A 56552-nucleotide genomic window follows, 5' to 3' on the forward strand; every position below is an offset into this window, starting at 1 on the left:
AGATCGACGACGGACTGCTCTTCCTCGGCCACCAGGGCACCGACTGGCGGCAGCTCGTCAAGGGCCGACTGAGCCGGCGCCACGGGCAGCGCGTCGTCATGTCGCTCGCCGTACCGCGTCACTGCAAGCTCGACCTGTGGTCGGTCCAGGCGGAGGTCGCGGTGCTCGACAGCGCCACCGAGGTCCATGTGCACAACGGTGGCGGCGGAACGACGCTGAACCTGTTGTCGGGCCAGGTCGACGTGGAGACGTCCTCCGGCCATGTGGACGCCATCGATCTGAGCGGCGACGTGGACATCAGATCGGTGTCGGGAGCCGTCGCGTTGTCCGCCGCGCCCCGTCCGACACGCAACCTCAAACTGTCCAGCGTCTCAGGTGATCTGAGCATCCGGTTACCGGAGGACGCCGACGTCAGGGTCACTCTGGAATCCATGAACGGACGGGTCTCCAGCCAGTTCAGCAGTGTCAGCCCGGTTAAGATGCCGATGCAGCACAGAGCCCGAGGGGATCTCGGCCGCGGCAGCGCGTCGGTGTGGGCCAACAGCGTCTCCGGCCGGATCGCACTGCTCAAGGGCGGCTTCGAGGAAGGCGGCATCGCGGACTAGGAGTGGTGGAGCGGATGAGTGACAGCCGCCGATTCGCCTACGGTGAGGTCCGGTTCCACCTGCTCGACGAGCTGGCCCGGCGCCCGCGGCACGGTTACGAGCTGCTCACCGCGCTGAGCGAGAAGTTCGGTGGTGCCTACCGGCCCTCTCCCGGCACCGTGTATCCGAGGCTGCGCCGGCTCGAGGCCGAGGGACTCGTCCGTCACGAGCTGGTCCGGGGCCGGAAGGTCTACCACCTCACCGACGCGGGCCGACAGGAACTGGAGCAGGCCCGGGCCGGCACCGACTCCGGTCCCCGCCCGGGGGCGAGCGATCACGACACGGCAGAGGCGTCGGCGACAGCCGCGGGCGGCCTCAGCGAGTCCATCCGGAAGGACGTCGAGGCGATCGTGCGGGACTTCCGTGAGCAGTTCCAGGCGGCGACGGGTCGTCCCACCGACACTTCCGACGATCAGAACTGGTTCACCTGGGCCGGCTGGGCCTCCCCCGGTGCACAGCCGACCGGCCGGGAACGTCTGCGGCAGCGGCTGGGCGAGGTCACCGCAGCGGCCCAGGACCTGCTCGCGGAGGAATCCGTGCCGGATGACATCCTGCGGCAGGCAGCACGTCTGCTCGCCGAGACGGCCGACGCGCTGCGCGCCCTTCCGCCCCAGGACTGACCGGGCCCGGGTCCATCGTCGGGATCAGGAGCCCGAAGGAGCCCGAGAAGGTGCCTTGGCGACCGGGCACCCGGCCGGGCCCGAGGCGGTCCGAACAGTAAGAACACCTGGCCTGCGACGGGCCGGTGCCCCGCATCGGACCGGGGCGGCCCCAGGCCCGTACCGCTCACCTACGGGGAGAGGAAGGTGATCTTCAGGTGGCCGGTGGTCGGCCAGGGGGACGGTCCAGGCCCGTGCTGCGGCAACAACTGCGGGTGAATTCGGCGTCGTTGCCCTGGACCGGCTGCGCAACGACATGTCCGCGGCCACGATCCCGGCCGAACCCGAGGGAAGTGCTACCCGCCGGAACCGACCACATCGGCGGTGCAGTTGAGCCGCTCACCTCATGGCTTTGGGCGCGGGACCGGTCCCCTGTCCTGCCTGCCGGTCACCCCCGGACGCCGCCGCCACGCCGGTCCTGGCCTGCCTGGCCCGGCGCGCCTGCGGCGGCGGACCACTGGCGGCCAGCGACAGGATCGTGTTCACCATCGAGGCCACGGAGGCGAGGGCCGTATCGAGGCACTCGTTCCGGAGGTTCTCCCCGCACCGGGCGGCGCCCGCGCCGGGCCGCTCTCCGGCCGCGGGCTGCGGCAGATCGTCCCGGGCCCGGCCGACCTCTACGGCCCGGCCCCGGCCGCGGTACGCGCGGCGCGACGGCACCTCGTACCCCCCGTCGTTCCGCCCACCTGAACCGGTCTTCCGTGTCAGCGGTTCCACCATGCCTCCGCAGTGCCGAAGTTCGCCTGTACACAGAGTTCAACGGATGGCTGGGAACCTTCTGGAGCATCGGTCGCCGCTCGGTCATCGGCAGCGACGACCGCCGCCCCTGACCGGCAATCGGTGCCACCGCCGAAGCTGATGGGCCGGACGAATGCGGCCCTCCGCAGGGTCGTGTGGGGCACGCCGCCGCTCGGCGGCGCCCTGGGCGGGGTACGGCCCGCGCTCTGGCCGGCGCTCATCGGTTTCCGGGCGGCCGGCTGGTGCGTGCTCTTCTCCTCGCTGCGCCACATGCGCGATGCCCCCGCCCCCACCCGCTTGCCCGTGCCGGTGTCCGTCATCGACGAGCCGCGCGGTGAACGGTGTCATCGACGAGCCGCGCGGCGAGACGACCATGCCGGATACGCACCGGCTCGCTTTGCACGGTTGCGGAAACGTAAGCATCTTCGGGGTCGCGGCGTCCGGCGCGGTGCCGGGCGGCCGGAACGGCGGCCGGCTGCCCCATCGCATCCGATTTCCCTGGTTCCGGTGTGCGAGGAGAACGAGTGGGTAGGTGGGCCGACCGGATGCTTCCGCCCGTCACCGCAAGGGCTCACATCACGCGATGTTTCCGATCGCGACCCAGAGTGGCGGGCCAGCAAGGAGGAGATCATGAAGTTGACGCGACGGATCGCGGTCGCAGGTGCTTGTGCCGCGCTCGCCGGAGGCGCTGTGCTGGCCGGCGGGAGCCCGGCGCTGGCGGCTGCTCCTCGGGCGGCCGGGCACCTGCCGGTCCACGGCACCACGGGACACACCTGCCATCACCACACCGCCCGCCAGGCCACCGATCCGTGGATCGCGGACCAGCTGGCCACTTTCTATCCCTCGTCCACCCAGCGGGCAGCCGTGTTCGACCCCTGGGTGAAGGACCAGCTGGCCCTGTTCCCTCCCGCCTCTCGGTAGGCCCGCCGCCTGAGCACAGGGGTGCTCCCCTGGTGACCCTGTGCGGGAGGCCGTACAGCGTGTGACGGTCGGGCAGCGTTCCGGCAGGGCGTGTCCATCCGTCCACGACATCGGTGACTGTCCGAGGCCGCACGGGATACCAGCAGGTCATGACGTTGTTTACCGCAGTGCGTGACATGGACCGCCGTTTGACCAAGCGCGTGGCCGCCTGGCAGGAACCCCACCTCCACCGGACGCTCTCGGCGGTGGAGGAAGCCGCGGAAAGCTCCAAGCTGTGGTGCGGCGCGGCCGTGGTGATGGCCTGCACCGGCGGACGGCGGGGCCGGAAGGCCGCGATGACGGGTCTGGCGGCTCTCGCCCTGGCACAGTTTCTGTCCAACGGCGTGTGCAAGCAGGTGACCGGCCGGCCCCGTCCGCCCGAGGAATGGATCCCGCACGACGAGGTCGAGGACCGGCCCGATTCCTCGTCGTTCCCGTCCGGGCACACCGCGGCCGCGGTGGCCTTCACCGCGGCGCTGATCCCCTCGTGGCCGCCGGCCGGAGCAGCGTGTGCGGTGCCGGCCGCCCTGGTCGCCGTCGAGCGGGTGCAGTCAGGCGCCCACTACCCCAGCGATGTCGCCGCCGGTGCCGCCATCGGACTCGTCAGTGCCTGGCTGGTCCGGCGCCTCCCGTGGCCGGCGGTGCGCGTGCGGCGGTGACAGGGAGGGGATGCGCTGGGCCGTCCAGGAAGGGTCGGGCGGCATCGGGTCGCCGCCGCCGGGGCCGGCAGCCGTCGTGCTCAGCGTCCGCCCTCGGCCAGGACGGCGGCCAGGAGTCCCGGGAAGCGGGCGTCGAGGTCGGCCCGGCGCAGGGTCATCAGTCGGGCCTTTCCCGCTCGGCGGGTCTGGGTGATCCCGGCCTCGCGCAGGATGCGCCAGTGATTGGACAAGGTCGATCTGGGCACCTCCACGCCGTCCGGGCTGCACGTGCTCTCGCCGGTTTCGGCCATCCGGCGGACCAGCGCGAGCCGGACCGGGTCACCCAAGGCGTGGAGTACTGCCGCCAGGTCCAGATCGGCATGTCCGTACTGTCCCACCGGTTCTCCTCGTACTCATCCGTGTACTAGCCGTAGTATGCAGATCACTTCGATGTTTCGGGAAACACGGAATGATCCAGGAGATGACCGTGCCGGTGCTCGCCACGTTCGCCCGCGTCTACGTCGACGACCTGGACGCGGCACTGCCGACCTTCGTCGAGCTCACCGGGGAGCAGCCACGGCTGCGGTTCACCTACCGCGACCTGGACCTCGCGACGGTCGGCGGCTATCTGCTTCTCGCGGGTTCGGAGGAGGCCCTCGCCCCCTACCGCGGCACCCACGCCACCACGATCGTCGAGTCCATCGACCACGTCCTGCGGATCGCCGAGCAGCACGGCGGAGAGATCCTCGACGGACCCAACGAGGTCCCCACCGGCCGCAATCTGACCGTGCGGCATCCCGGAGGCGCGACCATCGAGTACGTGCAGTTCCACGCCACCGCACGCTCTACGCTCGCGTGAGTCGGCCGGTCCGCCGCCCGGTCGGTCCAGAACCCGTACACCCGGCGGTGCCGTCCTGACCGGTGCCCAGCGATCGACTGCCACGTTCGAGTGATCCGGCCGGGTTCCGCTGACGTTCGCGGGCGGCGGAATGGAGGGTGCAGTCGTCGGTGTGGTCTCACGGCGTCGAAGGACGTCCTGGACGGACGGGTGTGGGGTTCGGTGGATGTCGTGCGGCGGTCGGCGGCGGCAGGCCGGGTGGTGGTGTGGGAGGAGTCGGCCCGTGACGGGGCGCAGGCCAAGACGCTCATGACACCCGAGTCCCGGGTACGGCTGGCCCGCGCGACGGGCCGGGTCTTCGGGGCGGACGGTCCCCGGCACGTGGTGTTCGCCGCCGGGTTCCCCGCGGTCTGCGGTGAGGAGTTCGAGGCCGTGCGCCGGGTCGCGGTGGAGGCCGAGGGCGCCGTCAGTGTCGCCGCGGTGTGCCGGGGGGCGCGGCCGGATGTGGAGCAGGCCCTCGTGTCGGTGCGGGGCAGCCGGCACGCGCGGGTGATGGTGGTGGTGCCCGCCTCCGACGCGATGGCTCACGCCATGGTTCACCGTACGGCCGCCGAGGCGTTGCAGACCGGCCTGGACCTGGTGAAACAGGCGCGCGATCAGGATGACGAGGTGGCGGTCGACGTGTGCCTGGCGGACGCCTCCCGTGCCGATGCCGCCGTCATGGCGCGCTTCGCCCGGACCGCGACGAACGCGGGCGCGGGCCTGATCGTGCTGGCCGACACCGTCGGCGCCCAGTTACCGGACGACTGCGGCCGGATGTTCACCCAGGTGCGGTCCGCGGCCGGTGCGGACGTGGTGCTCGCCTCCCACCCGCACAACGACCTCGGGCTCGCGCTGGCCAACACCCTCCAGGCGCTGTCCGCCGGAGTCCGGGTGGTCGCAAGCTCGTGGCTCGGCATCGCCGAACGGGCCGGCATGGTCGCCACCGAACAACTGCTGTTCCTCCTCGCCCGCCACCCCGACCGGTTCGTCGACGGGACCACACCCTGGTGGACGGCCCCCGACCTGACCCGCCTGCCAGGCATCGCCCGGATGGTGGCTGCCGCGACCGGGGTGCCGTTGAGCGTCACCAACCCCATCGTCGGCACCGGAGTGGGCACCATCTCCACCGGCACACCCTTCGTCCACCCCGAACTGTTCCAGCCGTTCGACCCTCACGACGTCCTGGGCATCGAGCCGCACGTGCTTCTCACCCAGCTGGCCAGCGCTCGTGTCGTCACCGCGGTCGCCGCCCGTCTCGGCCACACCCTCGACCGGGACCAGGCCCGCGCGGCGATGTCCTGGGCGAAGGCCCGTGCCTTCCGCACCGGCCGAGCCGTCATCGAGGACGCCGCGTTCGCCGCCTACCTGGACGGCCTCACCCGCACCACCCTGAGCCCCTCGTGACCGCCGCCGGCACCCCGCCGAGGCGCACACCCGTCCCGCTCGAGGACGCCCGGCGAGCCCTGCGGGACGGGGCGGCCGTCGTCCTGCCCAACCCGGCGCCGCTCACCCAGGTCGTCACCGCCTGCCGGGCCCGTGCCGTCAACGAGGCCAAGGGCCGGCCCGCCGGCCGGCCGGTCGCCCTGTGGGCCCACCACCCCGACACCCTGCGCGCCCTCGGCCACGTCTGGGAACTCGGTCCCGGCGAAGGAGCTGTGGCGCGGTGGCTGCTCGCCCATGAGCACCTCACCGTCCTGGTACGGGTGCGCGACACCGCGGCCGCTCCCGCCTGGACGGGACCTGCTCTGAAAGACGGCTGGATGCTGCTGTTCGGCGCCCGCTGGCAGCCGCTGCGGCCCCTGCTCGACGAGCACCCGGTGCTGTACGTCAGCAGCGCCAACCGCACCGGGCAGCCGCCCGCCGCCACCACGGACGAGGCCCTGGACATGTTCCCCGCCCGCGTCCCCGTCCTCGAACCGCCGGAACCGGACGGGCCGCACACGGCGGCGGCCGGGAAGGCCCGACGGGCGACGACCACCGTGCGCCTCCATTCCGGGGGCCGCCTGGAGTTGCACCGTCCCGGCGCCCAGGACCAGGGCCGCGTCCGCCCGGACGACTACCTGCCGGAACTCCGTTCGCGTTACGCGGCAGCCCTGGCGAGGAGCGGTACGGGTGAAGCGGCCACCCGGTCTCCCGCCCGCGGATCGTGAACGCGGTACGGTCGCGGACGCCGCCGGGCCCGTCACCACAGAGCACAGCCCCGCGCCGACATGCGGGAGCCGCACGGTCGTTCGCCCCTCCCAGGACACCGGCGTGACACCACCGCGCCGGGAACGTCTGTCCCGCGGATCCCCCGATCGGTGATTCGCGCCTCGACCGGGGCGGAGCGTCCTCATCCTGGTAGCGAGACCGGGCCTGACACCCCGGCGGCGCCAGCCCGGCGCTCACACCTTCACCGGACCCGCTCGCGCAGCGCGTCCGCGGCCCGTGGGCGTGAGCGAGGGCTGCGGGCCCCTCCCCCACGACCTCCGGAGTACGACACGTGACCCACCGTACGCGCGCCGCGCTGTCCGCCCTGGCGCTGGCGCTGACCGCCTCGCTCACCCCGGCCCCCGCAGCGACGGCCGCACCCGGCCACGACCGCCGCACGGCGGCCGCGGAAGCCCGTCCGGACCCCTGCACCGGCGAGTACCAGGACGACGCCCGGCTGGGTCCGAAGCACCTGCCCCGCCCCTGGGAGGCCCCGGTCGGCCCGCTGCTGAGGAACTACCGGCGCACCGGCGGCCTTTCCGCGGGGGCGTTCCTGGCCAGGTACTGGAAGGACGAGGACCCGCAGGGCCCCGCCGGGTGGAAGTACCCGCCCGACGACGGATTCGCCGAGACCAACGGACAGGTCGACAAGCACGTGGAGGTGCTGGAGCCCGGGGAGGACCTGGACCGCTTCGGCTCCGAGTACGGCTCCTACCTCGCCCCCGCCGGCGATCCCTACGCCGAGCGGGCCCTGCCTCCGCAGAACCTCGACACCCGTGACCCGAAGTATCCCTGCGACTACCACCGTTACATCGTCGAGGAGCCCTTCCCCGTCTGGCAGGGCCGCATCGCCCCCTGGTTCGGGCAGCCCGGCGGCGGCCGGCAGATCAAGCTCGACCCCGCCCTGCTCGACCCGGGTGACGGCCGGCGCCTGAACGTCGCATGGCTCCTGGACAACGGCTACCTCGCCCCCGCCGCGGCCTGAGCGCCCCCGCCGGTGAACCGCCACACCCTGGCGACCGTCCTGCGCGCCCTCGGCGTGCAGGACGGTCACTACTACCTCCAGGACGTCCATGAACCCGCCCCCCTGCCCACCGACTTCCTCTACCTGCGCCGCTCCCCCGCCGACCCCGACCGGTGGGACGTCGGCGCCTGCGAGCGCGGTGCCTGGGAGACGATCAGCCTGCACCTGCACGAGGAGGACGCCTGCACACACCTGCTGCGTCTCCTGACCGGCAACTGAGCGCCGGACCGGAGCACTTCGGTGTGGTGCCGCCCGGGTCAGCCGGCCGCGGCCGGCAGCACGTGGTCGCCGAGCTTGTCCGTGCTCAGGCACAGCGAGCAGACGAGCGCCTCGTGAGTGGCGCAGGCGGCCAGGTCCGGGCGTTCGTACGACTGGTGGCAGACGTGGCAGTCCAGGGTGACGGCGCTCGGGTTGCCGTCCGCGTCCAGCAGGGGCTCGGCGATGCCGTCGTCGGTGCGGCGGAGGTAGTAGCGGCCCCTGGTGACGACGGCCATGAGGGGGGTGAGGGCGAAGGCGAGCACCGCCGCGGCGACGGGAGAGTACGGCTGGAGCGTGTCGCCCAGCAGGTGGAAGTACATGGCGATCGACAGGCCGGAGGCGGCGACGAACGCGACGACGCCGACCGGGTTGACCGCGTAGAGCATGCCCCGGCGGAACTCCGGCCGGAGCGGGGAGAGTTTCAGCAGGTACTTGTTGACGCCGATGTCCGTCGCCACGGTGACGACCCAGGCGATGGCACAGTTCGAGTAGAAGCCCAGGATGCCGTTGAGGAAGCTGAACATGTCGGCCTCCATCAGGGCGAGCGCGAAGCCCACGTTGACCAGGACGAACACCATGCGTCCGGGGTAGTGCCCGGTGACCCGCGTGAAGGAGTTCGTCCAGGCCAGTGACCCGGAGTACGCGTTCGTCACGTTGATCTTGATCTGGCTGATGACCACCAGGACCACGGCCAGCGGCAGGACCATCCAGGAGGGCATCATCGCGTCGAAGGCGCCACGGAACTGCTGGATCGGCTCGGGCGCGGCGTCCGGACCGACCTTCGCGAGGATGTAGACGGCGAGGAAGACGCCTATGGCCTGCTTGAGAGCGCCGAGCACCACCCAGCCGGGACCGGCCATGACCACGGCGATCCACCATGTGCGCCGGTTCGCCTCGGTCCTGGGGGGCATGAAGCGCAGGTAGTCGATCTGCTCGCCGATCTGCGCGATGAGGGACAGGCACACGCCGGCGCCGAGCAGGACCGAGGCGGTGTCGACGCCGCCGTGGCCGTCCGTGCCTGCGTAGGCGAGGAAGCGGTCCACGGTGCCGGGGTCGGTGGCGATGAGGTGGACCAGTGGGCCGACCATCAGCAGCAGCCAGACCGGGGTCGTCCACACCTGGAGCTTGCTGAGCGCCTTCATGCCGTGGACGACCAGCGGGATGACCATCAGCGTGGACACCAAGTAGCCGAGCCACAGCGGCAGTCCGAGGCCGAGCCTGAGGCCCTGGGCCATGATCGAGCCTTCGAGGGCGAAGAAGATGAAGGTGAAGCTGGCGAAGATGACGCTGGTCAGGATCGAGCCGTAGTAGCCGAAGCCGGCGCCGCGGGTGATCAGGTCGAGGTCGATGTTGTAGCGGGCGCCGTAGTACGCGAGCGGGAAGCCGGTGATGAAGACGACCACGGCGGCCACGGCTATGGCCACGAGGGCGTTGCCGGTGCCGTGTGCCAGACCGATACCGGCTCCGATGGAGAAGTCGGCCATGTAGGCGATGCCGCCGAGCGCGGTCGTCGCCACGACCATCGGGGTCCAGCGGCGGTAACTGCGCGGAGCGAAGCGGAGGGTGTAGTCCTCCAGCGTCTCCCTGGCCGCCTGGTCCCCGGTGGGTCGGGTCGCGCCTGTCGCTGTCGGCCGTGACTCGGTGGTGCTCATGCAAGTGCCTCCCGATGATGCTGCTGCGGGTGCGTGGTGCGGGTACTCGGTGTGGGAGGAGCCGCCGTCGGCGTCTTCGGCGGGAGCGGGAGAGCCGGCTGACCGCCATGGGGGGTGTACGGCTGTGGTCCCACGGCCGGTCACGCTAGAGAGGGGTTGTTACCCGCCGTTCCCGCCGGTGTGAACGGGGCGTTTCCGCGGTGCGGTGCCGGCGGACGGGACCACCACGTCGTGCTGGTGCGGGCCGCGCCCATGTGGTTATCTGGCTCCATGACCGTGCTCGTGACCCGCCGCCACGTCGATTACGTGCGTGTCACCACCACGGGGTGTCCCACCGAGAGCTGACGTCCGCGCCGCAGGCCCCGATCAGCCTCCTTCTCGACGCTCCGCGCCGACCGCCGCCTCACCCGGCTCCAAGCGCCGCGCGCCTGCGGTCGGTCGGCCTCCCCTCAGTTCCGTACCCGGAGCGACCCGGGCCCCGCGTCGCCCCCTTTTCCGCACCCCGCTTTCCGCACCCCGTGCATGTCCTCTTCCGCACACCGAGCACCGCCGCACCCGCGCGAGGGAGAACCATGAGCCAGCCGATCGACTCCGTCACCGCCGGCCACACCCCCGACGACGAACCCGCCGGCCCCGACACGTCGGCGTGGTCGTTCGAGACCAAGCAGATCCACGCAGGTGCCGTGCCGGATCCGACGACCGGCGCCCGGGCCACGCCCATCTACCAGACGACGTCGTTCGTGTTCCGGGACACGCAGCACGCCGCCGACCTGTTCTCGCTGGCCGAGCCGGGCAACATCTACACCCGCATCCACAACCCCACCCAGGACGTCTTCGAGCAGCGCGTCGCCGCTCTGGAGGGCGGCGTCGCGGCCGTGGCACTGTCCTCCGGGCAGGCGGCCGAGACCCTGGCGATCCTCACGCTGGCCGGTGCCGGCGACCACGTCGTGTCCAGCACGTCGCTGTACGGCGGCACGTACAACCTGTTCCGGCACACGCTGCCGAGACTGGGCATCGAGGTCTCCTTCGTCGACGACCCGGACGACGCCGAGGCCTGGCGGGCGGCGGTCCGGCCGAACACGAAGGCGCTCTTCGCGGAGACGCTCGGCAATCCGCGCGGCAACGTGCTCGACGTGCGGGCGGTCGCGGACGTCGCCCGTGAGGCGGGCGTGCCGCTGATCGTGGACAACACCGTACCGACCCCCTATCTCCTGCGGCCCCTGGAGCACGGCGCGGACATCGTCGTCCACTCGGCGACCAAGTTCCTGGGCGGGCACGGCACGGCCGTCGCGGGTGTCGTCGTCGACGGCGGTACGTTCGACTTCGGGGCGCACGCCGACCGGTTCCCCGACTTCACCGAGCCCGACCCGAGCTACCACGGCCTCCGGTACTGGCCCGCGCTCGGCCCGGGCGCCTTCGCGATCAAACTCCGGGTCCAGCTGCTCCGCGACCTCGGGCCCGCCCTCTCGCCGCACTCCGCGTTCCTGCTGCTCCAGGGCGTAGAAACGCTCAGCCTGCGCATCGAACGGCACTCCGCGAACGCCCAGGCCCTGGCCGAATGGCTGGAGCGGCGCGACGAGGTCGCGGCCGTGCACTACCCGGGCCTGCCGTCCAACCGCTGGTACGACGCGGCGCGGCGCTACCTGCCGCGCGGCGCGGGCGCGGTGCTGTCCTTCGAGCTGCGGGACGGCGTCGAGGCCGGCAAACGGTTCGTGGACGGCGTCGAGCTGTTCAGTCACCTCGCCAACATCGGTGACGTGCGCAGCCTGATCATCCACCCGGCGTCCACCACGCACAGCCAGCTCGACGAGCGGCAGCTCGCGGCCACCGGCACCTCCCCCGGCCTGGTGCGGCTGTCGGTCGGCCTCGAGAACCTCGCCGACCTCAAGGCGGACCTGGAGGCCGGGTTCCGCGCGGCGAAGGGCGCGGCCGGGGGCGCTGCCAGGGGCGCGTCCTGAGCACCGTACTGACGCCCTCGGAGGTTCCCCTTCCGCCGGCCACCGGCGCCTGGCGGGAGGGGGACCCGCCGGGGCGTCGCCAGTGGTACGTGCGCGGGACACCCCTCGCGCTGGAGGCGGGCGGCGAACTGCCGGACGTACGGCTCGCGTTCGAGACGTGGGGACGGCTCGCACCGGACCGTTCCAACGCCGTCCTCGTGCTGCACGCGCTCACCGGCGACAGCCATGCCGCCGGCCCCGCCGAGCCCGGACATCCCACCCCCGGCTGGTGGGACGGGCTCGTCGGCCCCGGGCGCGCGCTCGACACCGACCGCTGGTTCGTCGTCGCGCCGAACGTGCTCGGCGGCTGCCAGGGCAGCACCGGGCCGTCCTCCCCACGTCCGGACGGGCGGGCCTGGGGCGGCGGCTTCCCGTTCCTGACGCAGCGCGACCAGGTCGCGGCCGAGGCCGGCCTGGCCGACGCGCTGGGCATCGACCGCTGGGCGCTGGTGGCCGGCGGCTCGATGGGCGGGATGCGGGCGCTGGAGTGGGCCGTGTCGTATCCGGAGCGGACGGACGCGCTGCTGCTGCTGGCCACGACCGCCGCGGCGAGTGCCGAGCAGATCGCCTGGGCCGGCCTCCAGCTCCACGCCATCCGCTCCGACCCGCACTGGCAGGGCGGCCACTATCACGGCACCGGTCGTGGGCCGCACGCCGGCCTGGGACTGGCCCGCCGGCTCGCCCACGTCACCTACCGCAGCGAGCCGGAACTCCAGGTCCGCTTCGGCCGTGCCGCACAGGACGCGGAGGACCCGTGGAACGGCGGCCGGTACCGGGTCGAGTCCTACCTGGACCACCACGCGGACAAGCTGGTACGCCGTTTCGACGCCGGCAGCTACGTCGTGCTGTCCGAGGCGATGAACAGCCATGACGTCGGCCGTGGTCGCGGCGGTGTGCGGGCCGCACTGCGCCGGGTGTCCGCCAGGACCGTCGTCGCCGCGATCGATACCGACCGTCTCTATCCGCCGTCGCAGCAGGCGGAGCTGGCGGCGGGAATCACCGGCGCGGACCGGCTCCGGGTGGTCGGATCCCCGTACGGTCACGACGGTTTCCTCATCGAGGCGGAGCAGGTCGCCGCGCTGGTGGGCGAACTCGTACCGTAGGCCTCGCCTGCCGGCCGGGCGGGGTGGGGCGCCCGTGTCGGGGGGCGCGGATGCGCTCGGCGCGGAGGTGGGAGCGGCCGGCGTGGCGGACCAGGACCGAGTGGGTGCCTTCCGGCGTGCCGGGTGGTGTCCTGCGGCCGCCGTACGCGCGCCGCCTCCTAGCCTCGGGCGCATGCTGGGGCTTCCTGCTCACCTCCGTGCCTGCCTGTCCGACCCCGACGGGTCGCTCACCGGGACCGCGAAAGTACACGCGGCCACCTGGGAAGAGCTGTCCGACGGCTGTCTCCGCGAGCGCGCCACCCGTGAGGGGACCGCGTTCGTGCCTTACGACGCGGTGGGCGACCACGACGCGTTCGTGGCCGGACTCCGGGAGACGCGGTGATCACTCATCCCAGTTTCACGGTCGAGCCGTGGTGCCTGCGCGAGACCGAGCTGAGTCTCGACCTGCTCGCCCAGAGCGAGTCGGTGTTCGCCTTGTCCAACGGGCACCTGGGGTGGCGTGGGAACCTCGACGAGGGCGAACCGCACGGTCTGCCCGGCGCGTATCTCAACGGCGTGTACGAGCGGCATCCGCTGCCGTACGCGGAAGCGGGCTACGGCTATCCCGAGTCCGGCCAGACGATGATCAACGTCACCGACGGCAAGATCATCCGGCTGCTGGTGGACGACCACCCGTGCGATCTGCGGTACGGCCGGCTGGTGGCGCACGAACGGGTCCTGGACTTCCGCTCCGGTGTGCTCAGCCGCACCGCGCGGTGGACCTCGCCCGGCGGTCGCACGGTCCGGATCTCCTCGCACCGGCTCGTGTCCTTCACCCAGCGCGCGGTCGCCGCGATCATGTACGAGGTGGAGCCGACCGACGGGGCGGCCTCGGTGGCCGTTCAGTCCGAGCTGGTCGCCAACGAGCAGCTGCCCCGCTTCACCGGTGACCCGCGCGTCGCCGCGGTGACCGAGTCACCGCTGGTCCCCGAGGAGCATTTCGCACAGGAGACCCGGCTGCGGCTCGTGCACCGCACCACCCACAGCGGGCTGCGGGTCGCGGCGGCGGCCGACCACCTGGTGGAGGGACCCGAGAGCACGCGATGGACGGCGCAGAGCGAGCCCGACGTCAGCCGTCTGACGGTGACCGCCGACCTGGAGCCCGGCCGGCCGTTGCGGCTGGTCAAGTTCGTGGCCTACGGCTGGTCCGGGGAGCGTTCGCTGCCGGCCGTGCACGATCAGGTGGACGCGGCGGTGGCCGCCGCGGTCAGCACCGGCTGGGAGGGGGTGCTCGCCGAGCAACGGGCTTACCTGGACCGCTTCTGGGCCGGTGCGGACGTCGAGGTGGAGGGTGACGCCGAGATCCAGCAGGCGGTGCGGTTCGCTCTCTTCCATGTGCTCCAGGCGGCCGCCCGGGGCGAGAACCGGGCGATCCCCGCGAAGGGTCTGACCGGCACCGGGTACGACGGACACTCGTTCTGGGACACCGAGTCCTACGTGCTGCCGGTCCTGACGTTCACCGCGCCGGAGACCGTCGCGCCGGCGCTGAGATGGCGGCACCGGACGCTGCCCGCGGCGCGGGAACGCGCGCGCCAACTGGGGCTGGCCGGGGCGACGTTCCCCTGGCGGACCATCGACGGCGCCGAATGCTCCGCCTACTGGCCCGCCGGGACGGCCGCCTTCCATGTCAACGCGGACATCGCCATGGCCGTCGGTCGGTACGTGACGGTGACCGGGGACGAGGACTTCGAGCGTGCCGAGGGGCTCGATCTCCTCGTGTACACCGCACGGTTGTGGCACTCCCTCGGCCACCACGACGCGGAGGGCGTCTTCCACATCGACGGGGTCACCGGCCCGGACGAGTACAGCGCCTTCTCCCGGGACAACCTGTACACCAACCTGATGGCCCGGCGGAACCTGCTCGACGCGGCGGACGCGGCCGTGCGCCATCCGGACCGGGCCGCGGAACTCGGGGTCGACGAGGAGGAGGCCGCGATGTGGCGGGACGCCGCCGCCCGCATGGCGGTGCCGTACAACGAGTCCCTCGGCGTCCACGAGCAGTCGGCCGGTTTCACCGCCTTCCAGCGCTGGGACTTCGAGGCGACCCCGCCCGACGCCTATCCCCTGCTGCTGCACTACCCCTACTTCGACCTGTACCGCAAGCAGGTGGTGAAGCAGGCCGACCTGGTGCTGGCGATGATGGAGTGCCCGGACGCCTTCACGGAGGAGCAGAAGGCACGCAACTTCGCCTACTACGAGGCGCTCACCGTCCGCGACTCCTCCCTGTCGGCGAGCTGCCAGGCGGTGCTCGCCGCCGAGACCGGGCACCTGCGGCTGGCCTACGCCTATCTGGGCGAGGCCGCGCTGATGGACCTGGACGATCTGGAGCACAACACCCGTGACGGGCTGCACATCGCCTCGCTCGCCGGGACGTGGATCGCCCTGGTCGGGGGCTTCGGTGGTCTGCGCCGGTACGCCGGCGAGGACGGGAAGCCGGGCCGGCTGGCGTTCACGCCGCGCCTGCCGGAGGCGCTGTCCAGGGTGGCGTTCACCGTGCTGGTACGCGGACGCAGGCTGAAGGTCGACATCGGCCGGTCGCACACGCGGTACCGGCTGGTGGAAGGGGAACCGCTGGTCGTACTGCACCACGGGGAGCCGGTGACCGTGTCCGCCGGCGCGCCGGTGGTCTGCCGGACGCCGCCGGTGCCCGCCCGGCCCGAGCCCCAGCAGCCGCCGGGACGCCGTCCGCTGGGCCTGTCCGCCGGGGAGGAGACCCGGGCGGGGACGCCCGAGTAGGACGGCGGAGCGTGCCACGCGGCCGGCAGGTGCGTACGGACGACCGCGCGGCGGTGACGGCCGGGACCGCACGGCTGTACGCGTCACCCGCGTTCGCCGGTCCCGGCCGGCTCCCGCTGGGCCCGGTTCCGCACCTGCGTGCGGACCGAGTCGACCTGATGGTCTCGGCGGCCCGTACGGCACCGGCAGCCGGGCCGGCGTCGCCGCCGGTGGCGTCCGGGGGCGTCGGTGGCCTGTGGAGGGAAGGACAGTTCTGTCGATGACTGACCGCACACCGGGATCCCGGGCCGGGATCCGTGGCTTTCGCCCGGGCGACGGCCCGCAGGTGGTCGAGGCGTGGCGCCGGAGCGCGCCGGCCGACCCCATCAGCCCCGACCGGTTCCGCTCCCTGGTGCTGCTCGACGCCAACTTCGACCCGGAGGGGCTCCGGGTCGCCGTCGACGGTGACCGCGTCGTCGGCGTCGCCTACGCGGTGCGCCGTCTGACGCCGGTGACCGGCACCGACCTGGAGCCGGAGCAGGGCTGGATCCCGTTCTTCTTCGTGGCCCCGGCCGCCCGCGGGCGGGGTCTCGGCCGCCGGCTGCTGACCGACGCCCTCGACTGGCTGCACGGCCACGGCCGCACCCGGGTGGACTTCTCCTCGTACACCCCGAACTACCACCTGCCCGGTCTGGACGCCGAGACGTATCCGGAAGCGGCCGGACTCCTCGGGTCCCTGGGCTTTCGTACGCTGTACGAGGCGGCGGCGATGGACCGGAGTCTGGTCGGCTATCGCTTCCCGCAGGAGGTCGCGGCCCGTCTCGACGGGCTGACGGCGCGGGGGTACCGGTTCGCCACCCCGTCCGACGACGACCTGGTGGAACTGGTCGCGCTCGCCGGGAACCACTTCAGCCCGGACTGGGCACGCGCGATCCGGGAGTGCCTGGCGGCGGGCACACCGCTCGACCGGATCGTGGCCGTCCGGGACCCTTCGGGCCGCATGGTCGGCTGGGCGATGCACGGCGCGTACGAGTCGGCGGACGAGCGGTTCGGCCCGTTCGGTGTGCTGGAGGAGATGCGCGGCACCGGGATCGGCAGGATCCTGCTCCACCTGGTCCTGGAGCGGATGCGGGCGCGCGGCGCGCACGGCGCGTGGTTCCTGTGGACCGGTGAGCGCTCCCCGGCGGGCCACCTGTACCGCGGGACCGGTTTCACCACGACCCGAGTGTTCCGGGTGCTGCGCCGGGAGGCCGCCCGGTGAGGCCGGTACGCCGCACGGCCGGCCCGAGCCGGCGCCGTTTCGCGCTGGCGCTGCCCTCGGCGCTGCTGGCCTGCGGGTGCGCCGCCCCCCGCCGGGGCACCGGCCGGCCCGGGGACCCGATCGTGCTCACCCTGCTCTCCCACTACGCGAGCGGGGCGCTCAAGGACGCCCTGCAAGGCCCGGTCGACGAGTGGAACGCCACCCACGACCGGGTCAAGGTGCGGACGGAGGCCGTGGAGTTCGGTGATCTGCTGACCACGCTGATGGTCCGGCAGGCCGCGGGCCAGGGCGCCGACATCATCCACCCGTACTGCCTGTGGACCGGCCAGCTCGTCCGGGCCGGCGTCCTGCGTCCCGCACCGCCCGAGCACGCCCGGGAGATCACGCGCGGCTACCGCGCCGCCGCGGTCGGTGCCGCGTCGGTGGGCGGCACGGTCTACGGCTACCCGACCGAGGTGCAGACGTACGCCCTCTACTACAACAAGCGGCTGCTGCGCGCGGCGGGCGTCGACGGCCCGCCGCGCACCTGGCGGGAGCTGGAGGAGGCGGCCCACCGCACCACCAGGCGCGACCGGTACGGCAACACGCTTGTGCAGGGCTTCGGGCTGTCGACCGTCGACGACGCGACCACGGTCGGGCAGACCCTCGCCCTGCTCAACGCTGCCGGGGGGACGTTCGTCTCCGCGGACGGCCGGGGCACCGTCATCGACTCGCCGGCCGGCCGGGCCGTGTTCGACCTGGAGCGCCGGCTGGTCGCCACCGGTGCCAGCGCGCCCGGCGTCAACGTCTACAAGGCATTCCCGTCCGGGCAGGCGGCCATGGTGGTCGGCGCGGGCTGGTGGACCGCGGACCTGAAGACTTTGATGGGCGCGGCCTACCGCGATGTCGGAGTCGCACCGCTGCCCCTCCACGAGGCGCACGACGCGCGCGCCACGCTCGCCACCGGCTTCCTGCTGGGCGTCAACACCGCCAGTGAACACCCGGGTGAGGCCTGGGAGTTCCTGCGCTGGCTGAACACCGGGAAGATGCGGGTGCCCGGCGCCGGGAAGGACGCGACAGCGACCCGGATGAGCCTGCTCCAGGTGTCCGTCGGCTCCCTGACCGGCCGTGCCGACGACATGCGGGCGCTCCTCGGCAAGGGCAGCGACCCGAATCTGCGCCCGTTCCGGGAGGCGCTCGCGTACGCGGTGCCGGAGCCGAACGTGCCGGGCGCGCAGCAGGCCAAGTCGCTGCTGCGCAAGAACATCGAGGCGTTGTGGACGGGTCAGCGGTCGACCGACGAGGCACTGCGCGCGATCCGCCGTCAGGTCGATCAGGAGGTGGCCCGCTCATGGTGAACACCCTGGCGCCGGAGGCGACCGAGCGGCCGGACGGCCCGCGGGCCACCGGGCCCGCCGGTGGCGGCCGTGACCGTACCCGGCGCCCGCACCGCCGCCAGGCCGCCGTCGCCTATCTCTTCCTGGCGCCCGCACTGCTGTTCTTCGCCGTCTTCCTGGTCCTGCCGCTGGGTTTCGCGCTGCTGCTGTCGACGTCCCGCTGGGCCGGGTTCGACCTCGGCGGCATCCGTCCGGTGGGCCTGGACAACTTCGCCGGCCTCTTCGCGGACGGTTCGACGTTCCTGGTGCCGATCCTCACCAACACGCTGCTGTTCGCCCTGGGTACGGTGGCCCTCGCGCTCGCCGGGTCCGTGCTCGTCGCGACGTGCATCGACAAGCTGCGGTTCCAGGGGCTGTGGCGCACCCTGTACTTCCTGCCGATCGTCACGACCGTCGTCGCCGTGGGCAACGTGTGGAAGTACATGTACGAGCCGGGCGGGCTGGTCAACGGCGTCCTCAACGCCTGCGGGCTCGCTTCGGTGGCGTTCCTCCAGGACCCGGACACCGCGCTGCCCTCGGTCGTGGTCGTACAGGCCTGGGCGTCGGCCGGCTCGGCGATCCTCGTGCTGACCGCCGGACTGAAGTCCGTTCCCCGGTCGTACTACGAGGCCGCCGCGCTCGACGGCGCCGGGCCGGCCACCGTCTTCTGGCGGATCACCCTGCCGTTGCTGCGGCCGTCCCTGCTGTTCGTGTGCATCACCCAGTTCCTCACCGGTCTCCAGTCGTTCGCGCTGATCATCGTGATGACCAAGGGCGGGCCGGGTGACGCGACGAACGTGGCCGCGCTGGAGATGTACCGGCAGGCCTTCACGTACGGCGACTGGGGCACTGCGAGCGCCGCCGCGTTCGTCCTGTTCCTGGTGGTCCTCGTGGTCACCCTGGCCCAGTTGTGGATCTTCCGGCGCAAGGGGGAGGACGCGTGATCCGACGCCGTTTCCCGTGGCTGTCGTATCTGGTGGTCGTGACCGGCGCCGTGCTGACGGTGGTGCCGTTCCTCGACATGGTGATGACGTCCTTCAAGGGGCCCGGCGAGTCCGGCACACTGCCGTACCGGTTCCTGCCCGAGGCGTTCGACCTGTCCAACTACCGGGCGGCGGTGGCGCAGCTGGACCTGCCGGTGCTCTTCCGCAACAGCGTCGTCGCCACCGCCCTGATCACCGGATCGGTGCTGCTCACGTCGTCACTCGCCGGCTACGCACTGGCCAAACTCCGCTTTCCCGGCCGGGACTTCGTCTTCCGCCTGGTGCTGTCGACGATGATGTTCCCGCCGTTCCTCTTCTTCGTCCCGCACTTCCTGATCCTGGTGCACTGGCCGCTGGCGGGCGGCAACGACCCGTTCGGACGCGGTGGCGCGGGCCTGACCGTCAGCATCGTCGCGCTCGCCGTGCCCTTCCTCGTCAACGGCTTCGGTATCTTCCTGACGCGTCAGTTCATGATCTCAATCCCCGACGAGGTCCTGGAGGCCGCGCGCATCGACGGGGCCGGCGAGTTCGCCGTGTGGTGGCGGATCGTGGTGCCGCAGACCAAACCGGTCCTGGTGACGCTCGGTCTGCTGACCTTCGTCGACGCGTGGAACGAGTACATCTGGGCGCTGCTCGTCTCGACCGCCGACCCGGAAGTGATGACCCTGCCCGTCGGCATCCAACTCCTCCAGGACCACGTCGACCCGGCTCGCACGATGCCCGTCGTCATGGCCGGCCTCGTCCTGAGCATCCTGCCGGTGCTGGTCCTCTTCCTGCTGCTCCAGAAGTACTACATCCGCGGCGTCATGCTCAGCGGCCTGAAGTGACGAGCGGGCGGACGGCCCGGCCGCCTCGTGCGCCGCGCGACGGCGGTGGATCAGGTCGCGGTGGCGAGCGCGACGAGGTGCCGGGCCGTGCCGGCGGGATCGACGGTCTGGTGGAGATGCGCGCCGGGCAGGTGCGCCACCCGCCAGCCGCGTGCGCGCGCCTCGGCGGAAACGTCGTCGTACGGCGGCCCGAACAGCAGGTAGGAGCAGGGATGGTCGTCCCAGCCGGCCGGGACCGGGATGCGCTGCTCGTAGTAGGACAGCGGGAGGGTGGGCTGCTCCTCGACGACGGTCCGCCGCACCACCGGATCGGCGAACATGGGGGCCACGTCGGCCTCGTCCCACCAGTCGGTCCACCGCGGCAGCCTGCCCTTCACCGCCATCGGGCGGAGGAACTCCAGGAATGCGCGGGAGGCGACAGGAGTCTGCCCCGACCGGGCGGGCAGCGCGGCGTCGACGAAGACCGAGTGGGTCACCGGACGGTCGAGGCCCGCGCGGATCGCCGGGACGAACAAGCCCGCGTTGCTGTGGGCCACCAGCGTGACGGGGCTGCCGGCCGGGGCCTGCCGGAGATCGTCGCGGACCGCGTCGACCACGCGCGGCCAGAACGGCGGCGCACCGTCGGCGATGTGCAGCAGGGACGGCACGCGTACCCGGTGTCCGGCCGCCGTCAGGTGGTGGGCCACCGGGTACCAGGCCGAGGGGCCTACGGACGGGCTGTGCACGAGAACGAAGACCGGATCCATGTGACGATGCCGGCCCCTGTTCCCGCTGCGGCGCGACAGTCTTGGCCCACAGCAGAACGCTGCGTGGCGAAAACATTCTCCGGTGTGTCGTTGCACGGATAACGCGGCGGGTTCGGGGTAGATCCACTGTGGCTCCTGTTGTCGGGAGCCGGAGCGGGCCCGTCCGTAGGGCTGCTCCCGGGTATGAACGAAGGATCAACTGATGGCCAGCGGTACCGTGAAGTGGTTCAACGCAGAGAAGGGCTTCGGCTTCATCTCCCAGGACGGAGGAGGCCCGGACGTCTTCGCGCACTACTCCGAGATCCAGGGCAGCGGCTACCGGGAGCTCACCGAAGGGGAACACGTCACCTTCGACATCGGGCAGGGGCAGAAGGGTCCGCAGGCTCAGAACATCGTCCGCGGCTGACCGGGCGTAGCGAGCGGGAATGAGGCGGCTGCCGGTACGGGCAGCCGCTTCGTCATGTCAGCGGGGCGATCGTCCGCACGGAGCGTGACGCGGGCTTCAGACGCGGTGGCCCTGGGCCGCCAGCCATCTGTGGACGCTCTCCTTGTCCGCCGGTGTGATGCGGGCCGGGCCGTCGACCTCCGGTCCCTCGTCGTCGTTGAAACCGGTGTCGGTGATCCGTGCGGTCACCCACGTGGCCAGGTCCTGCGCGGTGTCCTCGGTCAGCGAACCGCCCGCCCAGTCCTTCCGGACCCGCTGGGCGGCACTCGGATCATGGCGTTCCATCTCCTCCAGCCAGACCGGCAGCAGCCGGTCGACGGTCTGCCGGTCGGACCGGGAAGGGTCCTGTCCCTCATGTGCTGTCATGCGGGGCCGGGTTTCCCCGCAGCTTCGGGTGACACCTGTGTGCCCTGATCACCGGCGTCCGGCGGTCGCCCACGAGCCGGGGACCCGGTCGGTGCCGGAGTCCTCCTTGCCGGAGTCCTCCTTGTACGTCAGCACGGGTGCCCACCCGGTGGCCGGGTCGGCCCACTCGCGTCGCTCTCCCTCCACACGTAGACGTGCCACAGCCGGCCGAGTACGGCGTCTGTCGTGCGGCCGGCGGGAATCGGTGCCGCGTTTCCGTCCCAGCACCCCGCGGCCCGGGACCCTTTCGGCCGCGGATGTGTGCAAGGGTGGAAGGGCACGAACCAGCCTGGTTCTGTCGCTGAGGCTTCGGAGACTCTACGCACGGGCCCGGCACGCCCTACCTGGTGCCACCGCGGCTTTCAGGGCCGGACTTCGCGCGGCATCCGCCGCGCGCTCGACAGTGATCTCGATCGTCGGCGAGGGCTGCCACCCCTGAGACATCGGGGTAGGGCCTGTGGACAAGCCGTACAGCACACACCTGGCTGTGTGGGGCGGCACAGCCGTACTCACCCTGTGCCGCGTCCGGCGCGCCTGGGGGCCGAACCACTCCGAGCTGGCCCTGCGTTACGCCCTGAGCAGCCTGCCCGACGGGGCCGAGGTGATCGTGCTCGACCTCGACCACGGCCCCCGCGCCGCCCACGACTGCGACCGCGTGCTGGGCATCGTGCACGGGTACGCCGTGGAGCATGCCCTGCATATGGTGTCCATCGGCACACCGCTCCTGACGGAACCACCGGTCCTGCGCCACGCACCACACCTGGCCGGGATCGGACACGGCTCGGGCGACAGCGCGGAACTCGCCCTGTCCGAGGCACTGGGCACCGCCGCACTCGTCCAGCGGGCCGAGGGAATCCGCATGGCCCGCCGCGGTACCCACCCCTGCCGGCCCTGAGCCAAGCACCTACCGCCGCGCCCGGGCCGGCCCGGTGGCGGTGGTCGGCGTCGCTCGTTCTCCGGGTCTCACCCACGGGATGCGGCGGGCCCGGGCGGCCGGGGCCACGCACGCGACGGTCGCCTGCCTGGGCGCGCCGGGCCGTCCCGAGGCGCGCGGGCTCTGCTACGGTCTCGGATTCCGGGAGCTGTCGCGGGACGCATCGCTGATCAGGACGAAGGCCGGCACCGCGGGCTGAGGACCGGTCCTCTCGCTCAGGCCGCGCTCTTCTTCCGGCGGCGCCCGCTGGGGGCGAGGGCGTCGATGAGTTCCTCGCGGCTCATCCTCGACCGGCCGGCAACGTCCTGCTCGGTCGCCCGCTGGTACAGCTCCGCCTTGCTCAGCTGCTGCAACTCGCTGCCGGCGCCGCCGCGTCCGCGGGCCCGCGCCGATGCCGCGCCGGCCTTCCTGGGCGGAGCCTTACGCGAGGGTGTCTTCGGCGTCGTCCTGCTCGACGCGGAGGCGCGGGCGGCCTTGCGGGGAGCGGACTTCTCCTTCCGCTCCGCCCCGGACTCCTCCTCCCCCGCGTCGCCGCCGGAGCGGGCGGTCCGCAGGCTGTTTTCGAGGACCTTCATCAGGTCGATGACGTCGGTCGCTTCCGGGGGCCCCTCCGCCGTGGTGATCTCCTGGCCCTCGGCCTTGGCCGTGACCAGCTCCCGCACCTTGTCCTGGTAGGTGTCGCGGTAGCGGCCCGGCTCCCAGTCGGTGCTGAGGGCATCGACCAGCTGGAGCGCCATGTCCAGCTGTTTGCCGCGCCCGGCCTTCTCCTGGGCCGAGGACAGCTCGGGCAGTTCCTCGCCCGGGTCCCGGACCTCGTCCGCCCAGTGCAGCGTTTGCAGGACCAGCACGTCGTCCTCCGCCCGCAAGGCGGTCAGGTACTGCTTGTTGCGCATGACGAAGGTGGCGATGCCCACCTTGTCCGCCTCGGCCAGGGCCGCGCGCAGCAGCTCGTAGACCTTCGTGTACTCCTTGCCGCGCGGGGCGATGTAGTAGGTGCGGTCGAAGTACACCGGCTCGATCCGGTCCAGCTCGACGAAGTCGGTGATGTCGATGGTCTTGGAGCGGCCCGGCGCGATCTCGTCCAGTTCATCTGGTTCGACGACGACGTACTCGCCCTCGCCGACCTCGTAACCCTTGACGATGTCACCGGTGCCGACCTCGTCGCCGGTGCGCTCGTTCACCCGCCGGTTGCGGATCCGGTCACTCGTGCCGCGCTGCAACTGGTGGAAGTGGACGGTGTGGTCCTGGGTGGCGGTGTACAGGCCCACGGGTACGGTGACGAGCCCGAAGGTGATCACGCCTGTCCAGATCGCCCGCGCCATGACCCTGCTCCGTCCCGTCCGCCCAGCGCCGCCGCTGGATCCGCCTTCCCGTGCGTCCACGCTCGCACCACCACCGCTCCCCCGCGCGCCGGACCACCCCGGCAGACACCCGAACGGCGGTGGGCGTACGCCGTGATGCTCCGGCCGTCTCAGTAGGCGACGGACATCCGCGCGCGGGGATGCGCGGCCTGTTCGAGTTCGTCGACGAACGCGAGGGCGAAGTCCTCGGCACTGATGGCGCTGTTGCCGTCGGCGTCGGTGATCAGCTGGTCGCCGCCGGTCCGGAAGACGCCCGTGCGTTCGCCGGGGGCGATCATGGCCGCGGGAGAGACGGAGGTCCACTCCAGGTCGGCGACCTCGGCCAGGGCGTCGAGGAGGTCGGCGTGCGCGAGAGCCTCGCCCTGGTACTCCGCGGGGAAGCCGGGGGCGTCCATCAGACGCGCACCGCCGTCCGTGCGCAGCGAGCCCGCACCGCCGACGAGGGCGACCCGTCGCACACCGCCCCTGCGCACGCCCTCCAGGAATGCCTCGTTCAGGGCCGCGAACGGCTTGCGGGGGTCGCTGCCGTCCCTGGGCGGCACGAGCGCGGACACCACCGCGTCCGCGCCCCTGACCACATCCGCCACCTGCTCCGGAGCGCTCGCGTCCGCAGCCGCTGCCGTGAGCAGGGCATGGTCCAGCGGCGCCGCACCGGAGCGCGAGGCGGCCACCACGTGGTGACCGCGGCGAACGGCCTCGGCGGCGATACGGCGTCCGATCATGCCGGTGGCACCGAACACAACGATGTTCATGGGGTACTCCTGCGTCGTGGAATCTCATGGCCGTCCTCGGGGGACGACGGCCGGAAGGCGGGCACCGTCGCGGACACGATCCGGACACGTTTCGGGGCTCGGACACCGCCCGCACTCGGGCACACGTCCAAGCTATGAGCTGGGAAGACGTCGAGCCGGGTACGGTGACGACCGATGATGGTCAAAAACGGACAGCATGGGAGCGGAACCGGGAGAGCGATTCGTGAGGTTCCCTTCACGCCCCCCGCGGGAGTCCCCTCCGGCGTGGAGGTCATGTCCTTCGCGCTGCTGCGGTCGCGGCTGCCGGCGCGGAGTCTGACCGGGCCGCAACGGCCCTCCTTCCACCACCTGCTCGCCCCCACGCGGGGCGTACTGCGGCACTCGGTCGACTTCACCGGTTATGTGATGAGGCCGGGCACCTGGCTGTGGGTGCGCCCCGGACAGGTCCAGCAGTGGCACGCCATGGACGCGACCGAGGGCACGGCCGTCCTGTTCGAGGCCTCGTTCCTCGACGCGGCCACGGCCACCGCCGCCCGCCTGGACGATCCGTACGCGGCGGTCGGACTCGAGCCCGACGCGCGGGAAGGCCGCCGGCTGGACATGGCCCGCGACCATCTGAGAGAGGAGTTCGAGGCCTTCGGACGCCTGCCGCTCAGCGTGCACACCGCCGCGCTGCGGCATCTGCTCGCCGTCCTCGTCCTGCGCCTGTCCCACCTCGGCCCGTCGGCGGGCGGCCCGCAGGCCGAGCCCGACGAGACGTTCCTGCGCTTCCGTGACGCGGTGGAGGAGGACTTCTTCCGCACCCGGCGGGTGGAGGACTACGCCCGCCGCCTCGGCTACTCGCCGCGCACGCTGACCCGCGCGTCCCTGGCGGCCGCGGGGGTCGGCGCCAAGGAGTTCATCGACCGGCGCCTGGTACTGGAGGCCAAACGCCTCCTGGCCCACGGCGACCAGAGCGCCGCACGGATATCCCGGCAGCTGGGGTTCTCCAGTGCCACCAACTTCAGCAAGTACTTCCAGGAGCGGACCGGACAGAGCCCCATCGGTTTCCGCACCACCATCCGCGGCCTCCCGCCCGCCGGCGGCTGACGAGCGGCGCCGCTGCCCGTGGTGACGGCTGGCCGGAACCTGTCGTTTCTCCGCCGCCGGCACCTCGTTGTAGATGCCATGTACGTCTGGTCCCGGCGTCAGGCCGTTCAGGAGGTAGCCGCACCGTGCTGAAGCTCGTGGAACGCGAGGGTGTCCCGCTCGCCCTCACCCGGCGTGCGGGTTCCGGCAGACCGTTGCTGATCGTGCCCGGTGTCATGGCCGACGCCGCCGCGTGGCAACCGGTCGTGGACGCACTGGACGTGGCGGGGCCGGTCTATGTGCTGAACCGGCGGGGACGCGAGCCCAGCGGCGCGCTCGGGCCGGGCTACTCGATGCGTACCGAGATCGACGACCTGGTCCGCGTCCTCGAGGAACTGGTCGCCGCCGAGGACGCGGACCGGGGGGTGGACCTGTTCGGCTGGAGCTTCGGTGGACTGCTCGCGCTGGAGGCGGCGGCGCGGCACCCGCGGACCGTCCACTCGCTCACCCTCTACGAACCGGTCGTGCGGCCCTTCGGGCGGGATGCGCTGGCGGCGTTGCGGAGGGCGGCCGAGGCGAACGATCTGGACCGCGCCGTGGAGATCGTGAACCGGGACGTGTCCGGGTTCTCGGAGGAGTACGTGGCGCGACTGCGCCGCAGCCCCGCCTGGGAGACCCTCAAACCGCTGGCCGCCCCGCTGGCCAGTGAACTGACCGCTCTCAACGACCACCCTGTCGATCTGTCGGCGTTCGGTGCCCTGGACCTCCCCGTCACGCTGCTGCTGGGAGGCGAGAACGCTGACGTACCGCCGTACGGGGACGTGTTCGCCGTGATCGCCTCGGCCCTGCCCCGTGCCCGCGTCGTCACCATGCCGGGCCAGGGCCACCTCGCGCACGCGCAGGACCCGGAGGGTCTGGCCCGTCACATCGGGCAGGCGCTCCGGAGGGCCGGCCGCCCCGGCTCGGGGGCCGGTCCGTCGGGAGCCGGTCCGTCGGGAGCCGGTCCGTCGGGGGCCGGTCCGTCGTGACGGGGCGGATGCCGGGCGCGTGCGGGGACGACGGCGTCGTGCGGCCGGCCCGCGGGTGCGGACGCCGCCGTGTCGACCCGGTGGCGTCCGCACCGTACCGGACCGCCGACGCGTTCCTCGTACCGTGCCGTCGGGCGGCGCGCGCAGCCGGCCGGTCGGCCCGGTCAGCCGCCCGCTCCCCCGTCGGCCACCAGGGGGCCGCGGGGCGGCGCCGCCGGTGGCCCGGCGGTCAGCGAGGGCAGCGTGGCCTGCCAGAAGCGGTCGAGCACCTCGGGCATCTCCTGGGCCGCACCCGGTTGGCGGGAGAGGATCTGCACGCCGATGGTGACGGCGAGGACGGTGGCGACGATGCCGTCGACGGCGACACCCGGCGCGAGGCTTCCGTCGCTCCGCGCGTCCTCCAGCAGCCGCAGCAGAAGAGCGGCCAGCCGGCGGCGCAGGACCGGAACACTCCCTTCCGCCCGGTCGCAGCTGACCTGGAACCCGGCCCGCACGACCACGTCCCGGCTGAGCAGGCCGGCGAGCTCACGGGTGGTGTCCACCAGGACCGTCAGCGCCGGGCCGGCCCCGCCCGCCGATGCGGTGGCGAGCCGGTCGAGGGCCCGCTGCGCCTCCTGCTCCAGCGCGGAGGCCAGCGTGTCCTTGTCGGCGAAGTGGAAGTAGACCGCGCCGACGGAGAGGCCGGCCGCCTCGCTCACCTTGGCGAGTGTCGCGGCCTTCAGACCGTGGCGGTCCACCACCAGGGCCGCGGCCCGGATGATGGACTCGCGTGACCGGACGGCGCGTTGCTGTCGTGGCACAGGAGGTCAGTTTCCTCTCCTGCCGAGCGGACCGTCCGCCGCCTCGGGAGCGAGCGGACCGGGTCGGGTGCCGGACGGAGCCGCCAGCACGGCGGCGCCCATGAGCAGTGCGGCTCCGGCCGCGGCCGGAGCCTGCTGGCTCGCCGCCTCCCCCGTCAGCGCGTCCAGGGCGAGCGCCCCCAGCACCTGACCGGTGATCATCCCGAGCCCTGCGGCCAGGACGACCACGCAGCCGAGCAGGCCGCCGGTGTAGTGCCACGGTGGGCCGGGTCGGGGCCGGTCCAGCCGGGAGAACACCGCGAGCGCCGCCACGGCGGCCGCCATCAGGGCGGTGCCGGCGGCGAAACTGAGGAGGACCGCCGGGTAGGGGTGCTTCCCGGCGGCTTCGTCCACCCGGCCGTTCACCGCCATCTGCCAGGACAGGGCGCAGCCCGCGAGGAACGGCAGGACGGCGAGTGCGAGCGTACGGTCCGCGTCCGGGGTGGCCAGCACCGGAAGGGCGACGGCGCACACGGCGAGCAGGCCGCCCGCGAGCCGGCGCGCGGTGGCACGGCGTGGCGCGCCCGGGCCCAGGCCGAGGTGGTCCATCGCCACTCCGCACAGTGTCTGGCCCGAGACGAGTGCGAGCGTGTAGGAGGCGGGGCCCAGCGCGGCGGCGGTCAGCGCCTGCGTCAGGACCATGCTGCCGCCCGCGACGCCGCCCAGGCAGTGCCACGGCCGCAGGGCGCGGGAGCGCAGCGCGGCGAGCAGTGCGGTGAACGCCGGCCGCAGTCCTGACAGGACGCATGCCGCCGCGGCGGCGACGCCCAGGCTGAGCGTGTTGGACCAGGCGGCCGCGGCCACGGGCCCGGCGTGTTCGCCGAGTCTTCCGTTGACCACGGACTCCAGCGCGAGCGCACCGCCCCCGGCGACGGCCCCCGCCAGCGGCAGGGCGCCGGTGCGGGCCGCGCTCGGCGGGGGCACGGTCCCTCGGCGCGGCCGGGACGGCGGTCCCGCGTCGCCGTGGTGGGTCCGGGCGCGCGATGTACGCGAGGGCGGCATGGGACTCCCGGTGGTGAGGATCGGCGGGTGACTCGCGTTCGGCGTCTCGCGTCGGCGGCCGGAGGTCTTGTCTCGGAGGCCTCCGCGGCCGGGACGCGGGTCAGCCGGGCGGCGGAAATGCCTCCAGGGCCCGCCCGATGTCCTGGTGCGAGACATCGCGGTGCGTGATCATGCGGACGCCGTTGTCGGTGGGAACGGTGAGCACACCGCGCCCGGCGAGCACCGAGACGGTGTGCACCGGGTCGTCGGCCGGCAGCATGACGATGTTGGTCTGCGGCATGTCCGTCCTCCACCCGCGGTCGGCCAGCCCGGCGGCGAGCAGCCGGGCGTGTTCGTGGTCCTCGGCGAGGCGGCCGGCGTGCTCCAGGGCGACGAGGCCGGCCGCTGCCAGGATGCCGCCCTGCCGGACGCCGCCCCCGAGCATCTTGCGGACCCTGCGCGCCTCCCGTACGAATTCCGTGCCGCCCGCCAGCACGGAACCCACCGGCGCGCCCAGACCCTTGCTCAGGCAGACCTGGACGGTGTCCGCTCCCGCGGCCAGCTCCGCGGGGGGCACGTCGAGGGCCACCGCGGCGTTCCAGAGGCGGGCGCCGTCGAGGTGGACGAGCAGCCCGGCCTCGTGAGCGGTGTCGGCCAGCCGACGGTGCTGCGCCGGAGTGGTGACCGTGCCCCCCGCCGCGTTGTGGGTGTTCTCCAGGCACAGCAGCCGGTCCCGCAGTGCGAAGTACGGTCCGCCGCGGCTGACCGCCCGGGTGATGTCGGACGGGCCGGGCACTCCGGGGCCGGCGGTCCAGGGCAGTGCGCGGGGCATGCCGCCGGCGAGCCAGGCGGCCGTACCGACCTCCTGGTCCAGGATGTGCGCGCGGTCGGGGGCGAGGAAGCGGTCGCCGCGTTCGAGGTGCACGCACAGCGCGATCAGGTTGCCCATCGAGCCGCTGGGCACCCACAGCGCGTCCTGGGTGCCGAGGATCGCCGCGACCCGCTCCTCCAGGGCCCGCATGGTGGGGTCGCCGTCGAGGACGTCGTCGCCGACCTCGGCGCGGGCCATGGCCTCGCGCATCCGGGCGTCGGGCCGGGTGACCGTGTCGGACCGCAGGTCGACCGGCGGTCCGGCCGGTGATGCTGTCATGGATGCCTCCGGTAGGGGGTGCGGCGGACACCGGGGACGTGGGTCCCGGCGGTTACTGGGGCCGGGCGACGCGGTACCGGGTCATCAGCAGGGCGGCGCCCACGCTGAAGCCGGCACCGAGGAACATCACCGCGGAGGGGCCGGACGCGTCCACGAACCAGCCGCCGGCCAGCGCGCCCAGCGCGATGGAGACGTTGAAGGCGCAGATGTACAGCGAGGTCGCCGCCTCGGGGGCCTTGGGGGCGCTGGCGAAGACGAGGGTCTGGAGGCAGACGGGAAGCGCCGTGTACGCGATGCCCCACACCAGGAGCAGGATCACCGTGCCCGGATGCCACCGGCCGTTGACCACCAGCAGGACGACGGCCGCGGCGAGCAGCAGGATGCAGGTGAGCGTGGTGGCGCGCAGCGCCCGCCCCGCCGCGGCGCCGCCCGCGAAGTTGCCGACGACACCGGCCACGCCGTACAGGAGCAGCAGTGCGCTGACCCAGTGGGAGGGGATGCCGGCGTCCTGTTCGAGGAACGGTGTGACGTAGGTGTAGGCGGCGAAGTGGCCGATCACCATGGCGGCCGTGACGAGGGTGGCGATGCGGAGGTTGCCGTCCCGCAGCAGCCGGGGCAGTTCCGCCAGGCGCACCACGGCGCGCGGCGCGAGGGGCGGCAGGAGGAAGGCCGCCGCGGCGAGGATCAGGACACCGATCCCGGAGATCGCCCAGAACGCGGTGCGCCAGCCGGACAGGCTCCCCAGGAAGGTGCCGAACGGCACGCCGACCACGGAGGCGATGGAAATGCCGCTGAAGACGACCGCCGTGGCGCGCACGGCCTGGGCGGGTGGCACCAGGCGGATGGCGATGCTCGCGGCGATCGACCACATCACCCCGTGGGCGAAACCGGTCAGCAGCCGCGACACCATGAGGACGGCGTACGACGACGACAGCGCGGTGAAGGCGTTGCCGGCGACGAAGACCGCGAGGACCAGCATCAGCAGCAGGCGGCGGTCGAGCCGGCGGGTCGCCACGGTCAGGACGGGTGCGAAGAAGCCGGCGATGGCGCCGTACAGGGTCACCGACAGGCCGACGGTGCCCTCGGAGACGCTCAGGTCGCGGCTCATCGCGGGGAGCAGTCCGATGGGGACCATCTCCGTGGTGGTGAAGGCGAAGACGCCCATGCCGACGGCGACGACGGCCAGCCAGCTGCGCATCGGGCCGAGGAGGGCGGCGGGCGCGGCCGGCCGCCCGGGGTCGTCGGCGTCGGCGGCGGGGGACGGGGCGTCCGTGTCCTGGCGGGAGGGGGGCGAGGGGGTCACGTGGATCTCCGGGTCAAACGGTGGTGGGCGGGGTGCCGGCGGACGGCGCGGACAGCAGGCGCGCGGCTTGCCGGAAGGGCTCCAGCGGCGGGTGGAAGAGGACGGCGCCGGCGTGGCCGCCGTCGCGCAGCGTCGCGCCGAGGTGGATCGCGGGAACGATCCCGGTCTCGGCGACCCGCGTCACGTCGATGCCGCAGGGCGTGCCGCGGTAGGCGAGGGCGGGGATGCGGTAGTCGGGGTGTTCCCGCAGGGTGATCCCGTACATGCGCTCGGTGAGGCGGATCATCTCCTGCGGTGTGCCGGCGGAGTGGTCCTGGAGCGGCATGGCGGCCGCGGCCGCCATGCCGCCGAGGCCGACGGTCTCCGTGATCAGGCTCTCGCCGCCCACGTACGCGAGGTCGTCGGTGGTCCAGCCGTCGTAGAGCCGGCCGCGCAGCGTGGACACCGGTGGGAGGGGGGCGGTGAACCAGCGGTCGCCGAGACCGGAGACCCGGAGGCCGAACTCCTTCTCGTTGAGGTTCATCGCGGTGACGAGCGTGCTGCCGGGGATGCCGGAGGCGCTGTCGGCGGCGGCCTTCCCGGCCGCCATCACGAAGTGCAGGAAGAGGTACTCGGCCGAGCGCAGGTAGGCGGCGAGCGCCCGGTGGCGTTCCTCGACGCCGTTGTGGGACAGGTCGAGTACGGCGTCGAGCACCGCGGCCCGCAGCATCGCGGCGGCGGCCTTGTGCCGGCTGTGCAGGTCGTCGCCCATGGTCAGGGCCCGGCGGATGAGCGGGCCGAGCGGCAGCCCGCCCATGCGGTCCAGGGCCTCGGCGAGCGCGGGTGACACGACGTCGCAGACGTGTCGCAGGCGGGTGTCGACCCCGTCGTCCCAGACCCCGAAGGTGAGCGAGGCCCGGTCGGGGCCCTCGTTCATCCGGCAGAACGCGTGCCGGCCGGAGGTCTCGTCGCGGACGACGGCCACCGGCATCGACGCCGTGCAGACGCCGGTGAGGGAGCCGACCGTCGCGTGGTCGTGGGAGGGGCGCAGCGCGATCGTGCCGTCGGTGAGCAGGGCGTCGGCCTCGGCCTCGTCCCGGGCCAGTCCCTCGTGGAGCGCGGCCCCGATGACGGCGCGGCGCTGGCCGCCCTCGTACCGCTTCCAGGGCATCGGCGGCCCGGAGAGCAGGATGGTCCGGGGGGTCATGCCGGGGACGACCTCGCCGGCGGGAGCGACGGTCTCCAGCACCGGGCGGGCTCCGACGAGGCGCGCCACCGCCTGCGCGTTCGCCGCGTCTCGCGCGGTGCGGGTGCCGGCACCGGCTCCGGGCGCGGTGGCGGGACGGCCGGTCACCGTACGGCCTCCCCGGTGGGCGCCGGAGTCGCCGCGGGCGCGTCGGTCGCGGCGGCGGGCGGGACGGTGTGGATGGTCACCCGTCGGGCGGCCTCGTGCGCGGCGCGGTCGAGGTCGGCGTCGAGGGGGCCGTCCAGTACGACGGAGACGGACCGCCCCTGGGAGTCGGACTGGTCGCCGAGCAGGTCGCCGCGGTGGCGGCTCACCAGGACCGCGTGGTCCCGGGGCGGTGCGCCCTGCGCGGCTGGCGGCAGGTCGGGCCACCGGCCATGTTCGCTGACCCAGTGGACCGGTGCCGCCTCGGCGGTCACGTCCGCCAGGAGTCCGCGGGGGTGGTCGAGGTAGACCTGCCGGGCCCGGCGCCGGGGCGGTGCGGTGGCCGGCTCGGTGCCGAGCGCGAGGTCGAGCAGGGCGGCGTCCAGGTCCATGCCGGTGGCCAGGCGCCACAGGCGGGTGATGGCGTCGCCGGGCGGACGCGCCGCGGCCTCCATCAGCACGACGTGGTTCCGGGCGGTCAGCCGGAACTCGGCGTGGCTCATGCCGGTGCCGAAGTCCACGGCCCGGAGGAACTCCGTGTTGGCGTCGAGCAGCAGGCTCTCCTGCGCCGGGGTGAGGTGGGGGGCGGGTGAGGTGTGCCCGGTCTCGGTGAAGAAGGACGTGCCGGACTCGTTGGTGTCCTTCGCCGTGATGCCCGCCCAGAGCACGGCGCCGTCACGCACGAGGCTCTCCACGGAGAACTCGGCGCCGGCGATCCGTTCCTCCAGCAGCAGCAGTTCGCCGGGGCCGTAGCCGGGCAGCAGCGGGGGGAGGGCGTGCGGTCCGGTGATCGCGCGGACGCCGGAACTGGACATCCGGGAGGCCGGTTTGAGGACGGCGGGGAAGGTGTCCCAGCCTTCCGGTGCCGTGCTGCGGGCCGGGTCGAGCAGGGTCCAGCGCGGTGCCAGGGCGGGGGCGGCCAGCCGCTGGAGCAGCTTGTTGCGGCAGACGCGCGCGGCGTGGGTGCCGGGGCCGGGCAGCCCGAGTGTCTCGGCGAGAGCGCCGGCGGCCTCCACGAAGACCTCTCCGACGTTCAGGACGGCGCGCACCTGCCGGTCGCGCAGCCAGGGCGCCACGCCGTGCAGCAGGGTGTCGAGCGAGGTGTCCGTGACGTGCCGGACGTCGTCGTCGGCGAGGCGGGAGAGCGGGTGGCGCGGGTCGCGGCGGTGCCGGGCCAGTTCGTCGGCGGGTGTCTCGGGTCCGAAGACGAACAGCGGGGTCAGCCCGCGTCGTCCGGCCGCGTCCAGCAGCCGCAGGTGCTTGGCGAGGACGACCAGGTCGGTGATGACGACGACGGCGGGCCGGTGGGTGTCAGCGGCGTCCGCCCCGGGCGGCGGGCCACTGTCGCGGAAGGCGGTCATGGTTTCCCTCTGTCGGGTGCGGGGCGCGGGTGTGGCGCGCCCCGCACGGTGGTGGCCTCAGGCGGCGAGGCGCTCGGCGGTGACGGTCAGCTCGTGGACCCGGCTGCCCTCCCGGGTGCGCAGGACGACCCGGGGTTCGGGTCCGTCGGGGAAGACCTGGAGGGTGCGTTCCTCGCTCCAGCCGGCGAGGCGGTACTCGTTGTCGCCGAGATGCACGAGCGCGAAGACGCGGTCGCCGGGCAGCCGGAGCGTCATCTGGTCGCCGTCCTCGGCGAGCGTCGCCGTCTCCTGGGGCTGGTCGGCGGAGAGGGGGGTGTCGGCCTCCCACAGGTGGAAGGTGGCCGGGACGGGGAAGCGGGTGGCGAGCCGGCGCCGTTCGTCCGGGGTCTGGGGGCACTCCTGGCGGTTGAAGAGGATCTCCCCGTCGCGGAAGTACGCCTGCCAGTCCTGCGGGAACAGTGCGGCCAGGCCGGGGGTGACCAGGACGTCGATGACCAGGTGGACGCGGGGTTCGGTGCCGGTGTTCTGCACCCGGTGGGTGCGGCTGAAGTCGCCGAACCAGAACTCCCCCGGCTGCCAGCGGTGCTCCACACCGTCGAGGACGAGCACGGCGTCCGGGTTGGTCGCGACCGGCACGTGCAGCCGCGCGACGCCCCAGCGGGGCCCAAACTTGGGGTCGGTGTGGTCGATGCCGACGGTGTCGGGGCCGAGGGCCATGAACCGTACGGCGTGCAGCGGTGCGGGGATGGAGTCCAGCACCTCGCGGACGTAGGGGATGCGGTCGAGCCACACGGTGTCCGCGAAGTCCCGCGGGCCGGGGCCGCCGGGGTCGGTGCGGTCGCCGTCGCCGCCCGGACTGCGCAGGGCCAGGCACCGCCAGTCGACCTCGGTGGCGGCGCCGACGCCGTCCTCGGTGTAGATGCGCTGCTGTTCCCAGGTGTGCTCGCGTACGGAGGTGAGTTCGCGCAGCAGGCGGCCGGCGTCGAAGGCGGGCTTGAGCCGGACGCCCTCGGCCGGCATGGGCGGGGTGTTCAGGAGTGCGGCAGAGGATGACATGGGGACATTCCTTCGCGGGGGTGGGGATACGGGTACGCGGAGGGGGCCGCGGTGGCGTGCCGGGGTCAGGCGTGGGCGACGGCGGCCGTCTCGCGGGCCACGCTGTTCTCGTTCAGCTGGTGCCAGCGCTCCAGCATGTACAGCGTCCACAGTGCGTAGCTGTGCTCCGGACGGGCCCCGCGGACCAGGGAACGCAGGGCGTCCGGGTCGAAGTAGCCGCGTTCCAGGGAGGCTTCGGACAGCAGGGTGCCGCTGATGGTGCTGCGCAGCTCGGCACCGAGCCAGCTCTCCAGGGGCACGGCCAGCTCCTGTTTGCGGCGTTCCAGGATCTGCCGGGGCAGGTAGCGGGCCGCCACGCGTTTGAGGGGCGCCTTCTCGTGCGCGCCGATCAGCTTGCGGGCCGCGGGGACGCGGGTGACGTAGTCGATGAGCCGGTGGTCGAGGAGCGGGCTGCGGGGTTCGACGGAGTGGGCCATCGACATCCTGTCGATCTTCACCAGTTGCGCGTCGGACAGCCAGAATCCGCTGTCGACCTGCATGGCACGGTCCAGGTCCGGGACCGCGGGGTCCGTGCGGCCGAAACGCGCCCGGAGGTAGTTGTGGGGGTGGCCCGGGATCCGGTCGGCGAAGCCGGCGGCGTACAGCCGGTTCTTGAGCGGCCCGGGTACGCCGTCCACGAGGACGCTCTCGTAGCGGTCGGCGAGGTCACCGCCGCTGCGCAGGTCGCGCAGGCGCTGGTAGCGGCCGTACCCGCAGAAGATCTCGTCGGATCCGTCGCCGGTCAGGACCACGGTGACATGCTGCCTCGCCAGCTTGTACATGCAGGACGCGGCGATCGCGGAGGGGAACGCGTAGGGCTCTCCCATGTGGGTGAGGATGGTGTCGACGGCCTCCTTCGCGTCCGAGGCGCCGATCCGGTAGACGTGGTGGCGGGTGCCGCAGTGCTCGGCGACGGCGCGGGCGTACACGGACTCGTCGAACGCCTCGTTCTCGAAGCCGACGGAGAAGGTGTGGATCGGCCGGCCGAGCTGGCGGGTGGCCATGGCGACCACCAGGCTGGAGTCGAGCCCGCCGCTGAGCATGGCCCCGAGCGGCACCTCCGACTCCAGCCGGTCGTGCACCGCCTGCTGGAGCAGGGCGTCGATCCGGTCGTCGATCTCCTGTTCCGGCGTGTCGGTCAGCTCGGCGGTGAAGGCGAACTGCCAGTAGGTGCGGCGGCGTTCGGGGCGGCCCCGCTCGAAGACCAGCACGGTCGCCGGCTCCAGCCTGCGTACCTGCCGGTAGATGGTGTGGGGTGCGGGCACCACCCGGTAGCTGAGGTACTGGTCGACGGCGACGGGGTCGGTGTCCCGGCTGATGCCGGGGTGCAGCATCAGTGCGGGCAGTTCCGAGGCGAAGGCGACGCCGCCGCCGTCGGGTGCCGCGTAGAACAGGGGTTTCTTGCCGACCCGGTCGGTGGCCAGGAGGAGCCGGCCCGCGCGGGTGTCGTAGAGGGCCACGGCGAACATGCCGTGCAGCCGCTCGACGAACCGTTCGCCCAGTTCCTGGTAGAGATGCGGGAGTATCTGGGCGTCGCTGCCGCCGCGCACCGGGCGGCCCCGGGCGGCGAGGAGCGCGCGCAGCTCCTGGTGGTTGTAGATCTCACCGTTGAGGACGCACACGACGGTGCCGTCGTCGCTGAAGACGGGCTGGGAGCCGTCGTGCAGACCGATGACCTTCAGCCGGCACATGGCCAGGGCTGCCTCGGCGGTGGCGAAGGAACCCGTCTCGTCGGGGCCGCGGTGCGCCATGGCGGCGCAGGCGGCCGGCGCGTAGGGAGCGTGGACGGACGTGTGTCCCAGGGACACCGTTCCGGCGATTCCGCACACCGGTCAGCCCTCCTTCAGGTCGAGGCGGCGCTTGGCGTGTCCGGACCGCAGCCCGTCCGGTGGGACGGCCCTCACGCGGACCGGCCCGACCAGCCCCGACGCGATCATCTGGGCGACGTCCGGGGCCTGCCGGTCGATGGCGGTGCGGACGGCGGCGAGCTGTCCGTCGCCGATCGTGTCGGCGACGACCCGGATGACCAGGCCGTCGTCGTCCGCCGCTTCGAAGGGGCGGCCGGGGAAGACCTCGGCCATGATCTGGGTGAGGTCGTGGTTGCTGATCCGTTCGCCGTGCTTGAGGTCGCCGGCGAGGCGTCCGTCGATGCGTTCGAAGGCGAACACCTCGCGGCCCGCGTGGCGGAGACGGCGCAGTCCGGTGACGGCGTCGCCGGTCACGTAGCGGACGGCCGGGAAGTAGCTGCGGGCGAAGGAGGTGAGGAGCAGCGCCCCGCTGCCTTCCCGCCGGGACGGGACCCGGTCGTGCTCGGTGAGGCCGGGCAGGTCCTCGGGAGGCAGTACCTCGGGCAGGATGTGGTCGTGGAAGTGGTAGAGGCCGGTGTCCGCGCACGAGTACGCGATGGCGCCGATCTCGATGGAGCCGAACACGTCCAGGACGTCCCCGGGGCGCAGGCCGAAGCGTTCGGCGACGTGGGCGCGCCAGGCCGGCGGGGCGACGTCGCCCACGACCATGATCTTGCGGGGCCGGATGTCCAGGCCGGGGCTGGCCTGGAGGAGCCGGTCGAGGATCATCGGCATCGTGAAGAACACCTGCGGCTGCCACGCGTTGAGCTTCTTCACGTGCTCGTCCACCGGCCGGGTGAAGTCGATGTCGTGCGCCTCGAAACCGAGTTCGAGGAAGACGCGGCGTGCCGAGGCCGCGGCGTGGCCGGTGCCGAGGTCGGCGACCGCGACGGCGCCGCGCGGCACGTCCTGGGTGAACTCGCCGAACAGGGCGCGCCGTTGGGCGACGTAGGCGTCGTCGTCGGCGGGCGAGTAGAGGATGCGCTTGCGCTGTCCGCCGGAGGTGCCGGAGGTGAGGTAGGCGGAGGCGTCCGGCAGCTGCGGGTGCTCCGCGGTGTAGTAGTGCGCGCCGAGCAGACCGGTGCCGACGAGGGGGAGGTCGGAGGAGTCTCCGGAGCCCAGGGCGCCGCGGCGCAGGAGCAGGTCGCGGTACCAGGGGAAGCGCTGGGCGTGGCCGGCCGCGAGGGCGGCCAGTTCCGCGGCGCGGGCGGGGGCCTGGGCGGGGGCGGGGGCCCGAAGGGCGGTGGCGGTGATGTGGGGCATGACGGGGTGCCTTTCGTCGGGCGGGCGGGTGAGCGCGTGCGTCAGCTCCAGCGCTGTGTCTCGCCGAAGAAGCCCGGCACGGAGACGGCGAGGTCCTTCTCGACGGCCTGCCGGTAGAGGCGGTGTCCGACCGCGAGGTCGAGGACGCCGAGCCCGAAGGGTGAGAAGATCCGCGGCCGGTCGGCTGCCGGGGTGATCTCGCCGCGCAGCACCTGCGCGAGGGTGCCGTCGATGAACTCGCGGTGTCCGTAGAGTTGTTCGGCCAGGTGGGGTGAGGTGTCGGCGGTCAGGCAGTGGTCGACGTCGTCGAGGATGTTCTGCGCGCCGGCGACGAGTTCGGGGCCCAGGTCCCGCAGGGAGATGTTCAGCACGGTCTGTCCGGGGGCGAAGGTGTCGGCCCGGGTGACCCAGGGTTCGGGCGCCGTGGTGGCGAAGACGACGATGTCGGCGTCGGCCGTGGCGCGTGCGAAGGAGTCCTCCTGCTCGGCCCGGTAGCCGAGCCCGGCGATGCGCCGGGTGAGGGCGGCGGCGTAGGAGGCTTCCCGGTCGTGCACGACGAAGCGGCCCACGGACCACGACTGGGCGGCGAAGAATTCGGCGATGTTGCGCGCGATGACGCCCGCTCCGACCACGCACACACGGTCCGCCGTACGTCCGCCGGTGAGTTCCTGGGCGCCCAGGACGGCCGACGCGGCGGTGCGGGCGGAGCTGATCTGTGACGCCTCCAGGCAGGCGAAGGGGTAGCCCGTCTCGTAGTCGTTGAGGAGCAGCGTGGCGGAGGCGCGGGGGATGTTCCGTTCGATGTTGCGGGGGTAGCTGGCTATCCACTTGATGCCGGAGACGCTGTGGTCGCCGCCGAGGTGGGCGGGCAGTGCGATGATGCGGGCGTCCGGCTTCTGCGGGAAGCGCAGGAAGTAGCTGTTGGGGTTGACCGAGTCACCGGCGTCGTGGGTGAGGTAGGCGGAGCGGACCGTCTCGACGATGTCGGGGCGCGAGACGTCGATGAGGGCGCGCAGGGCGGCGCCGCCCACCACGTGGAAGTCGAACATGGGGGTCTCTTCTCTCGTCAACGGTGGGTGGGGTGTGCCGGCGGCTGGTCAGACGGCCACGGGTTGCGTGCGGGTGCCGTCGAGGACGTCGCTGCCGAGGGTGGCGGCGACCCACATGTCGTCGTAGATCGTCTGGGCGTAGCGGTCGCCCATGTCCGGGGAGAGCGCCACGACGCGCGAGTCCGCGGGGATCCGGGCGGCGATCGTCTCCAGTGCCGCGAGCACGGATCCGGTGGATCCTCCCACGGGCAGGCCGTGTTCGCGGGCCAGGCGCCGGCACATGCGGACGGCGTCGGACTCCTCGACGAGGACGACGTCGTCCACCTGGTCGGGCCGGCACAGTTCGGGGCGGCGGCTGGTGCCGAGACCGGGGATGTGGCGCGGGCCGGGGGGACCGCCGAAGGTGACCGATCCGGTGGTGTCCACCGCGATGATCCGGGTCCACGGCGAGAACGCCCGGAAGTGCCGTGTGCAGCCCATGAGCGTGCCGGTGGTGCCGGCGCCGACGACCAGGACGTCGACGTGCCCGATGTTCTTCAGGATCGAGGTCGCGGTGCGCCGCGCGTGGGCCTGGGCGTTGGCGGGGTTGGCGTACTGGTTGAGCCACACCAGGCCCGGGTCGGCGTCGGTCATCTCGCGGATGCGGGCGATCCGGGTGCCGAGGTAGCCGCCGTTGCGGTCCCGTCGGGTGACCTGTACGACCTCGGCGCCGAGGGCCCGGATGAGGGCGAGGCTCTGCGGGGAGACGTTCGGGTCGGTCACGCAGGTGAAGTGGTATCCGCGGGCCGCGGCGATGACGGAGAGGGCGATGCCGAGGCTGCCGGAGGAGGACTCCACGATGCGGCCGCCGGGCCACAGCCTGCCCCTGCGTTCGGCGTCCTCGACCATGCCCAGCGCGGACTTGAGTTTCACCGATCCCGCCGGGTTCATCCCCTCCAGCTTGAGGAAGAGGTGGCTGTCGGGGAGGAGGCCGTCGAGTTCCAGGAAGACGTCGTCGGTCACGATGTCGCAGGCGCGCTGGTAGATCATCGGTTCTCCTGCTGTCCGTTCGGCGGGGTGCGGGTCGCGCCGTCGCCGGGCCGGTGCGGGTCCGGCCGGGCGGTGGCGAGACGGCGCAGGAAGAGGGCTTCGGCATGGGCCAGGGCGGCGATCTCCGCCGGGCTGACGCTTTCGTCGGTGCCGTGGATGTTCGACGGCGGGTCCTCGACGCCGCAGAGGATGATCTCGGCGTCGGGGTAGAGCGTCCGGAAGGCGGAGCAGACGGCGATGGAGCCGCCGGCCCCGACCTCCAGGGGCTGGGTGCCGAAGGCGTCGCGCAGGGCGTCGCGCATGACGGCGTGGGCTGTTCCGCCGGTGTCCGCGAGGAAGGACGGGCCGCTGGTGACGCGCCGGATGTCCAGGTGCGCTCCCCAGGGTGTGCGGGCGCGCAGATGGGCGGCGAGCGCCTCGTGGACCCGGGAGACGTCCGCGCCGGGCGGGGTCCGGACACTGAGGAGCGCCTTGGCCGACGGCAGGAGCGCGGGTACGGCGTCGTCGAGGGGCGGTGACTGCACGGCGAGCACGGTGACGGAGGGCAGGTTCCACAGCCGGTCGGCGATGGTGCCGGCGCCCAGGAGGGCGACGCCGTCCAGTACGCCGGCCTCGGCGCGGAAGTCGGCCTCGGTGTACCGCGCGGTGTTCTCCCGCGGGGCCGCCGCGGCGGTCTCCGGTCCGGGGAGGCACGGGGTGCCCTGGCTGTCGTGCAATGTGGCCAGCAGGCTGATCAGGGCGGTCAGCGCGTCGGGGGTGGGCCCGCCGTACTGGCCCGAGTGCAGGGTCCTGGACAGGGTGGAGATCTCGACCTCCACCACGGCCATGCCGCGCAGGGACGTGGTGACGGTGGGGGTGCCCGAGGCGGCGTTCCCGGTGTCCGCGACGACGACGACGTCCGGTGTGGGCAGGTCCGGGTGCGCGCGCAGCAGTTTCTCCAGGTCGGCGTCGCCGGGCTCCTCGCAGCCGTCGACGACGACGACGAGGTCGAGGCCGGGGTACGGCTCGTCGGACAGGGCGTCCCGGAGTGCGCGCAGGGCGGTGAGGTGCATGACGACGTTGCCCTTGCAGTCCGCGCTGCCGCGGCCGTACCAGCGGCCGTCGCGTTCGGTCAGCTCGAACGGGGGTGAGCTCCAGGCGGTCTCGTCCTGTGCGGACACGACGTCGTAATGGGCGTAGAGCGCCACGGTCGGCGCTCCCGGTGGTCCGGGGCGGCGGGCGTAGACCGTCTCGGTGCCGTCCTCGAAGGGGAGCAGCCGGATCTCGGGGAGGCCGGCGTCCGCGAGCAGGGCGGCGATCCGGCGGGCCGCGCGGTGGAAGTGGTCCAGGGAGGGGGTGCGGGCGACGGTGCGCAGCGCGACCAGTTCCGCGAGGTCCTCGCGGGCTCTGGGCATCAGTGCACGCACGGTCGCGGCTGTGGGGGCAGCTGACATGGGGGTCTCCGGCGATGCGGGTGCGGTCGCTCAGGCGGCGGTGGGCGCGGGGCGGAGCAGCGGATCCAGTTCCGCGAGGACCTTCTGGACGACCTCCCGTCCGGCCCTGAGCTGTGCGTCGTGCGTGCCGGCTCCCAGGTGCGGGGTGCCGAGCACGTTCGGCAGGGCCAGCAGCGGTGAGCGGCCCGGGGGTTCGGTGGCGAAGACGTCCAGTGCCGCGCCGGCCGGCCGGCCCTCGCGCAGTGCCCGGGCGAGGGCGTCCTCGTCGACGATGCCGCCGCGGGAGGTGTTGACCAGGAGCGCGGTCGGTTTCATCAGGGCCAGTTCGCGGGCGCCGACGAGTCCCGTGGTCTGCGGGGTCTTCGGCAGGTGGAGGGTGACGACGTCGCTGGAGGCGAGCAGTTCGTCGAGCCCGGTGGCGCGCACGTCGCCGCCGATGGTGTCCGCGTACGGGTCGTGGGCGAGGATGCGCATGTCGAACGCGGCCAGCCGACGCGCGACCTGCCGGCCGACCCGGCCGTAACCGACGATGCCGAGGGTCCGGCCCGCGAGTTCGGCGCCGACGAAGTCGGACCGGCGCCATTCCCCGTCCGTCAGGGAGTGCGTCGCGGCCTTGACGTGGCGCACCGAGGCGACGATGAGGCCCACGGTGAGTTCGGCGACGCTGACGGTGTTGGAGCCGGGGGCGTTGACCACGGTGATGCCGCGGGCCCGGGCGGTGACGGTGTCCACGTTGTCGAGGCCGACGCCCGCTCGTGCGACGACGCGCAGCCGTGGCGCTCGGTCGAGCACCTCGGCGTCGACCCGGGTACCGCTGCGGATGATCAGGGCATCGGCGTCCGGCAGGACCGCGAACAGGGCCGGGCGGTCGCGGCCGTCGACGTGCCGTACCTCGCACGTGACCTCAAGGGCGGCGACGGTGTCGCCGGGCAGTGCGTCACTCACGACCACGATCGGTGAGGGCACGGTTCTCTCCTTGGAAGGGGGACAGGATCGCGCTTCTAAGCCAAACGTTTGGTTTGTTTCATGAAAAGCCTAACGTTCGGATTGTTTTTCGTGGAGGTTTCCGGAGTGTGTCCTGTGTCACTCCCCCGGCTTCCCGTGCGCGCCGGAGCCCGGGTCAGAGCAACTGCTCCCGGTACCACGCGGCGTGGGCCGCCAGGCCCGCGGGCAGTGCGGTCTCCGGGGCGCAGCCGCCCACGGTGCGCAGCCGGGTCGCGTCGAACCAGTGGTCGACCCCGAACAGGTCCAGGAGGTGGCCGTCGCACCCGGCGGCGACCAGTTCCTCCCGGGCCCGTTCGAACGGCTGGTCACCGCGCACCAGCGGGAAGCCGAGGTGCCGGTGCGTCGCCGCGACCAGCTCGCGCAGACTGACCGGCCGGGGCGGACACGCGTGGAAGACGCCGGCCGCCTGCCGCGCCGGCGCGGTCACCGCCAGGTGGGTGAGCGCGGCGGCGAGACTGCCGACCTCCGTGAGCGACAGCAGCGCCGAGCCCTTCTCCGGCAGCCCCGAGCGCAGGGCACGCAGCATCCGCAGCAGGCCCGTCATCACCCACCGGTCACCCCGGCCGTATACGAGATAGGGCCGCAGGACCGCGCCGCCCGCCCCGAGCGTGAGCCGCTCGCCGGCCAGGCGGCTGCGGCTGGTCGCCGAGACGGGCCGCGGCTCCGCCTCACCCTCGGCCGTCCCCCGGAAGGGCCCGTTGCCGTACACGGCCGCGGTGCTCAGGTGGACGAACCCGTGCACACCCGCCCGCCGGGCCTCGGCCAGCAGATGGCGGGTGCCGTCGGCGTTCACCGCGAGGCAGCGCTGCTCGTCCTTGCCTATGTACGAGGCGAGGTGCAGCACGCGGTCCACACCGCGGCAGATACCGCGCAGGGACGCCGGGTCGGTCAGGTCACCGTCCACGACCTCGATGTGCCGCCCCCGCAGCGGGGCACGCCGGTGGGCCAGTACGCGCACCCGCGCTCCCTCGGCCCGCAGGAGCGGCAGGACCGTGCCGCCGATGAACCCGGACCCGCCGGTGACCAGGACGCAGGGGCGGTTCACCGGGAGGCGCCGCCCGACGGTACCGGCGTGCCGTGGACGGCGAGTGCGCACTCGTAGACGAGGGCGCCGTCCTGCTCCGCGGTCACCCGCACCTCGCGGGCGCCGTCGCTGTCGGACAGCCGCGCCCGGACCAGGCAGGGGGCGTCGAACTCCACGTAACTGTGGAAGTGGTTGGTCATCACGGGCAGCAGGGCCGCGCCGGGGCCTGCGAGGCGTTGCGCGGCCTGCCGCGCGGCCTCCATCAGGAGCATCCCTGGTACGTGGTCGGTGGGGTGGTCGAAGAGGGTGGGGTGCGCCCGGTTGACGCGCAGCGGCCAGACTCCCTCGCGCGCGTCCTGGGCGCCGCGGTCCGCCGGCGGCCGGCCGAGCACCACGTCGGCCTCGACGGCCCGGCCGACCTCGCGGGGAGGGACGGGCGCGGGCGGTTCGGGCAGACTGCCGGGCACCTCGGCGTGCGCGCCCCGCAGCCGCCGGTAGACGGCGGGCCGCAGACAGTTGAGGGTCATCCGGCCGCGGCCCAGGGGGACCTGCCCCCGCGCGAGGCCGACCTCCATCGTCATGCCCGCGAGGTGGCCGCCGCGGGAGGTCACGTCGGTGCAGTCGACGGTCAGTTCCACGTCGGCCGGGTGGCCGTCGAGCGCGAGGGCGTCCGCGCGGAGGTCGATGCTCAGCTCCGTCATGAGCGTCGGATGATCGCGGGGCAGGTCGTAGAAGAGGTGACTGACGAGGGAGGACGTCTGGCGGATACTCTCGGCGGCCAGCAGCGGATCGTGCCAGCGCCCGCCGACGGGCCGGTAGAAGCCGTGGCCGCGCGGCCACTGGGCTCCTACGGCGAAGCGGTCCGGGCCGAGGCGTATGCCGTCGGTGAGCAGCACCTCCCCGATCGCTCTCCGGTGGACGAGATCGCGGGGGGCCGTCTGCTCGAAGGAGAGGGGGCGTGGGCGTCCGGTGAGCGACGTGGTGCGGGTGGTGCGGGCCAAGGGCTCGGAAAGGTCGACCGACATGTCACGCGGCTCCTGTCTACGCTGCTTCCCAGGGGCAGCGCTCAGCGGCCCGCCGGGTGCAGATGGTAAGGAACGACTGTTGAGCCATACAATACCCAACGTACGTTTTGTTTTATGGGCATGCAACCAGTCACTTCATGAACCTGACATGTCCGGGAACGAGGTCAGCACACGATGGCGCAACAGGAACGAGCGATCGAAACCAGGCGAAGGCTCCTGGTCGGCGCGGCCAAGGTCTTCGACGAACGGGGCTACGCGGCGACCAGCATCAACGAGATCCAGGAGCGCAGTGGCGTCACCAAAGGGGCCATGTACTTCCACTTCAAGTCCAAGGAGGAGATCGCGCGAGGGGTGATGGCCGCCCAGACCGAGGTCCCGGTCGAACCCCGCACGCCGTCGGTGTCCCCCTTGCAGCAGGTCATCGACCTCACCCATCTCCTGGCCCAACGGCTGCGCACGGACGTCCTGTTCCGCGCGAGCATAAGGCTCACGGTGGAGCGCGGCACCTTCCAGACGAACGACTCCGACCTGTACGACTGGTGGCTGCGGGCCTTCGGCCGGGAACTGGTGCGCGCCCAGGGCGCCGGAGAACTCCGGGAGGACGTCGTTCCGGAGGACGTGGCGGCGAGCGTGGTCGGTTCCTTCACCGGCATCCAGATGCTCTCCCACGTCAAGTGCGGCCTCAGCGATCTGCACGAGCGCCTGTCGCTGTGGTGGCAGCAGATCCTCCCGGGCATCGCGACGCCGGAAGCGGTGCGCAGGGCGTTGCCGGCGGGGTCACCGGAACTCGGTCTGACCGGCGACGGGGGCTGACGGCCCGACAGAGCGGTAAGGCCGGGGCCGGGACATGGTGTTCCCGGCCGGGGGAACCGGCCACCGGGCAGCCGCCTCCCCCTCAAGACTTCCCGAAGCGGCCCCTCGTGGTGTTCCGAGCGGCCGTGTCCCGCGCCTGCACCTGCCGGCGTCGTCCCCCTCCTACCGGTGTCCCCGGCGTCCCCGGCGTCCCCGGTGCCCCCGGTGCCCCCGGCGGCGGCCGAGCCGCGGCGCACCGCCGTTCGTCCTGTCGTGGCCGTAGCATGACCGTCAGGCGGTGCCGAACAGGTCACTGACCGTCGTGGCGATCTTCCTGCGCCACGCGCCCGTACCGGTGGACCGGAGTGCCGGCTCCGCGGTGTCCCGGTATCCGGCCGGTTCCGCCCAGTCGGGAGGCATGTCGCCGTCCACCAGGAACTCCAGCAGCATCGGCCCCCTCCCGGCGAGCGCCTCCTGCCAGACGGGGGCCACCTGGCCGGGCCGCTCGCACCGGATGGCGGGCAGACCGAGAAGACCGGCGTAGTCCGTGTAGGACACGGCGGGCACCTCCCCGGTGGCCGGGATCCGCGGATCGCCGGCGGCCGTCCGGCGCTCCCAGGTCAGCCGGCTGAGGTCCCCATTGTTCAGGACGCAGAAGAGCGTGGGCGGCAGATCGGCGAGGCGTTCGAGGTGCCGGCGCACGGTGATCAGCTCGTTCATGCCGCCGGCTTGGAGGGCCCCGTCGCCGATCAGGGCGACCACCGAACGTTCGGGGAAGGCCAGGCGGGCCGCCAGGGCGTAGGGCACGGCGGCGCCGGGGGTGCCCAGATGCCGCGAGAGGGCCGCGCGCATGCCGTCGCGCAGCTGGAGGTGCCGGGTCCACCAGTCCAGGGCCGTCCCCGAGTCGGTGACGACGACGGCCCGGTCCGGCAGCCGCGCGGACAGCTCGGCGACCACGGAGCGGGGGCTGACGGCCATGCCGAAGAAGCGTCGCGCCTTGGTCCGCCCCTCCGCGTGCCATTCCCGTACCGCCTCCTCGACACCGGCGCGCCACCGGCGGTCGGCCTTGGGCCGGAGCAGGGGACGGAGGGCGTCCAGCGCCGTGGCGACGTGCCCCGTCAGCCGCGCGGCGGACGGCACCATGGCGGCCACGGGGCAGGCGCCGGAGTCCGCGTCGACGGAGACGACGTGCCGTGAGCCGGTGTCCGGCAGCAGACCGGTGTCGAAGTCGTGCGCCCCGACCAGCAGCAGGGTGTCGCAGTCGCGGACCAGGGCGGCGGCGGGCGCGCTGCCGAGGGTGGCGGCCACTCCCGTGACATGGGGGACGTCGTCCGGCAGGACGTCGCGGCCCAGGGGGGTCTTGGCGATACCCGCGCCGAGCAGTTCCGCGACGTCCCTGACCACGCCGGCCGCTTCGGCGGCGTCCGGACCGACGACGACGGCGACCCGGCGGCCGTCGTTCAGCAGGTCCGCCGCTCGCCGCACCTGCCGGTCCGGCGGTCGCACCGGCGGGCTCAGGTAGAGGAGGGACGCGGTGGCCTCCTGGTCACCGTGCGGCCAGGGCGGCGCCTCGGCCGCCAGCACGGCGCGGGGCAGGACGAGCGTGGCCACTCCCCTGCCGCTCACCGCGGCGCGCAGCGCCCGGTCCAGCGCGTCCGCGACGAGAGCCGGGTCGGTGACCCGTTCGGAGTACTCGGACACCTGGGCGAAGAGCTGGGAGGCGGGGACGGCGCGCCGCCGGTCGCTCACGCCCGGGGGCACCGGCTCCTCCCCCACCACCGCCAGCACCGGACTGCGGTCGAGCGCCGCGTCGTACAGGCCGCTGAGCAGGCGCAGTGCGCCGGGTCCGGACGGGGCCAGGCAACAGCCCGTCCTCCGGGTGAGCTTGGCATGGGCGCAGGCCATCAGCGCGGCCGACTCCTCCTGCCGTGCCTGTACGAACTCGGGCGGCGGCGAGTCGCCGGTGAGCGCGGTGACCAGGGGGTCCACGGCGACGCCCGGCACGCCGAACACCCGGTCCACGTCCCAGGCACGCAGACGCGCCGCGACGAACTGGGCGACGCCGGTCACGTGACCTCCCGCAGCGTTCTGGGCCGATCCGTCGTCCGGCCGGGTAGCCCCGGGAGCGCGCCGCAAACCGGGACCGGCGTTCCCGCGGGCCCCCTGTCGGGGGTCCCCCCGCCGCGATTTCGGCCGCGCGTGCCGGGGGGACCCGTGCCAGGCTCGGAAGCGAGCGGTGAACGGTCGGACGCGGTGCGCAGTCGGCAGGGCCGGGCGGAGGAGGGCGATCACAGCGTGACGGTGTCTCCCGAGGACGGGCCGGCCCGTCCCGTGTCGCGCGGGGAACGCGTGGTGAGCGCGCTCGACAGACGGCTGCCGGTCGCCTCGGCGGGCAAACAGTTCCTGCGCAAGGCCTTCCCCGACCACTGGTCGTTCCTGCTCGGCGAGATCGCCCTCTACAGCCTGCTGGTGCTGGTGGTCACGGGCGTCTTCCTGACCTTCTTCTTCCACCCCGACATGACGGAGCGGCCGTACACCGGCTCCTACCTTCCGCTGGAGGGCGTGATCACGTCGGAGGCGTACGCCTCGGTACTGCACATCAGTTTCGAGGTGCGCGGGGGCCTGCTGATGCGGCAGGTCCACCACTGGGCCGCGCTGGTGTTCGTCGCCGCGATCGGCGTGCACATGCTGCGGATCTTCTTCACCGGCGCCTTCCGGCGGCCCCGGGAGGTGAACTGGACGATCGGCGTGACCATGTTCATGCTGGCGCTGCTGGAGGGCTTCTGCGGCTACTCGCTCCCGGACGACCTGCTGTCGGGCACCGGTCTGCGCACGGCCCAGGGCATCGTGCTGTCGATCCCGGTCGTCGGCACGTACCTGGCGTTCCTCGTCTTCGGCGGCCAGGTCCCCGGGCACGAGATCATCCCGCGCCTGTACGTGGCCCACATCCTGCTGCTGCCCGGGCTGCTGCTGGCGCTCGTGGTGGTCCACCTGGCGTTCGTCGTCCACCAGAAGCACACCCAGTGGGCCCGGCCCGGCCGGACCAACCGCAACGTGGTCGGCAAGGCGTTCTTCCCGCAGTACACGGCCAAGTCCGTCGGCCTGCTCCTCGTCGCCGCGGGCGTGCTCACGCTGATGTCCGCGGTGATGCAGATCAACCCGGTGTGGAGCTTCGGCCCCTACCGTGCCGACCAGGTGTCCATCGACGCGCAGCCCGACTGGTACGTGGGTTTCCTGGAGGGTGCTCTGCGCCTGATGCCCGGCGCGGAGACCGACGTCGCCGGCCACACGATCGTCTGGGACGTCCTCCTGCCGGCCGTGGTGCTGCCCATGACGCTGTTCCTCGTGCTGTACGCCTATCCGTTCTTCGAGCGGTGGATCACCGGGCCGGGCCCCGAGCAGCACCTGTGCGACCGCCCGCGCAACCAGCCCACCCGCACCGCGCTGGGTGCCGCCGCCGTCTCCGCGTACGCCGTGCTGCTCATGGCGGGCGGGCAGGACGTCATGGTGCACGTCTTCGACGTCCGGCTGGAGGTGCTGACGTACACCTTCCGTACCGCGCTGTTCGTGGTGCCGTTCGTCGCCTACCACGCCGCGAAACGGGCGTGCCTGGGGTTGCAGGCGGCCGACCGGCGGCGTCTGCTGGAGGGACGGGCGACCGGCGAGGTGCGGCGTGGCCCGGAGGGCGGCTACCAGGAGGCGCGGACGCTGCTGCCGGCGTCCGAGGCCTACCTCATCCTCGTGCGCGACGTGCCACGGCCACGGGCTCACGGCACGGAGGTGTGGCGCTGGTTCCACAAGCACCGGATCCGCAACGCGCTCAGCCGGTGGTACTTCGGCAAGCGGGTGGAACTGCCCGCCACCGAGGGGCAGCGCCACCGTGTCGAGATGGTGCGGGCCGCGCCGGGGACGGCGGAGGAGAGTGACGGGTGAGCGAGGAGACCGGGAAATGACGGACGACACCGCCGCACGGACGGCCCGGGAGGACGGGGCCGCGTCGCGGGAGAACCTGCTCTCCGGTCCGCAGCCGGACGTGGCACGGGCGGCCGGGTACGCCGACGCCCCGCCCCGCATGGGGTTCTTCACCGACACCTCGGTGTGCATCGGCTGCAAGGCGTGCGAGGTGGCGTGCAAGGAGTGGAACGCCGTCCCCGAGGACGGCCTCGAACTGACCGGCATGTCGTACGACAACACGCAGGGCCTCGGCGCCGACACCTGGCGGCACGTCGCCTTCATCGAGCAGCGCAAGCCGCTCGGCGGACAGGAGCCCGGGGCCGGGCACGAGGACGTCGACGTGTTCGCCGCCGCGTCGGTCCTGGGCACCGGCCCGGCCTCGCCCGGCCCGGGGGCCACCACTCCCCCGCCGGGTGCGGCCCCTGCGGGCGCCCCGGCCGGGGAGATCTCCCCGGTGTCCCCCGACGGCCGCACCGAACTGCGCTGGCTGATGGCCTCCGACGTGTGCAAGCACTGCACGCACGCCGCCTGCCTCGACGTGTGCCCCACCGGCTCGCTGTTCCGCACCGAGTTCGGCACGGTCGTCGTCCAGGAGGACATCTGCAACGGCTGCGGTTACTGCGTGCCCGCCTGCCCGTACGGCGTCATCGACCAGCGCCGGGACGACGGACGGGCGTGGAAGTGCACCCTGTGCTACGACCGTCTCGGCGTGGGTATGGAGCCGGCCTGCGCCAAGTCCTGTCCGACCGACTCCATCCAGTTCGGCCCGCTGGACGAGCTGCGGGACCGGGCCGCCGCCCGGGTCGCCCAGCTGCACGCGGCCGGTGTCACGGACGCGCGGCTGTACGGCGAGGACCCCGAGGACGGCGTCGGCGGCGACGGGGCGTTCTTCCTGCTGCTGGACGAGCCGGAGGTCTACGGCCTGCCGCCCGACCCGGTCGTCACCACCCGTGACCTGCCGGCCATGTGGCGGCACGCGGCGGCGGCGGCCGTCTCGCTCGCCGCGCTGGCCGCCGCCAGCTTCGTCAGGAGGCCGCGATGACCGGTTCCGATGTCACCCGGGACGGTGTGGAGGGCGCGCGTCCCGGGCGTGACGCCCTCACCGGCGCGCATGCGGGGCGCCGGCGGCGCCGCGGGCGCGGGCGTGGTGAGCGGGCGATGGTGCCCGACGCCGAGTTCTCCTCGTACTACGGCAAGCCGATCCTGAACAAACCGACCTGGAAGCCCCTGGACATCGCGGGCTACCTCTACCTGGGCGGACTCGCCGGCGCGTCGTCGCTGCTGGGCGCCGGGGCGCACGTCACCGGCCGGCCGGCGCTGGCCCGGACGGCGAAGACCGGGGCGGCGGGCGCGATCTCCCTCTCCCTGGTCGCGCTGGTGCACGACCTGGGCCGGCCCGCCCGTTTCCTCAACATGCTCCGGGTGTTCAAGCCGACCTCCCCCATGAGTGTGGGGTCGTGGCTGCTGATGGGCTACGCGCCGCTGGCCCTGGCCGCCGCCGCGACCGACGTCGCCGGCCGGTACCGCCTAGTGGGCGCCGCCGCGACCGCGTCCGCCGCCGTGCTCGGGCCGGCCGTCGCCACCTACACCGCCGTGCTGATCTCCGACACCGCCGTGCCGTCGTGGCACGAGGGGCACCGGGAGATGCCGTTCGTCTTCGCCGGGTCGGGCGCCACCGCGGCGGCGGGGCTGGCGCTGGCCTGCGTACCGCCGGGGCAGACCGGTCCGGCGCGCCGCCTGGCCGTTCTCGGCGCCGCGCTCGAACTGGGCTCGTTCCAGCTGATGAAGGGGCGGATGGGGCTGGCGGCCGAGCCGCTGGAGCGGGGCAGGCCGCACGCGCTGCTGCGCGCCGCGGAAGCGCTGACCATCGGGGGTACCGTGCTGGGGGCGTACGCCGGCAGGCGGAGCCGGGTGTCCGCCGCCGTGGCGGGTGCGGCGCTGCTGGCCGGTTCCGCGGCCCTGCGGTTCGGGATCTTCCACGCGGGGGTGGCCTCGGCCGAGGACCCCAAGTACACGGTCGTGCCCCAGCGGGAGCGGCTTGCAGCCGGTTCGCTCTCCGCCCCGGCCGGGTCCGGCACCGCCGGGTCCGGGTCCTGACGCGGGGCCGCGTCGGCGCGGGAGGCGGCGCCGTCCGCGGCCCCGGGACACCGGGGTGGGAGGCGGAGCGGTCCGCCGGTCCCGCCGTCAGTCAGGGGAGGCGCGGTGCGCCTCCGGGGGTGGGTGGCGCCAGGGCGTCGGCCGCCGCGGCCAGCCGCTCCTCCCGCCGCGCCCAGGACCAGGTGACGCCGGCGGCGGTGACGCTCAGGGGCAGCATGCCGACGATCATGGCGATGCCCTCCGCCGACTGCCCCGTGGCGATGACACCGACCGCGGGCAGGTCGAGCAGCGGGGCCGCCAGGAAGAGGTACAGGCACCGGCCCGGATCGCTGAGGCGGTGCCGGGTCCGGGCCACGACCGGCACCCAGAACAGCACGGCGCCCACGAGCAGCACCGGCTCCGTCACGAGCGGTCCGGCACCGGGCGCCAGGCCCACCGGGCCGCCGAGGACCGCCCAGGCGTGCAGCAGGACCAGCAGCGGCAGGGTGACGCCCGGAGGCAGACTGATCCGCTCCCACAACGGGCTACGGCGCACCAGCCGCATGACGCCCGGCACCGCGGCGGCGAGGGTGAGGCCCGACCAGGCCATGAGGGCCACGGACGACAGCTGCGTCAGGTGCCCGGAGTGAGCCGTCCCGGTCACGGTGATCACTCCTCCCGGGCCGTCGTGCCGCGCACCGCGAGGGCCACCGCGACGCCCAGCAGGGGGATGGCCAGGGCCAGCAGCCACGGACCGTAGACGAACGTGAGGGCCACCAGCACACAGCCCAGCCCGGCCGGCAGCGCAGCGGCGGCACCGCGGTCCGGCACCCGGTAGCGGACGTGCTGCTCGGGTCCCCAGCGGGACGACAGCAGTACGAGCACGCCGGCCAGTTCGATGCCGAGCACGGCACCGCCCCACAGCCAGTACACCAGCGCGCTCTCGCCGTACACCGCGAGCACCGCCAGCAGCAGTGCGTTGAACACGCCCCAGCCGGCGACGACCACGAACGGCAGGTGACGCTTCACGACCGGCTCCCCTCCCCCGCCCTCTCCCGCTGCCGCCGCTGCCGCAGGTCCAGCAGCGGGGCGAAGCTCGTGATCGGGGGAACGGGGCGCTCGGGGGTGAAGTTGTACCGGGGCGGCGGCGAGGAGGTCGCCCATTCCAGGGAGTGCCCTTCCCACGGGTCGTCCGGGGCCGGTTCGGCGCGGCCGTGCGCGCGCCGGCGCAGGGTCCACAGGATGTTCACGACGAACACGGCCGTACCGGCGGCGAGGAAGGCGGCCCCGATGCTGGAGAGCAGGTTCATCAGGGCGAACCCGTCGAACGCCGCGTACGTCACCACGCGGCGCGGCATGCCCTCGTAGCCGAGGGCGAACATCGGCAGGAAGGTCAGGTTGGTGCCGGTCACGAGCAGCCAGAAGTGCAGCCGGCCACCGCGCTCGTCGAACATCACGCCGGTCACCTTGGGAAACCAGAAGTACACCGCCGCGAACAGCCCGAAGGCGCTGCCGGCGAACAGGACGTAGTGCAGGTGGGCCACGACGAAGTAGCTGTCGGTGACGTGGTAGTCGATCACCGGGGTGCCGACCATGATGCCGGTCAGCCCGCCGATCAGGAACTGCGGGACGAAGGCGAGGGCGAACAGCATCGGCGTACGGAACCGCAGGCGTCCGCCGAGGAGGGTGCCCAGCATGCCGAAGTACTCCACACCGGCGGGAACGAGCAGGGCGATGGAGGTCAGCGAGTAGTAGTCGTTGGCCGCCTGCCCGGTGGCGAACATGTGGTGGCCCCACACGCTCATCGACAGCGCGGCGAACACCAGCAGCGACAGGACGGTGCCCGTGTAGCCGAAGAAGCGGCGCCCGGAGAAGACGGCGAGCACCTCCGCCACCGCGGCCAGGTAGGGGAAGAACATCACGTAGACCACGGGGTGGCCGTAGAACCAGAACAGGTGCTGGTAGCCGATGTTCCAGGTGTTCGACGCGAAGACGGACGGGTCGGCGCGTCCGGCGGCGAGCAGGATCAGCGCGGCCAGCAGGGCGGGGAACGCGCCGATCACCATCAGGCAGGTGGCGATCATCGACCAGGAGAACACCGGCAGGCGCAGCATGGTCATGCCCTGCGTGCGCTTGCGCAGCACCGTCCACAGGACCGCCCAGCCCATGACGATGGTTCCGGTGGTCGCGAGGAAGACCCCGGCGATCCACAGGTCGGGGCCGGCGCCGGGCGAGTGGTCGCTGTCCGCCATCGGCGGGTAGGAGAACCAGCCGTCGGCGTGGGCTCCGCTCGGGGTGGCGAAGCCCGCCAGCATGACGACGGCGCCGAACACGTAGAGCCAGTAGCCCAGCAGTGTCAGCCGGGGAATGGCGATGCCGGGGGCGCCGATCTGGAGGGGCACCAGGTACACGCCCATCCCGATCGCGAACGGCGTGAGCACCAGGTAGATCATGCCGGAGCCGTGGATGGTGAACAGCTGGTTGTAGGTGTGGGCGTCGACCAGGTGCTGTTCGGGCCGGGCGAGCTGGGTCCGCATGATGAGCGCGAGGACGCCCACCAGCACGAACAGGACCAGCGACGTGCCGATGGTCAGGAGCCCGATCCGTTTGTGGTCGGTGCTCGTCACCCAGCCCGCCCAGCTGCCGGGCGGGACCGGCTTGCCCGTGGTCTCCCGCACGGTGCCGGGCGGCGCCGCGGTCATGCCGCTCCCTGTCCGCCGCCGCCGTGCAGCCACCGGTCGTACTTCTCGGGCGACACGGCCCTGACCCAGAAGTGCATCTCGTAGTGCCGCTCCCCGCAGAACTCGGCGCACTTGCCCAGCCACCGGCCCTGCCGGTCCATCGTGAGGGTGAAGGTGTTCACGTGGTGGGGGAAGGCGTCCATCTTGTAGCGCAGGTCCGGGATCCACAGCGAGTGGATCACGTCACGGGAGGTCAGGCGCAGCTGTACGGGGCGGCCGGTCGGCACCACCAGGGTCGGCAGGTGACCGCCCCGGCAGGTGTCCGAGACGCTGCGCCGCTCGGCGGCCTGGGGGTGGGCGAAGGTCCAGCACCACTGGAAACCGGTGACGTCGACGCGTACGGGCGGACGGTCGGCGGCCTGGTGCTCGCGGTGGTTCTGCCACGCCGTCCAGGACACCAGGAACACGGCGAAGGCGCCCAGCACGCCGACGTAGTAGGCCTCCAGCCGTGGCCGCTCCGCCCGCCGGGACGCGGTCACCCGCCGGGAGGCACGCCGCCTGATCAGGGCGTAGCCGAACACGGCCAGCACGAGGACGAACACCACGCCCGCGACGACCGACTCCAGTGCGAAGACGTCGCCGAAGATGTGACGCTGTTTCACCGCGTCGCCCTTCCCGCCGGGTCAGCGGCCCGGTGCCGCGGGCGGCGGTCCGGATACGGCCGCCCTGCCGCTGCGTGAGGACACCTCGGAACCATCCGATCACTCCCGTCTCGCGTCGGGGCCGGGCCATGGGCGGACATTACGGGCGGGCCGTGCGTTCCGCGAGCGGACACACCGCTGGGCGGAGTGCCCGCGAAGCGCCGACTGCGACCCGTTCCGTGCGATTGCGGCGGCTCGGTGACGCGGTGTCGGCCCGGGGGTGAGCGTGGCCGGCCGGGTGTGTCGGGAGGGCGCGGGGCGGGCAGTCATGACGTCCGCCGGTCGGGGAGCAGCCGCCCCTCGCCCCACCCGTCCCTCGCCCCACCCGTCCCTCGACCCGCCGTTCGCTGGAGCCCCGATGTGGAAGCGCGGAAGGAAGCGCCGGAAGGACGCGCGGCGCGTCGAGCTGTGCGACCTGTGCGACCTGTGCGCCGCGGTCATCGCGGCCGACGAGGCCGTACGCGGGTACGTAGCGGACTCCTCCGCCGTGCACGCCACCCTGGACTGGTTCGACGGCCTCCGCCTCCTGACCGCCTGCGGCGAGGAGCATCTCGCACGTCTGCGGGAGGAGTACCGGCGTCGCCCGTTCGTGCGGGAGGAGCTGTGGGCCGCGAAGATCACCCGGGTTCTGACCAGCGGTCCGCCGGCCCTCGGCCTCGTGGAGCTGGCCTGCCGCACCGGTCTGCACGAGTCGGAGATCCGGCGCGCCCTCGCCTGGCACGACCGGCACCGGCGGGAGCGGGGCGGCGGCCCTCCGTGAGGCGGTGCGCGCAGTTCGGGCCCCGCCACGGCGGGTACCCGCGGCCGTGGTGAGAAGGGGGAGAAGGGAACCGGTGCCATGCCCACGCAGAAGCAGGTGCGGCGGCTGCTGGCCGACGGTCTCGGCTACGAGGAGGCCGGGCGCCGCCTCGGCATACCGGCGGGACAGGCGTTCCTGATCGCCACCGGGCTGCCCGCGGACGGCGGTGACACGCTCACCACCGAGGAACAGCACCGCCCCGGTATGCCCCAGGAGTCCACCCAGCACCTGGTGAACCCGGCGGCGGAGAACCCGACCGGCAAACCGGCCGTACGCGCGTGGCTGCGGGCCCGGGCCCACGGCGACGCCCAGATGCGCCGGGCCGCGCGGTCCCACGATGCCTGACCGCCGGGCCTGCCCGGAGGCGGGCGGCCGCCCGGGAGCCGCCGGGCAACGGCGGTCCGCCTCCGGATGCCGTGCCCGCCCGCCCGCGGGACAATCGGCAGTGCGGAGGGTGACTGAACGGCGGGCGGACGGGTACCCCCGGCCGCATCGAGTACGACGGGAAAGGCGGGCGTGATGGGTGTACGCACCTGGATCGACTCCTGGCCGGTCTACCGCCAGCTGAAGGGGACGGACCCCCTGGGCCGGGGGGCCGCGGCCAAGAGCGGCCCCAGCGAGCGGCTGCGCCCGCGGGTCGCCTCCGCGGACCGGGTGGTGAAGTCCGTCTGCCCGTACTGCGCGGTCGGCTGCGGCCAGAACGTGTACGTCGAGGACGAGCGCGTCACGCAGATCGAGGGCGACCCCGACTCCCCCATCTCGCGCGGCCGGCTGTGCCCCAAGGGCGCCGCCAGCCTGCAACTGACCACCGGCGACGCCCGCGAACACCACGTCCTGTACCGGCGCCCGCACGGCACCGACTGGGAGCGGCTGGACCTCGACACGGCGATGGACATGATCGCCGACCGGGTGATCGAGTCGCGCCGGACCGGCTGGCAGTGGGAGGTCGACGAGACCCGCACCCGGCGCACCCTGGGCATCGCGAGCCTGGGCGGCGCCACACTCGACAACGAAGAGAACTACCTGCTCAAGAAGCTGTTCACCGCCCTGGGAGCGATCCAGATCGAGAACCAGGCGCGCGTTTGACACTCCTCCACCGTTCCCGGTCTGGGAA

The 56552-nt window shown here is 73.0% G+C and carries 55 protein-coding genes (2 of these 55 cut by a window edge); 28 read left to right on the plus strand and 27 right to left on the minus strand.

Translation table 11 applies throughout. The features are described 5' to 3' along the window. The 4 genes from AB0F03_RS28740 to AB0F03_RS28755 form a co-directional block, all read left to right on the plus strand. Nucleotides 1–605, plus strand: the 3' portion of a protein-coding gene (locus tag AB0F03_RS28740; RefSeq protein WP_361997021.1) for a DUF4097 family beta strand repeat-containing protein. It extends 160 nt beyond the left edge of the window; 605 of the gene's 765 nt are visible here — the last part of the coding sequence; the start codon falls outside the window, past its left edge; its stop codon occupies nt 603–605. 14 nt (nt 606–619) lie between these two features. Continuing rightward, nucleotides 620–1264 carry a PadR family transcriptional regulator gene (locus AB0F03_RS28745; RefSeq protein WP_361997023.1) on the plus strand — a complete coding sequence of 215 codons (645 nt, stop codon included), beginning with the start codon at nt 620–622 and terminating at the stop codon, nt 1262–1264. 1407 nt (nt 1265–2671) lie between these two features. After that, nucleotides 2672–2962, plus strand: coding sequence for a hypothetical protein (locus AB0F03_RS28750; RefSeq protein ID WP_361997025.1), 291 nt, complete (start codon nt 2672–2674; stop codon nt 2960–2962). Between the two features lie 176 nt (nt 2963–3138). Next, nucleotides 3139–3660 (plus strand): phosphatase PAP2 family protein, encoded by a 522-nt coding sequence (locus AB0F03_RS28755; protein ID WP_361997027.1) that lies wholly within the window; start codon nt 3139–3141, stop codon nt 3658–3660. Nucleotides 3661–3740: 80 nt separating this feature from the next. On the opposite strand, the gene AB0F03_RS28760 is transcribed toward AB0F03_RS28755, so the two are convergent. Next, complete coding sequence (locus AB0F03_RS28760) at nt 3741–4037, minus strand: helix-turn-helix domain-containing protein (protein WP_361997029.1); 297 nt, start codon at nt 4035–4037, stop codon at nt 3741–3743. Between the two features lie 71 nt (nt 4038–4108). Between AB0F03_RS28760 and AB0F03_RS28765 the strand changes: the two genes are divergently transcribed. The 5 genes from AB0F03_RS28765 (at nt 4109) to AB0F03_RS28785 (ending at nt 7952) form a co-directional block, all read left to right on the plus strand. Next, a complete protein-coding gene (locus tag AB0F03_RS28765; protein WP_361997031.1) occupies nt 4109–4498 on the plus strand; it encodes a VOC family protein in 390 nt (129 codons plus the stop codon). A 201-nt stretch (nt 4499–4699) separates the two neighbouring features. Next, complete coding sequence (locus AB0F03_RS28770) at nt 4700–5923, plus strand: 2-isopropylmalate synthase (RefSeq protein ID WP_361997033.1); 1224 nt, start codon at nt 4700–4702, stop codon at nt 5921–5923. Beyond that, nucleotides 5920–6669, plus strand: coding sequence for a hypothetical protein (locus AB0F03_RS28775; protein ID WP_361997035.1), 750 nt, complete (start codon nt 5920–5922; stop codon nt 6667–6669). Before AB0F03_RS28770 ends, AB0F03_RS28775 begins: the two co-directional genes overlap by 4 nt. A 332-nt stretch (nt 6670–7001) precedes the next feature. Beyond that, complete coding sequence (locus AB0F03_RS28780) at nt 7002–7694, plus strand: TNT domain-containing protein (RefSeq protein WP_361997037.1); 693 nt, start codon at nt 7002–7004, stop codon at nt 7692–7694. A gap of 12 nt (nt 7695–7706) precedes the next feature. Next, nucleotides 7707–7952 (plus strand): hypothetical protein, encoded by a 246-nt coding sequence (locus AB0F03_RS28785; RefSeq protein ID WP_361997039.1) that lies wholly within the window; start codon nt 7707–7709, stop codon nt 7950–7952. A gap of 38 nt (nt 7953–7990) precedes the next feature. On the opposite strand, the gene AB0F03_RS28790 is transcribed toward AB0F03_RS28785, so the two are convergent. Continuing rightward, the gene (locus AB0F03_RS28790; RefSeq protein ID WP_361997041.1) at nt 7991–9643 is read right to left on the minus strand and encodes an allantoin permease; all 1653 of its coding nucleotides are present in this window, start codon (nt 9641–9643) and stop codon (nt 7991–7993) included. Between the two features lie 572 nt (nt 9644–10215). Between AB0F03_RS28790 and AB0F03_RS28795 the strand changes: the two genes are divergently transcribed. The 8 genes from AB0F03_RS28795 to AB0F03_RS28830 all read left to right on the plus strand — a co-directional run bounded on the left by AB0F03_RS28795 (nt 10216) and on the right by AB0F03_RS28830 (nt 19923). Next, a complete protein-coding gene (locus AB0F03_RS28795) occupies nt 10216–11601 on the plus strand; it encodes a bifunctional o-acetylhomoserine/o-acetylserine sulfhydrylase (RefSeq protein ID WP_361997043.1) in 1386 nt (461 codons plus the stop codon). Continuing rightward, entirely contained in the window at nt 11598–12743 is a 1146-nt protein-coding gene (locus AB0F03_RS28800) for a homoserine O-acetyltransferase (protein ID WP_361997133.1), read from the plus strand. Before AB0F03_RS28795 ends, AB0F03_RS28800 begins: the two co-directional genes overlap by 4 nt. 172 nt (nt 12744–12915) lie before the next feature. Then, nucleotides 12916–13125 (plus strand): hypothetical protein, encoded by a 210-nt coding sequence (locus AB0F03_RS28805; RefSeq protein WP_361997045.1) that lies wholly within the window; start codon nt 12916–12918, stop codon nt 13123–13125. Next, a complete protein-coding gene (locus tag AB0F03_RS28810) occupies nt 13122–15518 on the plus strand; it encodes a glycoside hydrolase family 65 protein (RefSeq protein WP_361997047.1) in 2397 nt (798 codons plus the stop codon). The genes AB0F03_RS28805 and AB0F03_RS28810 overlap by 4 nt, the downstream gene beginning before the upstream one ends. A gap of 259 nt (nt 15519–15777) precedes the next feature. Beyond that, nucleotides 15778–16758 carry a GNAT family N-acetyltransferase gene (locus AB0F03_RS28815; protein ID WP_361997049.1) on the plus strand — a complete coding sequence of 327 codons (981 nt, stop codon included), beginning with the start codon at nt 15778–15780 and terminating at the stop codon, nt 16756–16758. Then, a complete protein-coding gene (locus AB0F03_RS28820) occupies nt 16755–18095 on the plus strand; it encodes an ABC transporter substrate-binding protein (protein ID WP_361997051.1) in 1341 nt (446 codons plus the stop codon). Before AB0F03_RS28815 ends, AB0F03_RS28820 begins: the two co-directional genes overlap by 4 nt. After that, entirely contained in the window at nt 18089–19057 is a 969-nt protein-coding gene (locus AB0F03_RS28825; RefSeq protein ID WP_361997053.1) for a sugar ABC transporter permease, read from the plus strand. Before AB0F03_RS28820 ends, AB0F03_RS28825 begins: the two co-directional genes overlap by 7 nt. Then, entirely contained in the window at nt 19054–19923 is an 870-nt protein-coding gene (locus AB0F03_RS28830; RefSeq protein WP_361997055.1) for a carbohydrate ABC transporter permease, read from the plus strand. The genes AB0F03_RS28825 and AB0F03_RS28830 overlap by 4 nt, the downstream gene beginning before the upstream one ends. 50 nt (nt 19924–19973) lie before the next feature. Here AB0F03_RS28830 and AB0F03_RS28835 read toward each other — a convergent pair whose 3' ends face one another. Next, nucleotides 19974–20669 carry an alpha/beta hydrolase gene (locus tag AB0F03_RS28835; protein WP_361997057.1) on the minus strand — a complete coding sequence of 232 codons (696 nt, stop codon included), beginning with the start codon at nt 20667–20669 and terminating at the stop codon, nt 19974–19976. Between the two features lie 202 nt (nt 20670–20871). Here AB0F03_RS28835 and AB0F03_RS28840 point away from each other — a divergent pair, with 202 nt between their 5' ends. Further along, the gene (locus AB0F03_RS28840) at nt 20872–21075 is read left to right on the plus strand and encodes a cold-shock protein (RefSeq protein WP_121790526.1); all 204 of its coding nucleotides are present in this window, start codon (nt 20872–20874) and stop codon (nt 21073–21075) included. 96 nt (nt 21076–21171) lie between these two features. On the opposite strand, the gene AB0F03_RS28845 is transcribed toward AB0F03_RS28840, so the two are convergent. Then, on the minus strand, nt 21172–21480 hold the full coding sequence (locus AB0F03_RS28845; RefSeq protein ID WP_361997060.1) for a hypothetical protein: 309 nt from the start codon (nt 21478–21480) through the stop codon (nt 21172–21174). A gap of 48 nt (nt 21481–21528) precedes the next feature. Continuing rightward, a complete protein-coding gene (locus AB0F03_RS28850) occupies nt 21529–21681 on the minus strand; it encodes a hypothetical protein (RefSeq protein ID WP_361997062.1) in 153 nt (50 codons plus the stop codon). Nucleotides 21682–21976: 295 nt separating this feature from the next. On the opposite strand from AB0F03_RS28850, the gene AB0F03_RS28855 reads away from it, so the two are divergent. Then, entirely contained in the window at nt 21977–22414 is a 438-nt protein-coding gene (locus AB0F03_RS28855) for a hypothetical protein (RefSeq protein WP_361997064.1), read from the plus strand. Nucleotides 22415–22668: 254 nt separating this feature from the next. Here AB0F03_RS28855 and AB0F03_RS28860 read toward each other — a convergent pair whose 3' ends face one another. Together AB0F03_RS28860 and AB0F03_RS28865 are read right to left on the minus strand one after the other, a co-directional pair. Next, nucleotides 22669–23775, minus strand: coding sequence for a Ku protein (locus AB0F03_RS28860; RefSeq protein ID WP_361997066.1), 1107 nt, complete (start codon nt 23773–23775; stop codon nt 22669–22671). A 149-nt stretch (nt 23776–23924) separates the two neighbouring features. Then, the gene (locus tag AB0F03_RS28865) at nt 23925–24566 is read right to left on the minus strand and encodes an NAD(P)H-binding protein (RefSeq protein ID WP_361997068.1); all 642 of its coding nucleotides are present in this window, start codon (nt 24564–24566) and stop codon (nt 23925–23927) included. 177 nt (nt 24567–24743) lie between these two features. On the opposite strand from AB0F03_RS28865, the gene AB0F03_RS28870 reads away from it, so the two are divergent. Beyond that, nucleotides 24744–25655: a helix-turn-helix transcriptional regulator gene (locus AB0F03_RS28870; RefSeq protein ID WP_361997135.1), complete on the plus strand. Its 912-nt coding sequence runs from the start codon at nt 24744–24746 to the stop codon at nt 25653–25655. A gap of 125 nt (nt 25656–25780) precedes the next feature. Further along, complete coding sequence (locus tag AB0F03_RS28875) at nt 25781–26662, plus strand: alpha/beta hydrolase (RefSeq protein ID WP_361997069.1); 882 nt, start codon at nt 25781–25783, stop codon at nt 26660–26662. Between the two features lie 164 nt (nt 26663–26826). Here the strand turns inward: AB0F03_RS28875 and AB0F03_RS28880 are convergent, their stop codons facing one another. The 15 genes from AB0F03_RS28880 to AB0F03_RS28950 form a co-directional block, all read right to left on the minus strand. Next, a complete protein-coding gene (locus AB0F03_RS28880) occupies nt 26827–27462 on the minus strand; it encodes a ScbR family autoregulator-binding transcription factor (protein WP_361997071.1) in 636 nt (211 codons plus the stop codon). A gap of 6 nt (nt 27463–27468) precedes the next feature. Next, nucleotides 27469–28425, minus strand: coding sequence for a DMT family transporter (locus tag AB0F03_RS28885; protein WP_361997073.1), 957 nt, complete (start codon nt 28423–28425; stop codon nt 27469–27471). A gap of 178 nt (nt 28426–28603) precedes the next feature. Further along, nucleotides 28604–29632, minus strand: a complete 1029-nt coding sequence (locus AB0F03_RS28890) for a GntG family PLP-dependent aldolase (RefSeq protein ID WP_361997075.1) — start codon at nt 29630–29632, stop codon at nt 28604–28606. A gap of 52 nt (nt 29633–29684) precedes the next feature. After that, entirely contained in the window at nt 29685–30935 is a 1251-nt protein-coding gene (locus tag AB0F03_RS28895) for an MFS transporter (protein ID WP_361997077.1), read from the minus strand. A 13-nt stretch (nt 30936–30948) separates the two neighbouring features. Continuing rightward, on the minus strand, nt 30949–32268 hold the full coding sequence (locus AB0F03_RS28900; RefSeq protein ID WP_361997079.1) for a DUF1116 domain-containing protein: 1320 nt from the start codon (nt 32266–32268) through the stop codon (nt 30949–30951). Then, on the minus strand, nt 32265–33665 hold the full coding sequence (locus AB0F03_RS28905; protein ID WP_361997081.1) for an ATP-grasp domain-containing protein: 1401 nt from the start codon (nt 33663–33665) through the stop codon (nt 32265–32267). The genes AB0F03_RS28900 and AB0F03_RS28905 overlap by 4 nt, the downstream gene beginning before the upstream one ends. 57 nt (nt 33666–33722) lie before the next feature. Continuing rightward, a complete protein-coding gene (locus tag AB0F03_RS28910) occupies nt 33723–34721 on the minus strand; it encodes an aspartyl/asparaginyl beta-hydroxylase domain-containing protein (RefSeq protein WP_361997083.1) in 999 nt (332 codons plus the stop codon). A 65-nt stretch (nt 34722–34786) separates the two neighbouring features. Then, nucleotides 34787–36589 (minus strand): asparagine synthase (glutamine-hydrolyzing), encoded by a 1803-nt coding sequence (gene asnB / locus AB0F03_RS28915; protein WP_361997085.1) that lies wholly within the window; start codon nt 36587–36589, stop codon nt 34787–34789. Between the two features lie 3 nt (nt 36590–36592). Then, the gene (locus AB0F03_RS28920; protein ID WP_361997087.1) at nt 36593–37870 is read right to left on the minus strand and encodes a hypothetical protein; all 1278 of its coding nucleotides are present in this window, start codon (nt 37868–37870) and stop codon (nt 36593–36595) included. Nucleotides 37871–37911: 41 nt separating this feature from the next. Next, nucleotides 37912–38919: a 2,3-diaminopropionate biosynthesis protein SbnB gene (sbnB, locus tag AB0F03_RS28925; protein ID WP_361997089.1), complete on the minus strand. Its 1008-nt coding sequence runs from the start codon at nt 38917–38919 to the stop codon at nt 37912–37914. A 48-nt stretch (nt 38920–38967) separates the two neighbouring features. Then, nucleotides 38968–39948 carry a 2,3-diaminopropionate biosynthesis protein SbnA gene (sbnA, locus tag AB0F03_RS28930; protein WP_361997091.1) on the minus strand — a complete coding sequence of 327 codons (981 nt, stop codon included), beginning with the start codon at nt 39946–39948 and terminating at the stop codon, nt 38968–38970. Next, nucleotides 39945–41381 carry a M20/M25/M40 family metallo-hydrolase gene (locus AB0F03_RS28935; protein WP_361997093.1) on the minus strand — a complete coding sequence of 479 codons (1437 nt, stop codon included), beginning with the start codon at nt 41379–41381 and terminating at the stop codon, nt 39945–39947. Before AB0F03_RS28935 ends, sbnA begins: the two co-directional genes overlap by 4 nt. A 30-nt stretch (nt 41382–41411) precedes the next feature. Next, nucleotides 41412–42347, minus strand: a complete 936-nt coding sequence (locus tag AB0F03_RS28940; protein ID WP_361997094.1) for a hydroxyacid dehydrogenase — start codon at nt 42345–42347, stop codon at nt 41412–41414. Nucleotides 42348–42501: 154 nt separating this feature from the next. After that, the gene (locus AB0F03_RS28945) at nt 42502–43431 is read right to left on the minus strand and encodes an NAD(P)-dependent oxidoreductase (RefSeq protein WP_361997096.1); all 930 of its coding nucleotides are present in this window, start codon (nt 43429–43431) and stop codon (nt 42502–42504) included. Next, nucleotides 43428–44435, minus strand: a complete 1008-nt coding sequence (locus AB0F03_RS28950; protein WP_361997098.1) for a ScbA/BarX family gamma-butyrolactone biosynthesis protein — start codon at nt 44433–44435, stop codon at nt 43428–43430. The genes AB0F03_RS28945 and AB0F03_RS28950 overlap by 4 nt, the downstream gene beginning before the upstream one ends. Nucleotides 44436–44609: 174 nt before the next feature. Between AB0F03_RS28950 and AB0F03_RS28955 the strand changes: the two genes are divergently transcribed. Continuing rightward, nucleotides 44610–45248, plus strand: coding sequence for a ScbR family autoregulator-binding transcription factor (locus tag AB0F03_RS28955; RefSeq protein ID WP_361997100.1), 639 nt, complete (start codon nt 44610–44612; stop codon nt 45246–45248). A gap of 270 nt (nt 45249–45518) precedes the next feature. Here AB0F03_RS28955 and AB0F03_RS28960 read toward each other — a convergent pair whose 3' ends face one another. Continuing rightward, the gene (locus tag AB0F03_RS28960; protein WP_361997101.1) at nt 45519–47297 is read right to left on the minus strand and encodes a thiamine pyrophosphate-binding protein; all 1779 of its coding nucleotides are present in this window, start codon (nt 47295–47297) and stop codon (nt 45519–45521) included. A gap of 231 nt (nt 47298–47528) precedes the next feature. Here AB0F03_RS28960 and AB0F03_RS28965 point away from each other — a divergent pair, with 231 nt between their 5' ends. From AB0F03_RS28965 to nrfD, 3 genes are read left to right on the plus strand one after another with little or no spacing between them, the layout of a single operon-like run. Further along, nucleotides 47529–49160: a cytochrome b N-terminal domain-containing protein gene (locus tag AB0F03_RS28965; protein WP_361997137.1), complete on the plus strand. Its 1632-nt coding sequence runs from the start codon at nt 47529–47531 to the stop codon at nt 49158–49160. Nucleotides 49161–49176: 16 nt separating this feature from the next. After that, nucleotides 49177–50223 carry a 4Fe-4S dicluster domain-containing protein gene (locus AB0F03_RS28970; RefSeq protein WP_361997103.1) on the plus strand — a complete coding sequence of 349 codons (1047 nt, stop codon included), beginning with the start codon at nt 49177–49179 and terminating at the stop codon, nt 50221–50223. After that, nucleotides 50220–51278, plus strand: coding sequence for an NrfD/PsrC family molybdoenzyme membrane anchor subunit (gene nrfD / locus AB0F03_RS28975; RefSeq protein WP_361997104.1), 1059 nt, complete (start codon nt 50220–50222; stop codon nt 51276–51278). Before AB0F03_RS28970 ends, nrfD begins: the two co-directional genes overlap by 4 nt. A 91-nt stretch (nt 51279–51369) precedes the next feature. On the opposite strand, the gene AB0F03_RS28980 is transcribed toward nrfD, so the two are convergent. Genes AB0F03_RS28980 through AB0F03_RS28995 form a run of 4 tightly spaced genes read right to left on the minus strand, consistent with a single transcriptional unit; the run spans nt 51370 to nt 54600 of the window. Then, the gene (locus AB0F03_RS28980) at nt 51370–51921 is read right to left on the minus strand and encodes a hypothetical protein (RefSeq protein WP_361997106.1); all 552 of its coding nucleotides are present in this window, start codon (nt 51919–51921) and stop codon (nt 51370–51372) included. Between the two features lie 5 nt (nt 51922–51926). Beyond that, on the minus strand, nt 51927–52286 hold the full coding sequence (locus AB0F03_RS28985) for a hypothetical protein (protein WP_361997108.1): 360 nt from the start codon (nt 52284–52286) through the stop codon (nt 51927–51929). Beyond that, entirely contained in the window at nt 52283–53959 is a 1677-nt protein-coding gene (locus AB0F03_RS28990; RefSeq protein ID WP_361997110.1) for a cbb3-type cytochrome c oxidase subunit I, read from the minus strand. Before AB0F03_RS28990 ends, AB0F03_RS28985 begins: the two co-directional genes overlap by 4 nt. Next, nucleotides 53956–54600, minus strand: coding sequence for a cytochrome c oxidase subunit II (locus AB0F03_RS28995; protein WP_361997112.1), 645 nt, complete (start codon nt 54598–54600; stop codon nt 53956–53958). Before AB0F03_RS28995 ends, AB0F03_RS28990 begins: the two co-directional genes overlap by 4 nt. A 397-nt stretch (nt 54601–54997) precedes the next feature. On the opposite strand from AB0F03_RS28995, the gene AB0F03_RS29000 reads away from it, so the two are divergent. The 3 genes from AB0F03_RS29000 to fdh all read left to right on the plus strand — a co-directional run. Then, entirely contained in the window at nt 54998–55399 is a 402-nt protein-coding gene (locus tag AB0F03_RS29000) for a hypothetical protein (protein WP_361997114.1), read from the plus strand. Nucleotides 55400–55477: 78 nt separating this feature from the next. Continuing rightward, nucleotides 55478–55783 carry a hypothetical protein gene (locus tag AB0F03_RS29005; protein WP_361997116.1) on the plus strand — a complete coding sequence of 102 codons (306 nt, stop codon included), beginning with the start codon at nt 55478–55480 and terminating at the stop codon, nt 55781–55783. A 174-nt stretch (nt 55784–55957) separates the two neighbouring features. Beyond that, nucleotides 55958–56552 carry the 5' end (the start) of a formate dehydrogenase gene (fdh, locus tag AB0F03_RS29010; RefSeq protein ID WP_361997118.1) on the plus strand. The gene runs 2666 nt beyond the window's last position, so the window shows 595 of its 3261 coding nt (coding positions 1–595); its start codon is at nt 55958–55960; the stop codon falls past the right edge of the window.

This window comes from Streptomyces sp. NPDC028722 (assembly GCF_040637655.1).
Taxonomy (GTDB): Bacteria; Actinomycetota; Actinomycetes; order Streptomycetales; family Streptomycetaceae; genus Streptomyces.

Coding starts and splice junctions, on each gene's coding strand:
- AB0F03_RS28835 (WP_361997057.1), bottom strand. CDS start 20,669: ATGGATCCGGTCTTCGTTCTCGTGCACAGCCCGTCCGTAGGCCCCTCG.
- AB0F03_RS28950 (WP_361997098.1), bottom strand. CDS start 44,435: ATGTCGGTCGACCTTTCCGAGCCCTTGGCCCGCACCACCCGCACCACG.
- AB0F03_RS28815 (WP_361997049.1), top strand. CDS start 15,778: ATGACTGACCGCACACCGGGATCCCGGGCCGGGATCCGTGGCTTTCGC.
- AB0F03_RS28905 (WP_361997081.1), bottom strand. CDS start 33,665: ATGACCGCCTTCCGCGACAGTGGCCCGCCGCCCGGGGCGGACGCCGCT.
- AB0F03_RS28755 (WP_361997027.1), top strand. CDS start 3,139: ATGGACCGCCGTTTGACCAAGCGCGTGGCCGCCTGGCAGGAACCCCAC.
- AB0F03_RS28955 (WP_361997100.1), top strand. CDS start 44,610: ATGGCGCAACAGGAACGAGCGATCGAAACCAGGCGAAGGCTCCTGGTC.
- AB0F03_RS29000 (WP_361997114.1), top strand. CDS start 54,998: ATGTGGAAGCGCGGAAGGAAGCGCCGGAAGGACGCGCGGCGCGTCGAG.
- AB0F03_RS28825 (WP_361997053.1), top strand. CDS start 18,089: ATGGTGAACACCCTGGCGCCGGAGGCGACCGAGCGGCCGGACGGCCCG.
- AB0F03_RS28845 (WP_361997060.1), bottom strand. CDS start 21,480: ATGACAGCACATGAGGGACAGGACCCTTCCCGGTCCGACCGGCAGACC.
- AB0F03_RS28920 (WP_361997087.1), bottom strand. CDS start 37,870: ATGCCCCACATCACCGCCACCGCCCTTCGGGCCCCCGCCCCCGCCCAG.
- AB0F03_RS29005 (WP_361997116.1), top strand. CDS start 55,478: ATGCCCACGCAGAAGCAGGTGCGGCGGCTGCTGGCCGACGGTCTCGGC.
- AB0F03_RS28795 (WP_361997043.1), top strand. CDS start 10,216: ATGAGCCAGCCGATCGACTCCGTCACCGCCGGCCACACCCCCGACGAC.
- sbnB (WP_361997089.1), bottom strand. CDS start 38,919: ATGTTCGACTTCCACGTGGTGGGCGGCGCCGCCCTGCGCGCCCTCATC.
- AB0F03_RS28750 (WP_361997025.1), top strand. CDS start 2,672: ATGAAGTTGACGCGACGGATCGCGGTCGCAGGTGCTTGTGCCGCGCTC.
- AB0F03_RS28790 (WP_361997041.1), bottom strand. CDS start 9,643: ATGAGCACCACCGAGTCACGGCCGACAGCGACAGGCGCGACCCGACCC.
- AB0F03_RS28970 (WP_361997103.1), top strand. CDS start 49,177: ATGACGGACGACACCGCCGCACGGACGGCCCGGGAGGACGGGGCCGCG.
- AB0F03_RS28910 (WP_361997083.1), bottom strand. CDS start 34,721: ATGTCATCCTCTGCCGCACTCCTGAACACCCCGCCCATGCCGGCCGAG.
- AB0F03_RS28860 (WP_361997066.1), bottom strand. CDS start 23,775: ATGGCGCGGGCGATCTGGACAGGCGTGATCACCTTCGGGCTCGTCACC.
- AB0F03_RS28870 (WP_361997135.1), top strand. CDS start 24,744: ATGGTCAAAAACGGACAGCATGGGAGCGGAACCGGGAGAGCGATTCGT.
- AB0F03_RS28890 (WP_361997075.1), bottom strand. CDS start 29,632: ATGACAGCATCACCGGCCGGACCGCCGGTCGACCTGCGGTCCGACACG.
- AB0F03_RS28765 (WP_361997031.1), top strand. CDS start 4,109: ATGATCCAGGAGATGACCGTGCCGGTGCTCGCCACGTTCGCCCGCGTC.
- AB0F03_RS28935 (WP_361997093.1), bottom strand. CDS start 41,381: ATGTCAGCTGCCCCCACAGCCGCGACCGTGCGTGCACTGATGCCCAGA.
- AB0F03_RS28745 (WP_361997023.1), top strand. CDS start 620: ATGAGTGACAGCCGCCGATTCGCCTACGGTGAGGTCCGGTTCCACCTG.
- AB0F03_RS28805 (WP_361997045.1), top strand. CDS start 12,916: ATGCTGGGGCTTCCTGCTCACCTCCGTGCCTGCCTGTCCGACCCCGAC.
- AB0F03_RS28840 (WP_121790526.1), top strand. CDS start 20,872: ATGGCCAGCGGTACCGTGAAGTGGTTCAACGCAGAGAAGGGCTTCGGC.
- sbnA (WP_361997091.1), bottom strand. CDS start 39,948: ATGATCTACCAGCGCGCCTGCGACATCGTGACCGACGACGTCTTCCTG.
- nrfD (WP_361997104.1), top strand. CDS start 50,220: ATGACCGGTTCCGATGTCACCCGGGACGGTGTGGAGGGCGCGCGTCCC.
- AB0F03_RS28990 (WP_361997110.1), bottom strand. CDS start 53,959: ATGACCGCGGCGCCGCCCGGCACCGTGCGGGAGACCACGGGCAAGCCG.
- AB0F03_RS28865 (WP_361997068.1), bottom strand. CDS start 24,566: ATGAACATCGTTGTGTTCGGTGCCACCGGCATGATCGGACGCCGTATC.